Below are 41,660 nucleotides of genomic sequence, written 5' to 3' on the forward strand. Positions count from 1 at the left end.
ACCCCGCCCCGCATCCTCTGCCTGACCATGAACCCTTCGGTCGACCTCGCGACCGAGACCGAATCCGTCGTGCCCACGCACAAGCTGCGCTGCGGCGACACGCTGCACGACGCGGGCGGCGGCGGCGTCAACGTGGCGCGCGTGCTCACGCGGCTGGGCGGACGCTGCGTGGCGCTGTGCCCCACCGGTGGCTCCCCGGGTCAGTGGCTGGAAAAGCGCATGCGCGACGAGGGGCTGGACAGCGTGTTCCTGCCGATCGCCGACGAAACCCGCGTCAGCTTCACCGTGCACGAACACAGCACCGGCGCCGAGTTCCGCTTCGTCATGCCCGGCCCGCACCTGAGCGAGGCCGAGTGGATGGCCTGCCTGCAGCACCTGGAGCAGCTCGCGGCGTTCCCCGACCTGGTGGTCGCCAGCGGCAGCCTGCCGCCAGGCGTGCCGGCCGACTTCTATGCCCGCGTCGCGCGCCTGTGCCGCCAGCGCGGCGCCAAGCTGGTGCTCGACGCCTCGGGCCCGGCGCTGGCGGCGGCGCTGGCCGAGGGCGTGTTCCTGTTCAAGCCCAACCTCAAGGAGCTGGCCGAGCTCAGCGGCCAGGCGCTGGAGACGCCGGCGCAGTGGCAGGCCGCGGCGCGCCAGCTGGTGCAGGACGGCAAGACCGAGATCGTGGCGCTGACCCTGGGCCACCTGGGCGCACTGCTGGTCACGCGCGACGCGATGTGGTTTGCGCCGCCGCTGGACATGCCGGTGGCCAGCGCGGTGGGCGCGGGCGACAGCTTCGTGGCCGGCCTGGTCTGGGCCTGGCAGCACGGTATGCCAATGGACCAGGCCTTTGCCTGGGGCGTGGCCGCGGGTTCGGCCGCGCTGCTGACGGCCGGCACCGGGCTGGCGCGGCCGGACGACGTGCGGCGGATGTTCGCCAAGGTCCAGGTGCGGGCGGTGGCCTGAGGCCGCGGCGCGGGCCCGGGACCGCACGGGCCGCGACGGCATCTTGAAACATTTATTGATAATGGTTATCATTTAAGACCAGCCAGCCACTGGCGCGCCTGCTGCGCGCGCCGCCAAGAGCCAGCCAATGACCCCCGTCGACCGACGGGTCCGCTGTCTCTTGATCCATGAACACCCACCTGTCTGCCCCGGCAGCGCTCAGCCCGCTCGCCCTCGCCTCCCGCATCGCCCTCGCCAGTTCGGTCCTGTTCGGACTGGCCCCGTCCGCCCTGGCCCAGACGGCCACCGCCACAGAGCCCGCGCTGGGCACGGTGGTCGTGCGCGCCAACGCCATCGCCGCGCCCTCCGAACAGTCGCCGGCCTTCGGCGCGCCGGTGTCCAGTTCGGCCACCGGCCTGGACCTGCGCCTGCGCGAGACGCCCCAGTCCATCAGCGTGACCTCGCAGGCCCAGATGCAGGCCTTCGGCCTCAACGAGGTGCGCACTCTGCTGTCCGGGGTCACCGGCGTGCAGGTCGAGAAGGTCGAGACCGACCGCACCTACTTCTCGGCCCGCGGCTTCGACATCACCAACTTCCAGGAAGACGGCATCGGCCTGCCCTTCGCCTCGGGCCTGCTCAACGGCGACATGGACACCGCCATCTACGACCGCGTCGAGGTGCTGCGCGGCGCCAACGGCCTGCTCTCGTCCACCGGCAACCCCTCGGCCACGGTCAACTTCGTGCGCAAGCGCCCGACCGCGCAGCTGCAGGCCAGCGCCGGCCTGACCCTGGGCTCGTGGAACCTGCGCCGGGTCGACGCCGACCTGGCCGGCCCGCTGAACGCCAGCGGCAGCCTGCGCGGCCGCCTGATCGTGGCCGAGGAAGACAAGGACTCCTACCTCGACCGCTACCAGGCCCGCAAGCAGGTGGCCTCGGGGGTGATCGAGGCCGACCTGGGCCCGTCCACCGTGCTGACCCTGGGACACGCCCAGCAGAACAACCGGCCCCAGGGCCTGATGTGGGGCGCGCTGCCGCTGTACTACAGCGACGGCTCGGCCATCGACTACGACAGCTCGGCCAGCTCCGCACCAGCCTGGGCGCGCTGGAACACCAACGACGGCCGCAGCTTCGCCGAGCTGCTGCACGACCTGGGCAACGGCTGGAGCGCCAAGGCCACGCTCAACCAGCGCCGCATCCGCTCGGACACGGCCATGCTCTACATCTACGGCACGCCCGACCGCGCGACCGGCGCCGGCCTGTTCAGCTGGCCCTCCACCTACGACCACCAGGAACGCCAGACCCTCGCCGACCTGCAGTTCAAGGGGCCGTTCCAGCTCGGCGGCCGCCAGCACGAGGCGGTGTTCGGCGCCTCGGCCGGCCGCAACAAGGTGGACATGGCGTCGAGCTACGACGACCTGGGCCAGGCGCTGACGCTGCAGCAGGTGCTGGACGGCAGCTTCGCGATGCCCGACTTCGACCAGGGCGTCTCGGCCTTCGGCCACCGCGTCGACAAGCGCCGCACGGTCTACAGCGCCGGCAAGTTCAGCCTCTCGGACAGCCTCAAGCTGATCGCCGGGCTGAACCTCACGCGCGCCAGCAGCGCGGGCGTGCAGTACGGCGTCGACCACAACTACCGCGCCAGCAAGACCCAGCCCTTTGCCGGCCTGGTCTACGACGTCCATCCGAACGTCTCGGTCTACGGCAGCGCCGCCAGCATCTTCAACCCGCAGATCGAGCTGGACGCCAGCGGCGCGGTGCTCGACCCGGTGGAGGGCCGCACCGGTGAGGTGGGCATGAAGTTCGAGTCGACCGACAAGCGCCTGAACGCCAGCCTCGCCGTCTTCCGCACGCAGCAGGACAACACCGCCGAGTACGCCGGCTTTGCCAACGGCATCTCCTACTACCGCGGGGTCGACGCCACGGCGCGCGGCTTCGAGGCCGAGATCGCCGGCACCGTGGCCCCGGGCTGGCAGCTCAGCGCCGGCTACGCGCAGAACCGCATCAAGGGCGAGGACGGACAGAACGTGCGCACCTTCGTGCCTCGCCAGACCCTGCGCCTGTCGACCACGGTGGCCATCGACGCGGTGCCCGGCCTGGAGCTGGGCGCCAGCCTGAAATGGCAGAGCGCGATCTCGCGCGACCAGGGCGGCGGCATCACCTCGGCCCAGGACGCCTACGCCCTGCTGGACCTGATGGCGCGCTACCGCTTCAACAAGCACTGGAGCCTGACGGCCAACCTGCGCAACACCACCGACGAGAAGTACCTCAACAGCCTGCTGTGGGACCAGAACTACTACGGCGAGCCGCGCAGCGCCTCGGTGACGCTGAGCTGGGCGTACTGAAGCCATGGCACGGCACGCACCGACCCGGGCCCACATCACCGCCCGCGTGACCGCCGGCATCTTCGGCGCCTACGCATTCACCTGGGGCTTTGCGGCGGCCGGCGTGGCGGCGCTGGTGGGCCTGGGCGTGGAGTACCAAGACGCCGAGATGGGCGTGCTCATGCTCGCCTTCCTGGTGTTCCTGGGCCTGTTCCTCTGGAGCTTCGCCGCCGCCAGCATCGCCCGCGTCTGGGCCGTGCTGGCCGGGGGCGCGGCCCTGCTGTTCACCGCCGCCTGGGCCCTCCAGCGCGCGATCCTGTCCTGAAAGGAAACCCCATGTTCCAGAACGTCCGGCAGTCCATGGCCTGGCTGCACACCTGGTTCGGCCTGGTGATCGGCTTCGTGCTGATCGTGGTGTTCTTCTTCGGCTCGCTCTCGGTGTTCGACCGCGAGATCGACCGTTGGGCCATTCCCGAGACGCGCTTCGACCCGCAGCCCATGCCGTCGTTCGATCAACTGCTGCTGCCGGCGTTCAGGAAGATCGAGCCCGACCAGACCGACTACGCGGCCAACATGGCCACGCTGCACGACCCGGCCAAAGGCCCGATGACGCCGCGCCTGGAACTGCCCGCCGACGAGTACTGGGCCTACACCACGCACCGCGACCCGGTGCTGCGCATGGGCATCGGCTTCAAGGTGCCGCTGGCCAAGGACCCGGACGGCCACAACCACATCCACGGCGAAACCACCATCGACCCGCGCAGTGGCGCCGTGGTGCGCGCCGACCAGCTCAAGATCGGCAGCGACTGGTTCTACCCCATGCACTACAGCCTGAACTGGCAGTGGAAGAACCTGGGCATCTTCCTGGTTGGCCTGGCCGCGCTGGTGATGCTGGCCGCCCTGGTCAGCGGCGTGGTGATCCACCGCAAGATCTTCCGCGAGTTCTTCACCTTCCGGCCGAAGAAGCACACCCAGCGCAGCGCGCTGGACCTGCACAACATGACGGGCGTGGTTGCGCTGCCGTTCCACTTCTTCTTCGCCTTCACCGGCCTGGTGATCTTTGCGGCCTTCTACTTTCTGCCGGTCTCGCAGTTCCAGCTCAAGGGCCTGCACGACCGCCACGAGGTGATGGAGGCGCAGGAAACCGGCCTGCCGCACCAGGCCGCCGGTGTGCCCGCGCCGCTGGCCTCGGTGGACGCGATGGTGGCCGAAGCCAAACGCCGCTGGGCCGCGCGCGACATGGCGGGCGAGGTGGGCTTTCTGATGGTGCACCACGTGGGCGACGCCAACAGCTACGTCAGCGTCTACCGCGCCGGCAGCGACCGCGTGGCGCTGGTGGGCGAGGGCATCCACTTCAAGGGCAGCACCGGCGAGCTGCTGCGCGAGGACCCGCCGCGCAGCCCGGTCTCGGAGATCAACGAGTTCCTCACCGGCCTGCACCTGCAGCATTTCGAACACTGGTTCCTGCGCTGGCTGTACGTGCTGGGTGGCCTGCTGGGCTGCGTCTGCATCGCCACCGGCTTCATCTTCTTTGTCGAGAAGCGCAAGCAGCAGCACGCGAAGGCGGGCGGACAGGGAAGCCGCGTGGTCGACGCGCTGGCCGTGACCACGGTCACCGGCATGGTGATCGCCGCCATCGGCATGCTGGTGGCCAACCGCCTGCTGCCGCCCGATCTGGCAGGCAAGGGCGACTGGGAAAAGGCGGTCTTCTTCGCCGTCTGGGCGCTTGCCCTGGCGCACGCCCTGGTGCGCAGCGCCCCGGTGGCCCAGGCCCGCATGAACCCAGCCTGGCGCGAGCAGTGCTGGGCCATCGTGGCGCTGGCCGTGGCGGCGGTGGTGCTCAATGCCCTCACCACCGGCGACCACCTGGTCAAGACCATGTTCACCGAGACCTACTGGGCCGTGGCCGGCGTGGACCTGAGCCTGCTGGCGAGCGCGGCCATCGCCGGCTGGGCGGCGCGCCAGCTGGCCCGGCGCGAACAGGGTGCCCCCCGCAACGCCGCCGAACCGGCCCACGACGCTGCGGCGGAGGTGGCCCATGTCTGAGGCGTTCTGGCTGCTGCTGGCCGCGGCGCTGAACTTCAGCGGCATGGCCTGGCTCGCGCTGGCGATGGAGGTGCACTGGGGCCAGGTGATGCACCGGCACGCCGACGAGGCGCTGCGCCCGCGCCGGCGGCTGCGAGCCCTGGGCGCAGCGGCCTTGCTGCTCTCGCTCCTGGCCTGTCTGTCGGCCGACTGGCCGTCGATGGCGGTGCTGGTCTGGATCATGCTGCTGGCCGGCAGCGCGGTGGGCGTGGCCATGGTGCTCAGCCGCCGGCCCCGGTGGCTGGCGCCCTGGGTGCTGGGCGGGCGCAACGTCCGGCCCGCATGAACGCGGCCGACACCCCACAGACCCTGCGCGGGGCGGGCCTTCGCCCCACCCTCGGGCGCACCACGGTGCTGAACCTGATGGCGCAGGCGGGCGGCGCGCCGCGGTGCTGCGAGGACCTGTACCGCAGCGCGATGCAGGCCGGGCGTGCGCTGAACGTGAGCAGCATCGCGCACGCGCTGGCCGATCTGGAGCGGGCGGGTTTCATCGAGCGCTTCACGTCGAAGGAAGAACGCCGCCTCTACTACCGCCTGCCGGTGCGGGCCCAGGCCGGCCCCGGCCAGCCGCTGGTGCTGGAGCATCACGGCCGCAGAACCCGGCTGGACGATCCCCTGATCGCGCTGCGCCTGGCCCGCTGGCTGGCGGACCAGGGCGAGGTCCTGGGAGAGGGCGACACGCTGGTGGTGCGCATCGAGCGCGGCACGCCCTCGGTATCGGACGGAACCGGGCACTGACGTGATCGAACGGTTTCACGGTGAGCTGCTGAACTTCCTCACCCGGCGGGTGGGCAACCGCGACCTCGCGGCCGACCTGACACAGGAGAGCTTTGCGCGCGTCTATTCGGCCGCCGGCGCCCGCCCGGTGATGGAGCCGCGCGCGCTGCTCTACACCACGGCGCGCAACCTGCTCACCGACCACCACCGCCGCAGCACCGTCCGCGGCGCGGCGAGCCTGGCGGCGTTCGACCCGGACGGCCCCGAGCGGGACGAACACGCCGGACCGGACACGCACCAGCCCGAAGTGATCCTGGATAGCCGCCAGCGCCTGCAGCGGCTCGAACAGACCCTGGCCGCCCTGCCGCCGCGGGCGCGCGAAGCCTTTGTGCTCGCCAAGATCGATGGCCTCAGCCGCGCCGAGGTGGCGCAGGCCATGGGGGTGAGCGTGAAGACGGTGGAGTCGCACCTGAAGGTGGCGATGCGCGCCTGCGCGCAGGCCCTGCCCGGCCGCACGCCGTCGCGCCGGCACGCCATCACCTCCGTGCTGGCGGTGGGCGGGCTGGCCTGCCTGGGCGGCTGGGCCGGCTGGGCGCACTGGCGGGCGCAGCCCCTGTACCAGCAGGCGTTCAGCACCCGGCGCGGCCAGCAGCAGCGGCTGACCCTGCCGGACAGCAGCCACCTGCGGCTGGACACCGCCACGCGGATCGAGGTGGCCTTCCACCGCGGCCACCGCACGGTGCGGCTGCTGCAGGGCCAGGCCTTCTTTGACGTGACGCCCGACAGCGCGCGACCGTTCCATGTGCGGGCCGATGCGGTGCAGGTGACCGTGGTGGGCACACGCTTCTCGGTGCGGCTCACACCCGAGGTGCCCGGGCGCGCCGGGGTGGAGGTGGCGGTCGAGCACGGGCGCGTGCGCGTGGCCCCCGGCGATGGCTCGGCGGCGGCGTGGCAGCCGCTGTTGCTGGAGGCCGACCAGCGGGCCGTCTTCGACACCGGTGGCGGGCTTCGGTCGGTGGAGCGTGTGCCGGCCGGTGGCGCGGCGCCCTGGCGCGAGCGCCTGCTGAGCATCGACAACCGGCCGCTGGCGCAGGCACTGGCCGAACTGGAGCGCTACGCGCCCCAGGGCATCGCGTCGGTAGACCCCGCGGTGGCCGGCCTGCGGCTGAGCGGCACCTTCGACCCGCACGACGCCGCGGCCACCCGCCGCCTGCTGACGGCCGCGCTGCCGCTGCGGCTGGCCACCGACACCCGCGGCGTGCACCTGAAGCCGGCGCACTGACCGCTGCCCACCGGCCGCACAAAAAAAGTGGCGGGCCACTCCGGCAACACCGGGGCTGGTGCGTCTACCGGAACGACCGCTTTTTTTATACGTCGTTGGAGATCCCATGCACCGCTTCACCCCCCGGCCCGCCCCGCTGGCCCTCGCCCTGTCCCTGGCCTTCGCCTGTGGCGCCCTCTGGGCCCAGGCCAGCAGCCCTCTGGCGCCCGATGCCGCGCCCATCAACATCACCCTGCCGGCCCAGCCGCTGGGCGAGGCGCTCAACGCCTGGGCGCGACAGACCGGCGCGCAGCTCGCAGTGCAGCAGTCGCTGGTCGCGGGCAAGACCGCTCCCGCCGTCACCGGCCCGCTCACCGCCCGCCAGGCGCTGGACCGGCTGCTGGCCGGCAGCGGCCTGAGCGCCACGGTGGACGGCGCGGCGGTCAGCATCCGGCCCGCCGCGCCCAACGGCACGCCCCCCGGTGCCGACGCCGCCTTGCCCGAAGTGAAGGTCACCGCCAAGGCCCTGGGCCCGGCGTCTGCGCTGGGCTACCTGTCGAAGAACAGCAGCACTGGCGCCCTGGGCGACAAGAAGCTGCTGGACACGCCGTTTTCCGTCGCCACGGTGGACAGCGACGACATCGCCGAACGCGGCGCCAAGTCGATCGGCCAGATCTTCGCGAAGGACGCCGCCGTCTCGACCCCGACCAACTCGTTCGCGACCGACTGGTGGGGCACGCAGATCCGCGGCCTGCCGGTGCGCAACACCTACATCGACGACATCCCGATGCTGCTGTACTGGGGCGGCGACTTTCCGACCGAGATCACCGAGAGCGTCACCGCCCTCAAGGGCCTGACGGGCTTCATGTACGGCTTCGGTGAACCGGGCGGGGCGCTGAGCTACCAGCTCAAGCGGCCCAAGGCCGACAACGAGACCCTGGTGCAGCTGGGCTACCGCAACCCGGGCCTGGCCACGGTGCACCTGGACACCAGCCGGCGGCTGACCGAGGACACCGGCCTGCGGGCCAACGTCGCCACCGAACAGGGCACGGCCTACAACGCGGCCAAGATCGACCGCACGGTCGCGTCCCTCGCGCTCGACCAGTCGCTGAGCCGCTCGGTCCAGTGGCACAACACCCTGGTCTACGAGGACAGCCGCAACCAGGCCGAGCCCATCCAGCTCTACCTTGAAGCCTACGACCACGTGGGCAGCGGCGGGCAGTTGCCCACCGTGACCTACGACTACGACCAGCTCAACGTCGACAACGCCTACTACCGGACCAAGACCCTGCTGGCGTCCACCGGCATCGACTGGGCCATCGACGACCAGTGGACGCTGAAGACCCAGCTGGGCTTCTCGCGCAAGGACCACCGCTCCAACAAGGCCTTTGCCGACCTGCTCAACCGAGAGGGCGACTACAGGGGCGCGATGTACAACTTCGCCGGCCAGCTGGACAACGTGTTCTCGCAGGCGGTGCTGCAGGGCACGGTGCAGGCCGCGGGCCTGAAGCACGATCTGGTGGCCGGGGCCGGCATGCAGGCCAGCCGCGACCGCTGGGCCAGCGAGTTCTACTGGTCGAACGACTTCAACGGCAACCTCTACCGCGAGCAGACGTACCGGTCCACCCGCACCCCCGACTTCGCGCTGCTGCCGGTGAGCTCCGACACGCGCCAGACCTCGGTCTTCGCCAGCGACACGCTGCATTTCAATGACCGCTGGCAGGCCATCGCCGGGCTGCGGTTCACGCGCTACCGCATCAAGGACCTGGACGGCGACCCGGCGGTCGATTCCGCCTACAACATCACCAACACCAGTCCCACCCTGGCGCTGATCCACAAGCCAAACGCCCACACCAGCCTCTACGGCAGCTATGTGGAAGGGCTGGAGCCCGGTGCCCGCGTCAGCCCGCCCTACGCCAACGCCGGCGAGCTGCTCAAGGCCACGGTGTCGAAGCAGTACGAGATCGGTGCCAAACACGAACACGAAGGCGTCGACTACGCGGCGGCCCTGTTCCGGGTGGAACGCGCCAACCAGATCGACGCACTGCGCGGCGGCGAGCGCTTCCTCACCCAGGACGGCCGACTGACCTATCAGGGCCTGGAGCTCAGCGGCGCCTACCCGCTGGGCAAGGCCCTGAGCGTCGGCCTGTCGGCGGTCTATCTGGACGCCACCATCGACAAGGTCTCCATCGACAACGCTGCGCTCCAGGGCAATGCGCCGTCGTTTGCTCCCAGGTGGCAGGTGGCGGCCAGCGTCCAGTACCTGGTGCCGGCCGTGCGGGGACTGAAGCTGCACGGCACCGCCCGCTACGCGGGTGCGTCCTACACCACCGACGCCAACACCCTGCAGATCCCGGCCCGCACGGTCTTCAACGCCGGGTTTGCCTACGACTTCTCGGTCCGCGGCCAGGCGCTCACCCTGCTGGGCAACGTCTACAACCTGTTCAACAAGAAGTACTGGGCCGGCGGCGGCTGGTCGGCCGGCAACCTGGGCGAGGCGCGCAACGTGTCGCTGAGCCTGCAGACCCGGTTCTGAAAGCTTGATCGGCATCAAGCCCTGTCGGCGGTCCGGATCGCCGGCAAACACATCTAAAATAAAATCGTTCTCATTTACTTTCCACTGGAGCAACCACCGATGAAACTGCACACCGTCGCCGCCGCCGTGCTGGCCCTGGCTTCCCTGACCGCCGCCTCGCTGCCGGCCCATGCCCAGACCGCTGCACCCGCGGCCGCGGCGGCTGCAGCCGTCGACCACAAGGCCGTGGCCACCCACTACGCGGCTCTGGTGCACGCCAACTACGCCGACACCCTGGCCGCCGCCAAGGACCTGCAGGCCGCCATCGCCGAGTTCACCAAGGCGCCCTCGGCCGACGGCCTGACCAAGGCCCGCAAGGCCTGGCTGGACGCGCGCGAGTTCTACGGCCAGACGGAGGCCTTCCGCTTCTACGGCGGCCCGATCGACGACGACAAGGGCCCCGAGGGTCAGATCAACGCCTGGCCGCTGGACGAGGCCTATGTGGACTACGTGACCGGCAAGGCCGGCGCGGGCATGGTCAACAACGCCAAGTTCAAGATCACCAAGGCGGCGCTGGCCAAGGCCAACGAGCGCGGCGGCGAAGAGAACATCAGCGCCGGCTGGCACGCCATCGAGTTCCTGCTGTGGGGCCAGGACCAGAGCGAGACCGGCCCGGGCAACCGCTCGTTCGAGGACTACGTGGTGGGCAAGGGCCCCAACGCCGAGCGCCGCGCGCAGTACCTGACCGTGGCCACCGAGCTGCTGATCGACGACCTGTCGGCCATGGTCAAGGCCTGGGAACCCAACGCCAAGAACTACCGCGCCAAGTTCGAGAAGGGCGGCAAGGAGTCGGTGCGCAAGATCATCGTCGGCCTGGGCTCGCTCTCGCGCGGTGAACTCTCGGGCGAGCGCATGGAAGTGGCGCTGAATTCGCAGGACCAAGAAGACGAACACTCCTGCTTCTCCGACAACACGCACCGCGACGTGGTGAGCAACGCCAAGGGCATCCAGAACGTGTGGACCGGCGAGTACACGCGCCGCGACGGCAGCGTGCTCAAGGGCCCGGGTGTGCGCGACCTGGTGGCCGCCAAGAACCCGGCCCTGGCCGAGAAGACCACGGCCCAGATCGCCGACTCCGTGAAGGGCGCCGAGGCCATTCCCGCGCCGTTCGACCGCGCCATCGTCAAGGGCTCGGCCGGCCACCCGGCCATCGAGAAGACGATCGCCAGCCTGGTGTCGCAGTCCAAGCTGCTGGTCGAGTCGGCCTCCGCCGTCGGCATCGCCAAGCTGACCCTCGTGGAGCCCTGATCCTTCATGAACTTCCTACCCAAAGCCACGCGCCTTGCGCCAGCCATGGGAGCCGCCGCCCTCGGGGTGGCGGCGCTCTTGCTGATCAGCCAGGCCGCCGCCGACGCCGACCCGGACCCGCTGGGCGAATTCACCGGCGGTGCCACCACCGTGCACACCACGGGCAAGAACTCGTTTTCTTTCCCGCTGGCCAACCTGGACGATGCCGAGCGCACGCGCTTTGTCATCGGCAACTCCTTCTTCAAGCGCAACTGGGTCGAGACCCCCGCCTCCACCACGGCGCGCGACGGCCTGGGCCCGCACTTCATCGCGCGCTCCTGCGCCGGCTGCCACGTGATGGATGGCCGTGGTGCGCCGCCCGACTGGAAGAAGACGCTCGGCCCCGAGCCCGACCCGACGGTGGCGCTGCTGTTCCGCCTCTCGGTGCCGGGCACGCCCGCGCCGCACGACGGCGTGGTGCCCGAGCCGACCTACGGTGACCAGTTCAACAACGCCGCCATCCAGGGCGTGAAGCCCGAGGGCACGGTGCGCATCCGCAGCACGCCGGTGCACGGCCGCTTCGCCGACGGCACGCGCTACACGCTGCACCAACCCGTCTACAGCTTCACCGATCTCGGCTACGGCCCGATGGCCAGGGACGTGATGGTCAGCCCGCGCATTGCGCCGCACATGGCCGGCCTGGGTCTGCTCGAAGCCATTCCCGAGAGCGAGATCCTGGCCAACGCGCGCGAGCAGGCCGCCGCGCCCGGCCCCATCAAGGGCCAGTCCAACCGCGTCTGGGACGCCTTCGCGCAGAAGGAGGTCATCGGCCGCTTCGGCTGGAAGGCCAACACCGGCAGCCTGGCGCACCAGAGCGCGGGCGCGTTCCTGGGCGACATGGGCATCACCAGCAGCGTCAACTGGCGCGAGGCCTGTGCGCCCGCGCAGAAAGACTGTCTGGCCGCACCGCACGGCGGCGGCAAGCGCACCGGCCACGACGGGCTCATGCCTTCGTCGCAGGCCAGCGCGCAGGTGCCCGAGATCGACGACCAGACCCTGGGCGACGTGGTGTTCTACGCCGCCACCCTGGCCCCGGCCGCGCGCCGCAAGCCCGACGACCCGCAGGTGCTGCGCGGTCAGGCGCTGTTCGCGCAGGCCCAGTGCGCTGCCTGCCACCGCCCGGGCTACACCACCGGCGAGCCGCTGTTCCCGCGCCTGACCAGCCCCAAGGTGGCCGGCCAGCGCATCTGGCCCTACACCGACCTGCTGCTGCACGACATGGGCGAGGGCCTGGCCGATGGCCGGCCGGACTTCCAGGCGAATGGCCGGCAATGGAAGACGCCGCCGCTGTGGGGCGTGGGTCTGTTCAAGGACGTGAACGGCCACCAGCGCCTGCTGCACGACGGCCGCGCCAACGGCGTGCTCGAAGCCGTGCTGTGGCATGGGGGCGAGGCACTGGCGTCCAAGGACCAGGTGCTGAAGTTCTCGAAACGTGACCGCGACGCGCTGATCGCGTTCGTCAACTCCTTGTGAAGGCGCAAACATGATCAACCGCCGACACACCCTGGCCGGCCTGCTGGCCATCGCGGCGCTGCCCGTCACCAGTCTGCACGCGCAGACCGGTGGCGTGCTCGCCTTCCCCTACTACAGCGGCGAGGACGCGCTGCAGGGCCTGTACGCGCAGCACCTGCCGCCGCTGGCGCGCGACTTCGAATCGCAGGCCAAAGCCCTGACCGCTGCCGCGCGCCAGCACTGCGCGGGCCCCGCCGCCCCCGCGGCGCTGAAGGACGCCTGGCGCCGCGCCCTGCTGTCGTGGCAGACCCTGTCCAGCCCCGCGCTGGGCCCGGTGATCGAGCGCCGTTCGCAGCGGCAGATCGACTTCTGGCCCACACGGCCTGCCCTGCTGGCCAAGGCGCTGGAGCGCGCGCCGAAGACGCTGGCCGACATGGAGTCCATCGGCACACCGGCCAAGGGCTTTCCGGCCATGGAACAGCTGCTGGCCGCCCCACCCTCGCCCGCGCACTGCCCCTACCTCGTGCTGGTGGCCGAAGGCATCGAGGCCGAGGCGGTGGCGCTGCGCACTGATTTCGACGCACTCGCTGCGCGCGACTGGACGCAAGACGAGGACGCCGCCCGCAGCGCCTTCGCCGAGTGGATCAACCAGTGGCTGGGTGGCCTGGAGCGGCTGCGCTGGGCCCACATCGAACAGCCGGTGCAGAAGGCCCGCACGGCTGGCAAGGGTCACGTGCCCGAGTTCGCCCGTCTGGCTCCTGCCGACAACGCAGTCGAGTGGCGAGCGCAGTGGCAGGCGCTGCGGGTGCAGGCGCGCCTGAGCGCCGCGCAGCGCGCCCAGCCGCCGCAGCCGGGCCAGGGCCTGGTGCCCATCGAGGCCCTGCTGATGGGCAAGGGCCACATTGCGGTGGCGCAGCGCTGGGGCCAGGCGCTGGACCGCGCCGACGCCGCCATCGCCGCGCTGCCCGCGAAGGCGGGCGAGAAGGAGCTGATGGCGCTGTCGAAGACGCTCAAGGGCGTGACCACGCTGTTCCAGGCGGAGGTGGCGGCGGCGCTGGATGTGCCGCTGGGGTTTTCTGATGCTGATGGAGACTAACCCCCCTGCGCCGCCTTCGGCGTCTTCCCCCCGGGGGGACGCCACTGGCGGCCCGGCAAAGCCGGTTCCGCGGTGGCCGCTTGATGAAGGCATTTCGCGCCGGCGGCTGATGTTGATGGCTGCTGGCTCGGCGCTCATGCCTGTTGCCCGTGCCGCGCGCTCCGACGCCACCCTGCTCGCGGCCTGGCAACAGCAGGACGAGCAGCGCATCGGCCTGCTGGGGGTCGGTGACACCTCGTGGTCGGTGCAGCGGTCGCTCGTGGTGCCGACGCGGGCACACGGGCTGTGGGCCGAGGCTGGAGGCTCGGTGCTCGCGGTCGCGCGGCGACCGGGCGACTGGCTGCTGCGCTGGCACCCGGCCAGCGGCCGCACGCAGTGGCACTGGATCGGCGAGGACCGGCGCTTCAACGGCCACGTGATCGCGCGCGCCGACAGCACCACGCTCTGGACCACTGAAACCAACCTCGACACTGCGCAGGGCCGCATCGGCGTGCGCGACGCGGCGTCGCTGGAGAAGACCGGCGAGTGGGCCACGCACGGCATGGACCCGCACCAGCTGCTGGCGCTGCCGCAGGCGGTGGGTGACCTGCCCGCCGGCACGCTGATGGTGGCCAACGGCGGCATCCCCACGCTGCCCGAAACCGGGCGCAGCAAGCGCGAACTCGGTCGCATGGATTCGTCCCTGGTGGCGCTGCACCCGGACAGCGGCGCCCTGCTGGGCCAGTGGCGCCTGGCCGACCCGTTCCTGAGCCTGCGCCACCTGGCCTTCGACCCGGTCTCGGGCACGCTGGGCATCGCGCTGCAGGCCGAACACCCGCAGGCCACCGACAAGGCCGGCGCGCCGGTGCTCGCGGTGTGGGACGGCCGCACCCTGCGCGCCGCCGAGGGCCAGCCGCCGGTGGCCGGCTACGGCGGCGACATCTGCGCCTGGCCGGGTGGCGGCTTCGCTGTCAGCTGTCCGCGCACGCACCAGCTGGCGCTGTACGACGCGCGCGGTGTCTGGCAGCGCGCGCTGGCACACCGCGAAGCCTGCGCCTTGGCCAGCCGCGACGGCCGCTGGTGGCTGGGCGGCGCCACCAGCGTGCTCGGCGACCAGGGCGAGGCCCGGCCCACCATGGCACCGCTGCAGCTCGACAACCACTGGGTTGCGGTGGGCTGAGCACCGAACCCCGCGCAGCGGCTACGTGTCCTCGCCGGTCAGCCGCGCCGGGTCGAGCAGCCGCTCCAGTTCCTCGCGCGGCAGGCTGGTGCGTTCAACCGCGACATCGACGATGGGCCGGCCCTCGCGGTAGGCCTGCTTGGCGATCTCGGCGGCCTTCGCATAGCCGATCACCGGGTTGAGCGCGGTCACCAGCATGGGGTTGCGCGCCAGCGCCTGCTGCAGCCGCACCTCGTTGACCTTGAAACTGGCGATGGCCTTGTCCGCCAGCAGGGGCATCACGTTGGCCAGCAGGCCGATGCTCTCCAGCAGGTTGCGCGCGATCACCGGCAGCATCACGTTGAGCTCGAAGTTGCCCGACTGCCCGGCAACGCTGAGGGTGGTGTCGTTGCCGATCACCTGCGCCGCCACCATCGCGGTGGCCTCGGGGATCACCGGGTTGACCTTGCCGGGCATGATGGACGAGCCCGGCTGCAGGCTCTCCAGCTCGATCTCGCCCAGGCCCGCGAGCGGGCCGGAGTTCATCCAGCGCAGGTCGTTGGCGATCTTCATCAGCGCCACCGCCAGCGTCTTGAGCGCGCCCGAGGTGGCGACCGCCGTGTCCTGCGCGCCCATCAGTGCGAAGCGGTTCGCGGCCGGCGCGAACGGCAGGCCGGTGGCGCGCGCCAGCGCGGCGGCGCACAGCGGCGCGAAGCGCGGGTCGGCGTTCACCCCGGTGCCCACCGCGGTGCCGCCCAGCGCGAGCTGCAGCAGCGCGGTGCACGCGGCGCGCAGGGGCCCGGCCGCCGCCTCCAGCTGCGCCGCCCAGCCGGCCAGCGCCTGACCCATGCGCACCGGCGTCGCGTCCATGAGGTGGGCGCGCCCGGTCTTGACGTAGGCATGGGTCTGCGCGGCCTTGGCCTGCGTGACCGCCACCAGGTGGTCGAGCGCCGGCAGCAGGCGCTGGTGCAGGGCCAGCGCCGCGGCCACGTGGATGGCGCTGGGCACCATGTCGTTGCTGCTCTGGCTGGCGTTGACGTGGTCGTTGGGGTGCACCGGCGTGCCCAGCGTGCGGCTGGCCAGTGTGGCAATCACCTCGTTGGCGTTCATGTGGCTGCTGGTGCCCGAGCCGGTCTGAAACACGTCGACCGGGAAGTGCGGCAGCAGCGCCGCGTCGTCCAGCGCCAGCAGCGCGGCGCAGGCCTGCGCGATGGCCCCGGCCTCGGCGGCGGAAATGGCCTGCAGCTCGCCGTTGGCCTGTGCGGCGGCGGCCTTGAGCTGCAGCAGCGCACGCACGAAGCCCGCCGGCATGGGCTGTCCGCTGACCGGGAAGTTGAGCACGGCGCGCTGGGTCTGCGCGCCGTAGAGCGCCTGGGCCGGCACGGACACCGCGCCCATCGAATCGTGTTCGGTGCGCCAGGCGCCGTGCTCCGGCGCAGGGCCCGGCATGTGAGGTGGGTTCATGGGTGGCTCCCTTCGGGCGGCCGCAGGGCCGGGGGATCATGGTGCGCCCGTCCGCCGGGCACCACCCCGGTGCCACCCGATGCGACCACTGCGGGCAGGGTCACTCCGGGTCCGACGGCCCTGCCCCGCGGGCGGCGGCGGACAGGGTCTCGTCCTCCAGCCGGTCGCAGGCCTGCCCGGTGCGCCGGCACTGCCCGTCGGGTTCCAGCCAGGGGTGGGCGTGGCCGGCACAGCCGGTCTGGCAGATCACGGACTGGGCCTCGCGCATCTCGGCATCCACACGCGGCGCGACGGCCCTTGGACCAGGCCTGGAGGGCGACTGCAGCGCCGCCGGCCGCAGGTCCCAGGCCACCGCCGTGCGCATGCGCACCAGCTCGCAGCGCAGGCGCAGGTTCTCGGCCTCCAGCGCGGCCTGCCGGCGCGCGCCGGCCTGCAGCTGTTCGGTGACGCGTTGCTGCAGCCGGCCCAGCCGCCCCACCAGCGCCACATGCTCCAGCGCCAGGTCCTGCGCCGCCGACAGCGCGCGCCCCCGCACCACCACCAGTCTGTTGTTCATGCCATGTCCTCCCTGTCCTTGCTTGTGTCCCCGCCCGGCGCCATCAGCAGCTGCACGCAGCCGTCGGCATCCACCACCGGCCGCGCCCGCACGCCCCAGACCCGCTGCAGCAGCGCGGGCGTGAGGGTCTGCGCCGGGGCACCGCTGGCCTGCAGCCGGCCGCCGTCCAGCACCCAGACCCGGTCGGCGTAGCGCAGGGCCAGGTTGGGGTCGTGCAGCACCGCCAGCACCCCCACGCCCTGCCCGCGCGCCCAGCGCCGCACCGTGGCCATGGTGGCGTGCTGGTGGCGCAGGTCCAGCGCGGCGGTGGGCTCGTCCAGCAGCAGCCAGCGCGGGCGGCCCCCGGGCAGCGGGTGCCAGATCTGCGCCAGCACACGCGCCAGCTGCGCCCGCGCCCGCTCGCCGCCGCTGAGGCTGTTGAGCGCGCGCCCAGCCAGGTGGCCCACACCGGTCAGCGCCATGGCCGCCTGCGCGATGCCGGCCTCGTCGCGCGTGGGGGCCCCGCGGTGCGGGTAACGGCCCAGCTCCACCACGTCCCGCACACAGAAGTCGAAGGCCACGCCGGTGTCCTGTGGCAGCACGGCGCGCTCCATCGCCAGCGCCGCGGCGGCCAGCGACGGCAGCGGCCGCCCGCCCAGCACCACCTGCCCGGCGTCGGGCGCGCGCAGCCCGGCCAGCACCGACAGCAGCGTGGACTTGCCGGCGCCGTTGGGGCCGAGCACCGCGCCCACCTCGCCGGGGGACAGCCGCAGCGACACGCCGTCGAGCAGGCAGGCGCCGCCCATGCGGACGGCGATGTCGTCCGCCTGCAGCGACGCCGGGTCATGGACAGGCGCCGGTTCCGGCCAGCGCAGGGCGGGCTCGGCGACCGCGTCCTGCCACAGCGGCCATTCGCCGGGGTGCGAGTGCGCGAAGGCCTCGCGCCACTCCGGGTCGCGCAGCCGGGCGTTCACAGGCGCCTCCCGTGCGCACCGCGCAACAGCAACAGGAAGAAGGGCACGCCCACCAGTGCGGTGAGCACACCCAGCGGCAGTTCGGCCGGCGCGGCCACGGTGCGGGCCACGGCGTCGGCCGCCAGCACCAGGCTGGCGCCCAGCAGGGCCGAGCCGGGCAGCACCCAGCGGTGGTCCGGCCCGGCGGCCAGGCGCACCATGTGCGGGGCCACCAGGCCGATGAAACCGATGATGCCGGTGGTGGCCGTGACCACACCCACCGCCAGCGCGGTGACCACGATCACGCGGCGTTTGATGCGCTCGACGGGCACGCCCAGCAGCACGGCCTGGGCCTCGCCCAGCGCCAGCGCGTTGAGGGTGCGTGCCAGCGGCAGGCCCAGGGCCAGCGCCAGCAGCGACAGCGCGGCCACCAGCTGCACCGCGCTCCAGCGCGCGCCGCCCAGGCTGCCCAGCAGCCAGAACTGCAGGCTGCGCAGCTGTTCGTCGCTGGCCAGGAAGCTCAGCAGCCCCAGGCCGGCACCGGCCAGCGCATTGACCGCGATGCCGGCCAGCAGCATCAGCCCCACGCGCGTGCCGCCCTCGCCGCGCGAGAGCAGGTAGATCAGCGCCGTCACCCCCAGCCCGCCGCCGAAGGCCATGAGCACCAGGGTCCAGCTGCCCAGGGCGCGCGGCAGCTCGGGGAACCAGGCGGCGCCCAGCACGATGGTGATGCCCGCGGCCAGCGCGGCACCGCTGCTGACGCCGATCAGCCCGGGGTCGGCCAGCGGGTTGCGGAACAGGCCCTGCATCAGCGCCCCGGCCATGCCCAGCGCCGCACCCGCGCACAGGCCCAGCAGCAGGCGCGGCAGGCGGATGTTGAAGAACACCAGGTCGGCGCCGTCGGTGGCGGCGTCGGTGGCACCGGTGAGGGCACGCGCGATCACGCCCGGCAAGTCGGACAGCGGCAGACCGTAGGCGCCACGGCCGGCGGACCAGAGCAGGGTGGCCAGCAGCAGCGCGGTCAGCACGGCCAGCAGCGCCGGGCCGGTGAGGCGGCGCGGCCCGCCGCCCGCGCGCACCGGAGCCCCCAGGGTGGTGGCCTGGCTCACCCGGCGTCCCCCGGCAGGTCGCCGTCCAGCAACTCGAAGCGGGCCAGCTGGGCCGGGTCGTGTGCGCAGACGCCCCAGTCGACGCAGTGGATGCGGTTGCCGTGCAGGTCGCGCAGCTCGAACTCGCGCGCGCCCCAGGGCCGCAGCATCGGCCCGCCGGCCGACAGCCGGGCCAGCGGGTCCATGCCGGCCAGCTTCAGCGCCCCGCGCAGGCTGGCGTACAACCCCTCGATGCGGTGCACCACCACGCTCTGCTGCGCCGGCACGAAGCGCGCGGCCGGCAGGTCGGACGGCGCCAGGCGCTCGAAGCGCCCGGGCGGCGCGGCGCAGGCCCAGAGCTGCAGCTGCAGCGGCCCGTGGCGCAGCAGGGCGAGCGCGCCCGGCACGAGCTGCAGGCACTCGAAACCCAGACGGCCGGTGTAGTCGGCCACGGCGCGGACCAGGTCGGGGGTGCGCAGCACGGCACTCATGACAACACCACCTGCTGGTGCAACTTCTCCACCACCTCCGGCAGCCGCGGGCCGAAGCCCAGCAGCTCCAGGGCATCGAGGTGCAGCAGCGAACGCCCGCCTTCGCGCTGGCGCCAGGCCGGCGTGAGCGCGAGTTCGGGCCGCTGCCAGAACCTGTCGGGCCCGCCCACCGCGTCCAGCCCCTGGGTGGTCATAAGAATGAGGTCGGGCGCCGCCAGGGCCATGGCCTCGGCCGTCATCGGCCGGTAGCCCTTGAAACCACCCAGCGCGTTGGCCGCGCCCATGAAACGGATCACCGCATCGGCCGCCGTGGCCTCGCCCGAGACCAGCGGGCTGCCGGTGTGCGAGAGCACGAACAGCACCCGGGGCGGGCGGGTTTTGCTGCCGCGGCGCACACGGTCCTGCACCGCGGCCCAGCGGGCGTCCAGCCGCTCCTGCAGGGCGCGCGCCTCGGCCTCGCGCCCGGTGGCGCGGCCCACGGCCGCCACCTTGCGGCGCACCTCGTCCCAGCGGTGGTCGGACTCGACCAGCTCCACCTTCACGCCCGCGCTGCGGATCTGGTCCAGCACCACCGGCGGGCCGGCGTCGGTGCCGGCCACCAGCGCATCGGGCCGCAGGGCCAGCAGGCCTTCGGCCGAGAGCTGGCGCATGTAGCCGACCTTGGGCGTCTTCTGCGCGGCCTCGGGGTGCAGGCTGGTGGTGTCTGTGCCCACCAGCAGGTCCTGCGCGCCCAGCGCATAGACCACCTCGGTGATGCCGCCACCGACCGTGACCAGGCGCGGCCGGCGCTCAGCGCCCGGCGTCCGGGGGCTGGCAGCAGGGGCAGTCTGGCTCCACGAAGGCCTGCCAGCGGCGAGCAGCGCCGAGCCAGCCAGGCACACGAGCGCCCGCCGCCTGGGCACGCTGGCGGACCAGTCGTTCGCGGGCGGTGACTCGGGGGTGGGGTGGTGTGGCAGCGGAAGTTCCATGGTTGTGGTGTCGGGGTGGCATGGGGAAGTCAAGCGGTCAGCGCACCTGCTGTGCGCAGCGGCGCGAGCAGGGCGCGCCAGCCCGCCCGTTCGGCCTGGCCGGGTTTGCGGGCGCCGAAGAACATGGCCATGAGACCGCCGTCACCGTCGAACACCTCCAGCGAGGTCACGGTGCCGAAGTCGCCGGGCTTTTCCACGATCCAGGCGCTGGCGATCAGGTCTTCGCGCAGGTGCAGGTTGAAGCCGGGGTCGAGCACGTTGAGCCAGGTCTTGCCGTGCACCTCCATGGGCTCGACCCGCTGCACGGGACCGGTGTGGATCTGGATGCAGCCCGGGCTACCGACGAAGACCATGATGGGCGTGGCGTCCAGGGCTGCGGCCAGCAGCAGCTGGCGCACGGCCCCGCTGTCCACGCGCTGCGTGAAGCGCCCCTCGACCAGGGCGAAGGCCTGCTGGCGCTCCAGCCCGAACTGGCGCAGCAGGCCGAAGAACTGGTGCGTGTCCGTCATCGCCGCCCAGGCCTGTGCGAAGTCGTCGGCACAGCGCGCCGCCACATCGGCCGCGGCGGGCGGGGTGGCTGGCGCGCGCCCGGGTTGGAAGGCCAGCTCACGCGTCGGATCGGCCCAGCGCTGCTGCACCTGCTCCCAGGCGCTGTGCACGGTCTGCGACCGCGGGTAGACCTTGTGCACCGCCGTGCCGCGGGCGTCGAAGAACTGCAGGCTGGCCTGTTCGCTGCCGTTGGCCTGCCGCTCGGTGACCACGAAGCCGGCGTGCCAGTGCTGGAAGAACAGCCGCAGGTCGATGTCCTCGCCCACCGCCAGGCCCACCGGGCCGCTGGCCGAGAGGTTCTGGTAGACGCCGGTCTTCTCGTGCACCGTGCTTTCGTTGCGGGTCAGCGCCATCAGCGGCCCGCAGGCTTGCAGCGACTGGAGGATCTCCAGCCAGCGCGGCTGCAGGGGCACGGCGCGCAGCGGCTGCTCGTGCCCGCCCACGTGCGCCGCGACGGCGGCGCCCTCGCTCAGGCCGATGGCCTCGGCGGCTTCACGGGCGCGCAGCCCCCGCGTCCGTGCTTCGGCGAATCGTTGGCGAAGCGCCTCCGCTGTTGTGTGTTGGCTCATGGTTGTTTCCTCGGTGGTGGTGGGCGCGGCGTTCATTGCAGCGTCCCCGGGGCGGTGTGCCAGGAGGCGGTGGGCGCCGGCTCGCGCGGGCCATGTGCGGCCGTGTCCTCCAGCAGGATCTGCCAGCGCGTGCGCAGGTTGCCCAGCATGCAACGCATGGGCGGCGCCACCTGCGGGTGGTTCGCCAGGAAGAACAGGTTGGACACCAGCTTCTTGACGATCAGGCCCCGGTTGGGGCACTCGGTGCCGGCCTGGGCGTAGCCCGTCATCAGGGCGAAGGTGCCGGCCATCAGCGCATCGACGGAGGGCAGCAGGTACTCCTCGTCGTCGGCAGAGTCGTCGGGTGCGGGTTGCGGGTGCAGGGTGTCCATGGCGTCTCCTTGGGCATGGGTCAGAACTCGGTCACCAGCGCCACCGAGACGCTGCGGCCGGGGGCGGTGTAGGCGTCGAGCACCGGGGACGTGGCGGCCACGCCGCGCACGTTGGTCCACTGCCAGTACGTCCGGTCGGTCAGGTTGCGCACCGCGGCGCTCAGGCGTGTGGCCCGGCTTAGCTGCCAGCTGGTCTTGAGGTCCAGCGTGGTGGCGGCCTTGGGCACGAACTGCGCTGGGGTGGCGCTGAAGTCCACGTCCTTGGCTTTCTTGGCGGCCACGTGCGTCAGGCCCAGGCCGACGGTCCAGGCGCCGAGCTTCTGCTCCAGCGCCGCGTGCAGCTCGGCCGGGTTGACCGAGTTCAGCGGTCGGCCGGTGCTGGTGTCCTTGCCCTGGGTGCGGCCCAGGGCAAGGCGCAGGGCGGTGGCCGCCGTCAGCTGCCAGCGGCCCTTGAGCTCCACGCCGCTGAGGCTGACCTTGCCCCGGTTGACCGCCTGGTACTGGATCGGGTCGCCCGGCACGCCCGCGCCGCTCACGCGCACCAGCTCCTCGATGAAGTCCTTGTAGCGGCCGGTGAAGGCGCTGGCCTCCCACTGAATGCCATCGCCCTGGCCGCGCACGCCCAGCTCCAACGTACGGCTCTTCTCCGGCTTGAGGTCGGGGTTGGGAATGCTCTGGTAGTAGCCCAGCGGGTTGTCGAAGTAGTTGTTGAGCTGCAGCGCCGAGGGCGCGCGGAAGCCCGCGGCCACGTTGCCGAACAGGGACCACCGGTCCGCCGGACGGTAGACCACCCCCAGCTTGGGCGAGAGCGCCGACGCGCTCAGGTCGGCCGGCTGCTTCGGGTACAGGGCATCGGCTTCAGCGTCGAGGCCGACATGGTCGTAGCGCAGCGCCGGCACCACGGTCCAGCGCTCGGTCTGGAACTCGTTCTGCACGAAGGCGCCGACGGTGTTCTCCGTGGTCTTGGGGAAGCGCTTGAGCGGGTAGCGCTCGTAGACCGGTGGCGCGGTGCCGGTGACCAGGTTGTCCAGCTCGCTGCGCACCAGATCCACGCCGTAGACCAGGCGCTGCGCCCAGCCGCCCTCGGCCGAGGACAGGGTCTTCTCCGCCTGCAGGGTGGTCTGCAGCAGGCGCTCCTCATACGTGACGTCGCGGCTGCGGCCGCTCACCGGGCCACCGGCCAGGCTGCGGCGCTGCTCCAGGGCCAGCTCCCGCGATTCGGCGTCCTGCAGCGCCACGGTGGCGCGCAGCTCGTCGACCCAGGCGGCGTCCGTGCGGAAGCGGCCGTCCCAGCCCAGGCGGCTGCGGCGCATGTCGGTCAGGCCGTCGAGGTCGGTGGTCAGGAAGTCGTTGGCCACGCCCCGGCCGCTGTAGGCCTCGACCTCGCTGCGCTTGTCGATGTGCTCGGCCGTGAAGCTGTGCTTCTGCCCGCCACCTGGCGTGGCGATCCACTTGAGCAGCGCGCCCACCGAGCGGTCGTCCTGCGGGTTGGGTGCGGTGCGGGCGCTGCTGGCCGACGTGTTGCGGCCCTGGTTGTCCAGCGCGCCGGCCACGCCGTGGTGCAGGCTGGCCAGGTACTGGTGGCGCTCGTTGGGCGAGCCCGCCACCATCAGGCCCACGCGGCGATCGTCGTCCTCGGTGTCGGCCTGCAGGCTCAGGCGCGTCAGTGTGGTCTGCCCTGGCTTCACCAGATCGCGCGGTTCGGCGGTGAACATGGCCACGTGGCCGGCCAGGCCGTCCGATCCGTACAGCGCCGAGCCCGCTCCGCGCTGGATTTCCACGCGCGAGATGTGGCCCAGCTCGAAGTAGTCCCGGCCGAACGCGGCCGAGCCGAACACACCGCTGGTCAGCTCCCTGGGCATCCGCACGCCGTCGACCGTGAGCAGCACGCGGTTGCCCTCCAGCCCGCGGATATTGAAGCCGGCGTTGCCGTCCCGGCCGGTGGAGCCGACCGCCGCGCCAAAGCGGGTGGGCGCGCGCTTCACCGACACATTGGGGAGCGTCTGCACCAGGTCCCGGATGTCCTGCACGCCCGCCGGGTCCAGCGCCTCGGCGCCCAGCACTTCGATGACCGCCGGCACCTCGGCGGGGTCGCGCTCGCTGCGCGATCCGGTCACCACCACGGTGGGCAGACTGGCGGCCTCCGGCCCGGTGGCGGGCACCTGCTGGGCCAGGGCGGCGGACTGTGAGATCACCAGCACGGCCAGCGCCACGGGGGCCATGGCAGCGCGTGGGGGACGGTGGGCGGCGGAACGGAACGCGGAACGAGGGTGCATGGACAGACCTGAAGAAGAAAGATGTCTTCCCGGGCTGGCTGCACACAGGCCGCGAAAGCGGCGCATGCTTGGCTGGCAGGGGCGGTTAGGCGTCGATTATATGAGAATGATTCGCATTAAGTATAGTGTTTGTGGCGAGGTGGTCGCAAGCGGCGCGCAGACTGACCACAATGGCGGTCCCATACAAAACAGGAAAGGACGGAGCCATGAAAGGCGACCCACAAGCCATTGCCCATCTGCAGGCCCAGCTCAAGAACGAACTTACCGCCATCAACCAGTACTTCTTGCACTACCGCATGCTCAAGCACTGGGGCCTGGACAAGCTGGCCAAGAAGGAATATTCGGAGTCGATCGGCGAGATGAAACACGCCGACTGGCTGATGGACCGCATCTTCATGCTCGACGGCCTGCCGAACCTGCAGGACCTGGGCAAGCTCAACATCGGCGAAAACGTGCCCGAGATGCTCGGCAGCGACCTGGCGCTGGAGCGCGGCGCGCAGGCCACCATCAAGGACGGCGTGGCCTATTGCGAGTCGGTGCGCGACTTCGTCTCGCGCGACCTGCTGATGAAGATCCTGGACGACACCGAGGAACACATCGACTTCCTCGAAACCCAGCTCGAACTGATCGACAAGGTCGGCATCCAGAACTATCTGCAAAGCCAGATGGGCGACGAAAGCTGACTGGAGCCCCCCGGACACGGGGGGTCAAACCCCTGGGTGCACAGGGGACTTTGAGGTTTGAATGCGAGCAATTATCATTTGCTTGTTCTTCCTCTGATCCCCTTGCCACCATGATCGTCTGTGTCTGCCGCCGTGTGAACGACAAAGCCATCGCCCAAGCCGCGCGCTGCGGCGCCAGCTTCGACGACATCCAGATCGACATGGGCGTGGCCACCCAGTGCGGGCAGTGCGAGTCGAGTGCCCGCGCCGTGTGGATGCAGTGCCGCCCCTCCCAGCCCACCGCCCACCTGCAACTGCAGACCGAGGCACCGGTTCCGGCCTGACTCCAGACTTCTTTTCGCTGCAAAGCCGCCTCCGGGCGGCTTTTTGCTGTGGAAAACCGAGCTTGCGCGCGCCGGATTCCGGCCCAGAATGTCACAGGCGCCCGAACCATCCGTTCGCAAAAAACGATGGTCATGCCGAACACCAAGATTTAGAATGCGCAACAGCGTTTCGCATTGCAGAATTAACACGCCGGAGACAGTCCCATGAGCACCGAACAAGCCCAGAACAAGCGCGCCGAACTGCGCCGTGCCGCCCTCGAATACCACGAGAAACCGACCCCCGGCAAAGTGGCGATCGCCGCCACCAAGCAGCTGACCAACCAGCGCGACCTGGCGCTGGCCTACTCGCCCGGTGTGGCCGCTCCCTGCGAAGAAATCGTCGCCGACCCCAACAACGCCTTCAAGTACACCAGCCGCGGCAACCTGGTGGCGGTCATCACCAACGGCACCGCCGTGCTGGGTCTGGGCGACATCGGCCCCCTGGCGGCCAAGCCGGTGATGGAAGGCAAGGGGGTGCTGTTCAAGAAGTTCTCGGGCATCGACGTGTTCGACATCGAGATCAACGAGAAGGACCCGGACAAGCTGGTCGAGATCATCGCGTCGCTCGAACCCACCTTCGGTGGCATCAACCTCGAAGACATCAAGGCGCCGGACTGCTTCTACGTCGAGCGCAAGCTGCGCGAGCGCATGAAGATTCCGGTCTTCCACGACGACCAGCACGGCACCGCCATCGTGGTCGGTGCCGCCCTGCTCAACGGCCTGAAGGTCGTGGGCAAGGACATCAAGAAGGTCAAGCTGGTGACCTCGGGTGCCGGCGCCGCCGCGCTGGCCTGCATCCAGCTGCTGGTCAAGCTGGGCCTGCCGCGCGAAAACATCTGGGTCACCGACCTGGCCGGTGTGGTCTATGAAGGCCGCACCGAACTCATGGACCCGGACAAGGCCGTGTTCGCGCAGAAGACCGCACAGCGCACGCTCAGCGAGGCGATCGAAGGCGCCGATGTGTTCCTCGGCCTGTCGGCCGGTGGTGTGCTCAAGAAAGAAATGGTCGCCAAGATGGCCGCCAGCCCGCTGATCTTCGCGCTGGCCAACCCGAATCCGGAAATCGCGCCCGAAGACGTGAAGGCGGTGCGCGACGACGCCATCATGGCCACCGGCCGCACCGACTACCCGAACCAGGTCAACAACGTCCTGTGTTTCCCGTACATCTTCCGCGGCGCGCTGGACGCGGGCGCGTCGACCATCACCGACGAGATGGAGATCGCCGCGGTGCACGCCATCGCCGAGCTGGCCCAGGCTGAGCAGAGTGAGGTGGTGGCCGCCGCGTATGCGGGCGAGAAGCTGGCCTTTGGTCCTGAGTACCTGATCCCCAAGCCATTCGACCCGCGCCTGATGATGAAGATCGCGCCGGCCGTGGCGCAGGCCGCTGCCGACAGCGGCGTGGCGCTGCGACCGGTTACGGACATGGACGCCTACAAGCAACGCCTGCAGAGCTTCGTGTTCGCCTCCGGCACCATCATGAAGCCGCTGTATGCGGCCGCCAAGACGGCGCTGAAGAAGCGCGTGGCCTACGCCGAGGGTGAAGAAGAGCGAGTGCTGCGCGCCTGCCAGATCGTGGTCGACGAAAACCTGGCCCGACCAACGCTGCTGGGACGCCCGGCGATCATTGCCGAGCGCATCGAGAAATTCGGCCTGCGCCTGAAGGAGGGCCTGGACTACGACGTGGTCAACGTCGAACAGGACGCGCGCTACCGCGAGCTGTGGACCACCTACCACCAGATCATGGAACGCCGCGGTGTAACCGAGCAGCTGGCCAAGATCGAGATGCGCCGGCGCCTGACACTGATCAGCTCGATGCTGCTGCGCCGCGGCGACGTGGACGGCATGATCTGCGGCACCTGGGGCAACACCCAGCTGCACCTGGACTACATCGACCAGGTGATTGGCAAGCGCGAAGGCGCCATCTGCTACGCCGCCATGAACGCCCTGATGCTGCCCGGCCGCCAGGTGTTCCTGGTGGACACGCACATCAACTACGACCCCACGGCCGAGCAGCTGGCCGAGATCACCCAGATGGCGGCCCGCAAGATGATGCGTTTCGGCATCACGCCCAAGGCGGCGCTGCTCTCGCACAGCAACTTCGGCTCCAGCAACCAGCCCAGCGCGGTCAAGATGCGCGAGACCCTGGCCATTCTGCAATCGAATGCACCGTGGCTGGAGGTGGATGGCGAGATGCACGGCGACGTGGCGCTGGACGCCGATGCACGGGCGTCGATCATGCCGCGCTCGACCCTGCAGGGCGACGCCAACCTGCTGGTCTGCCCCAACATCGACGCGGCCAACATCGCCTACAACCTGCTCAAGACCGCGGCCGGCGGCAACATCGCCATCGGCCCGATGCTGCTGGGCGTGGGAAAACCTGTGCATATTCTCACCGCCAGCGCCACCGTGCGCCGCATCGTCAACATGACCGCCCTCACGGTGGCCGAAGCCAACGCGCAGCGTCAAGCCTGATTCATATAGCAAGCACTAACTAATTTTCACAATTGCCCCTGCAAGACCTGCTTAATTAAGCAGCAACAACTTGCTTTTTTGCAGCGCATCAGGCACACTTGCGCGCTTGTATTTCAGGGTTAACCCACCCCAAAAAGGGGCTCAATCTGCGCTGAGCGGATGCCCCGGGGCAGGTGGATGGCTTGAGGAACACAGGGACTTTGATGGGTCTGCAACCGATCCGGGCAACAAAGAGCCGTGTCGGGCTGGTCGTGGGACTGGCCCTTTCCGCGGTTCTGGCGACGTCGCTGAGCACCATGCTGGTGCAAGCCCGGACCCCTTCTTCCGTACTTCCCGGTTCAGCGGTGGCTTCGGTGGCCTACACCGGCCTGCCGCCACAGGGACAGGAAGTCATGGAGCAGATCCGCCAGGGAGGGCCGTTCCGGTATGAGAAGGACGGCACCGTGTTCGGCAACCGCGAACGCCTGCTGCCCAGCCAGAAGCGGGGTTATTACCGGGAATACACAGTGCCCACGCCGGGGTTGAGGCACCGCGGGGCACGGCGGATCGTGTGCGGAGGCCAGCAGCCACGTTCGCCAGATGCCTGTTATTACACCGAGGACCACTACAGCAGCTTCCGGCTGATCGTGCAGTGACCCGCGGTGATGTGAGTGGATTTCGTTTTCAACTTTGACTGTAGAAAGAGACGCGGAGATGGACACGCCACTTCGTAATGTTCGTACCAACATCGTTCAGTCGATCCGCGCCTTCGGCGTGAAGGACCTGCAGGCCGCCGCCGAGCAGCTGGGTCACCACTTCCTGTATGCCAACCTGGCCAAGGCCCAGAGCAAGCAGGATGTGCTTGAACTGATCGCAGCGCAGTACACGTTGCCGCCGCACTTCGGCAAGAACTTCGACGCCCTCTACGACTGCATGACCGATCTGGTCCACAAGTCAGGTCCGCAGACCGGCTTCATCGTCGTGCTCGAACACATCCCGGCGCATGCCAAGTTCGACAAGGAAGCGCGCGAGCAGCTGCTGGACATCTTCCGCGACGCGGCCGACTACTGGAGCGATCGCAAGATCCCGTTCCGCTGCTTCTATTCCTTCTCGGTCGCGCGCGCCCCAAAAGGTGAAGAGCCGATCGAGGTGGAGAATGAAGAGCCCATGCCCACGGACAAGATCCTGGATGTGAGCCCGATGGCGTTGCGCATGAGCAGCCCGTTCAATGCGGGTTACTGGCTGACCGCAGCCTGATCAACCGCAGAACTTTGAGAAGCCGCTGCCCATGCAGCGGCTTTTTTCATGCCTGGACAGCTTGCGCGAGTGCGACGTACTCTGCCACCGGCACCTCTTCCGCCCGGCGCTGCAGGTCGAAGTCGCCCGAAAAGCCACGTGCTTCCAGCCATCTGCCCAAGGTGTTGCGCAGGATCTTGCGGCGCTGGCTGAACGCGGTCTGCACCAGGTCACCATAGGTCCTGAAGTCCATCGCTGGCGGCTGCGCCAGCGGCACCATGCGCACCACCGCGCTGTCGACCCGCGGCGGTGGATCGAAACTTTCGGGCGGCACGAACAGCACGTTCTCCATGGCGTAGCGCCACTGGAGCATCACCGAGAGGCGACCGTAGTCGGCGGTGGCCGGTGCGGCCACCATGCGGTCGATGACCTCTTTCTGCAGCATGAAGTGCTGATCCTGAACGACCGCGACATGGTCGAGCAGGTGGAACAGGATCGGACTGGAGATGTTGTAGGGCAGGTTGCCCACCACCCGGATCTTGCGACCTTGCCAGCGCGCCGCCAGCGCGCTGAAGTCCACACGGAGCACGTCGGACTCGACCACATCCAGCAGGCTGTGCTCCCGCAGGCGGGCCGCCAGGTCCCGGTCCAGCTCGATCACCGTCAGGCGCCCCAGGCGCTCGACCAACGGCTGGGTCAGGGCCGCCAGACCCGGACCGATTTCCACCATGGCGTCCGAAGGCGACGGCGCGATCGCCGCGACGATCGCATCGATGATGGCGGTGTCGCTCAGGAAGTGCTGACCGAAGCGCTTTCGCGCGACATGCTTCATGCGCAGGCGTGCCGATGAAGACTCAAGGCTGCGGCGCTTCGCGCATCTCGACAAAGGCGCGGCTGCGCACCTCTTCGGTCCACGCGTTGATCGCGTCGTCGGCCTTCTGTTCGCGCAGCAGTTCGCGCGCCATGTCGCGCTGTTCGCGCTCGCTGAGCGCGGCCTGGCGACGTTCCTCCAGGCGGATCAGGTGCACGCCAAAACGCGACACCACCGGTTGCGACACCTCGCCAGGGCGCAGCGCATTCATCACCTGCTCGAACTCGGGCACGAACTGGCCGGGAGCGACCCAGCCCAGGTCTCCGCCCTGGCGGGCAGAGCCATCCTGACTGTGCTGACGGGCCAGATCTTCAAAGCTGGCCTGCCCCGCAGCGACCTGCTGGCGATAGCTGTTCAGCCTTGCAATGGCATCGTCCTGGCTCAGCTGAGCCCCCGGGCGCAGCAGGATGTGGCGCGCGCGGCTCTGCACGACGCTCAGTTCGGGCAACGGTGCCTGGCGCTTGTCCACCACCTTGAGCACGTGCAGCCCGGCCGCACTGCGCAAGGGCCCGGCGACGCCGCCCACCGGCAGGTTGCGTGTGGCCTGCACAAACAGCTCGGGCAGACGCGACAGCGGCCTGAACCCGAGGAGACCGCCACTGGACGCCTCGGGTGCTTCTGAGTACTCGCGCGCCTGAACCGCCAGATCGGCACCCTTGCGCAGACGGTCGGCCACACCCTGGGCCCGGGCCTCCAGCTCACGCAACTTGTCTGGACCACTGCCCTCGGGCACCTGCACCAGCACGTGTCCCAGGTTGAGCTCCAGCCCTTCGGGACGGGCGGCCTGCCGCTCCGCAATGAAGCGGTCGATGTCGGCCTCGGTGACGCGCACGCGCGCTTCCACCTCCCGGTCGCGCAGGCGCTGCAGCAGCACCTGGTTGCGCAGTTCGTTGCGCAGCTTGTTGATGTCCATGCCCTCGGCAGCCAGCCGCTGCCGGAAAGCCTCCACGCTGAGCTGGTTCTGCGCCGCCAGCGATTGCTCTGCCTGCGCCAGCGTGGCCTCGTCCACCCGAACACCCTGTTCGGTGGCCTGCTGCAGCAGCGCCCTCTCGACAATGAGTTGCTCCAGCACCTGCTGGACCAGTTCGCTGCGGGGCGGCAGGGCCCTGCCTTGGGTCGCGAACTGCTGTTCGACGCGCAACATGCGCTGCCGGACATCGAAGTTGGTCACAGGCTCGGAGTTGACCAGCGCGACGATGTAGTCCACGGTGCGCGTCGAGGGAGCGCTGGCAGGGCGCTGCAGTTCCGGGGCCGGGCGCAAGGCCTGGCCTTGCGCCGGCCATGCGCCCAGCAACAGCCCCCCGGCCAGCAGGATCTGCAGGCCTGTGCGGCGAACGCCTGGATGGTCAGTCATATTGCTGGAAACGGTTGGGCTGGACGACTTCTTCACGCAGGTACTGGTATTTGGGCACATTGGCCTGGATGCTCTGCAAGGAGCTTCCGCCGACTTTCGAGAAGCCGTTGAACTCCAGCTGGAACAGGATGCGGCGGTCCGAGGTGGTCGAACTGGTCTGCAGGCGCTCCAGAACAACACGTCCCAGCCAGCAGCCTGCGTCGTATTCGAAACCAGCAATCACGTCGATGAGCTTGCGGTCCGGCATGCTGTAGTTCAGGCGTCCGACACCGTACCACTGGCCCGGCCCCAGGGCCCGTCCCGGCACCGGCTCGGGGGTGCGCCCCCAGATGCCGGACAGCGGCCACTGCCATCCCAGATCCAGCTGCTCGCTCACACCCTTCTGGATTCGGTAAGCCGCGCTGAGCACCTTGTAGGGTCCCGGCGTGTAGCGACCACCGATGGTGGTGCGGCGGGACTCGCTGGTCTTGGTGTTGTACTGCACGTTGGCATCGAGCGACCACAGCGGGTCCCACTGCACCCGGGTCGACAGAAGGGTGTCGCTCAGGCGCTCCGTGACCGGTGCTCCGCCCGGCAGTGTCACGTTCTGGTCGGCCAGCAGGGCCCGCTGGGCGACGCCCAGGCGCACCACCTCGGCCCCGGTCTCCGAGTCCAGCAAACGGGAGCTCACACCCACCGTCACCGCCCGGGTGTCGCTGATGCGGTCGTTGCCGCTGAAGGCATGTTCGGCAAACATGCTGGAGTAGTTGAAACTGCGCGCCGCAGAGTCGTAGTTCGGCAGATCGCTCTGGTCGCGGAACGGTGTCCAGGTCGCAAAAGCCCGCGGCTCCAGGGTCTGGATGTAGCTTGTGCCGAGGAACTCGGTGGGTCGCTCGAACACGAGGCCGCTGTCGATGCTGATCGTCGGCACGGTGCGCGTGGCCGATACGTTGGACCCGGTCGTGTTGTCGTTGCTGTAGCGGGCCATGTGCACGCGCGCCTTGGGCATGACATACCAGCCCGGGGCCTGCCAGCGGCGCGCGATCTGGGCCACCGCCACCGAACGGTCGCCGCCGATTTCTTGCCCGGTTTTCACCCCTGAACGCAGCACCGCACGTTCAAAGCGTGTCGCGTTGGTGCTCAGCGACAGGTCCCAGCCAGGTGTCCCGAACAGGGTCTGGTTGGGTTGCTCGTAGGAGAAGCCCACGGACGGCAGCCGGTCGAAAGGAGGCGTGATCGGCGCGTTCACGTCCTGCAGGGTCTGGTACCGGTACATGCCGGCGCTGACCGACCAGGGGCCCTTGCCCCAGCCCAGCCCGACCTCGTTGTACAGCAGGCGCGAGGTCAGCGAGGTGATCGTGCGCGGGAAGTCGCGCCAGTAGTTGTCGTCGCTGACCTTGTTGAGGTTCACCCTCAGTCCGATCGGGCTGCCGCCACCGATTGGACGGGTCAGCTGTTGGTTGTGGCGGTACGCCACCGCCCAGCGGTCGTCGTCGCGCAGCTTGTCCGAAGGCATGTAGGACGTGCGCAGGTTGCCGGTGTAACCGGGCTGCAGGTAACGGAACTCGCCCGACAGGTCCAGTCCGCGCTTGGTCATCAGCGTGGGCGTGACCGTGGCGTCGTAGTTGGGAGCGATGTTGAAGTAATAGGGCGTCGACAGCTCCACGCCGCTCTGCGTGCTGATGCTCAGGCTGGGTGGCAGGGCGCCAGTCTTGCGCTGATCCGACAGCGGGAAGCTCAGGATGGGCGCACCCAGGATGGGCACACCCATGAACTCGATCACGCCCGATTTGGCAATGCCCACGTCCTCCACCCGGTCCAGCTCGATGGACGAGGCACGCACGATCCAGTCGGGCATCCAGGTCGAGCCCGGCGGCCGCGGACAGGTCGAATAGCGGCCGTCGTGCACCATGGTCCGGTCATCGCCCATGAAGTCGACACGCCGCGCATCGCCCTTGCCTTCGTTCTTCAGCAGCGAATACTCGGGCTTGTTGAAATGCCCCCAGTGGCTGTTGACGTTGACCTCGGCATCGGGTCCGGTGAAGCGGTCACCGTTGCGGTTGATGAGCACATTGCCCTGGGCCTTGGTCTCACCGGTGCGCTTGTCGTGTTCGATGCGGTCGGCGCGGATCACGGTGTCGTGCCGGCGCAGTTCGGCGCCGCCCTGCATGACCGTCACGCCGTCCATCTCGCCTTCCAGGCTCTCGCCCCAGATGAAGACGGGCAGTTGCTTGCGAACCTCCGTGGGCACTTGCTGGATCAGCGACTCGCCGGGCTTGAGCCGGATGGCGGCGGCGTCGGGCCCGGCACCGGTGTTCTGGGCCCAGGACGGAGCGCAGGCGCCGCCCAGTGCGAGCACGGCCAACGCCCCCTGCACAGCGCGCGCCAGGGTGGTGGGTTCCGGAAGTCGCGCCATGCGCGGCAGACGGGCGGGGCTGTTCAGGGAGGAGGAATCAGGTTTCAAGGCGGTGTGTGGCGAAACGGCCGTCTCTGATTTCGGTGGCACATGCCCTGTCGCTATCGGTCGACCGGGCCTCGGACTGCCGGCGGAGGTGACCACCGGCAAGGGGGATTTGTAGAATCTCCGGCCATTATCCTATGCCTCCCGCCCGGCCCGCCAGCGTGCCGGCGCCTCCGTCTCCCCCCGCTTCCATGACGCCGAACACCCCCGCAGTCACCTGGGCCGATCCGGCCCGCCACGCCGCCTTCGACCACTGGCTGCAAGGCCAGGCCACAGCCCAGGGCCTGCGCCCCGACACGCTGCGCCCGGCCTCGGCCGACGCGAGCTTCCGCCGCTACCTGCGCGTGGACACCGTGGACGGCGGCAGCCGCATCGTGATGGATGCGCCGCCCGACAAGGAAAACTGCCAGCCCTTCGTGCGCGTGGCGGGCCTGATGAAGGCCGCCGGCCTGCTGGTGCCCGACATCCTGGCCTGGGACGAACCCCAGGGCTTCATGCTGCTGCCCGATCTGGGCACGCAGACCATGATGGAGCGGATCGACGCCGACAACCCCCAGGCCAACCATGCGCGCTACCTGCAGGCGGTGGACACGCTGCTGGCCTGGCAGCTGGCCTCCAAGCCTGGAGAGCTGCCGCCCTACGACGAGGCCCTGCTGCGCCGCGAGTTGCAGCTGTTCCCCGACTGGTACCTCGCACAGCACCGGCAGGTCAAGGTGGAAGGCGCCATCGCCACCACCCTGCAGAAAGCCTTCGACACCATCGTGGCGCGCAACCTGGCCGCACCCACGGTGCATGTGCACCGCGACTTCATGCCACGCAACCTGATGATCCCGGCCCAGCCCGGCAGCACACCTGCACAGCAGCTGGGCGTGCTGGACTTCCAGGACGCGGTGCACGGCCCGATCACCTACGACATCGCCAGCCTGATGCGCGACGCCTTCCTGACCTGGGAAGAAGACTTCGTCATCGACATCACCGTGCGCTACTGGGAAAAGGCCCGCAAGGCCGGGCTGATGGACTTCGAGGACTGGCACAGCGACTTCGGCGCCTTCTATCGCGCGGTCGAGTGGATGGGCCTGCAGCGCCATCTGAAGGTGGCCGGCATCTTCGCGCGCCTGACGCTGCGCGACGGCAAACCCAAGTACCTGGCCGATGCGCCGCGCTTCATCGCCTACATCCGCGCCACCGCACACCGCTACCGGGAACTCGGCCCGCTGCTGAAACTGATCGACGAAGTGGAAGGCCTGCAGGCCGCCAGCGGCTTCGCCTTCGGCCGCGTCTGAGCCTTTCAAACGTGCCCCGCTTTCACTGCCCCGTCCCGCTGAGCGCCGACGCCGAACTCGAACTGCCGGCCGCCGCGGCGCGCCACGTGCAGGTGCTGCGCCACCAGCCCGGCGATGCGATCACCCTGTTCAACGGGGAAGGCGGCCAGTGGTCTGCGACCATCCTGCGCATGGGCCGCAGCGACGTGGCGGTGCAGGTCGTCGCGTTTGAAGACATCGAGCGCGAGCCGGCGCGGCGCGTGCACCTCGCCATGGGCATGCCGGCCAACGAGCGCATGGACTGGCTGGTGGAGAAGGCCGCCGAACTCGGCGTGGCCAGCCTGCAGCCCCTGCACACCGCGCACAGCGTGCTGCGCTTGAGCGGCGACCGTGCGACCAAGAAGCAGGGGCACTGGCAATCGGTCGCGGTCGCGGCCTGCGAGCAGTGCGGCGGCAACCGGGTGCCGACCGTAGCGCCCGTCGCCGACCTGGGCGCCTGGTTGCGTGGCAGCGAGAGCGTGGCCCCGCTGCGCTGCGTGCTCTCGCTGGCCGAGGGCTCACGCCCGCTGTCCGAGGTGCTGGATGGCCAGCCAGCCGGCACGCCCGTGCTGTTTCTCAGCGGCCCGGAAGGCGGGCTGTCCGCCCAGGAAGATGCCCTGGCCCGCACCGCGGGCTTCGTGCCCGTCACGCTGGGGCTGCGCATCCTGCGGGCGGAAACGGCGGCGCTCGCGGCGCTGGTGCAGGCGCTGGCCTGAGCCCGTCACTGGCGCGCGAAGAAATCCCAGATCTCGGCCGTCGCGTCCAGCGCCGACGAGCCTTTGCCCCCCAGCGCCTTGCGCCCGCCCGGCCAGGAGTGCCCGCCGGTGTCGGTGACACAGAGCCGGACTTCGGCACCGCCCTCACAACCAGGGCGCACCTCGCACACCACACCGGCTTGCTTGAGCACGGTCTCGGTGGGTCCCTTGCAGGCGTTCAGCCGGGCCCACTTGTCCACCGTGGCCGGCACGGAGACGAAGTCTGCGTGGGTATTCGAGGCGCTGCCCGATCCGCCGTTGAACAGCACGCGGTCGTCGTCCCTGGCGTGGATGTGAAACACCGGCACCGGCCGGCCTGGCCGACAGTCGGTGGTGCCGTCGGTGCCCGCCACGGCAGCGACAGCGCGGAACACATCGGACGCTCCGCAGGCCAGGCGGTAGCTCATCATCCCGCCGTTGGACATGCCGGTGGCAAAGACGCGCCGCGGGTCGACCGCCAGCCGGCGCTGCACCTCGACCACCACCGCGCGCAGGAAGCCCACATCGTCGCTGCCCCGGTCGCGCGCGGCCCCGCAACAGAGGCCGGCGTTCCAGGTGGCCAGCTTGCCGCCCAGGCGGCTGAAGCCGTTGGGAAACACCACGATCCAGCCACTGGCCTCGGACTGCGCGACCAGGCCATAGAGCCGGTCGCGGGCCATCACCTCCATGCTGCCACCGCCGCCGTGCAGGGCAAGCACCAGCGGCACCGGACGGTCCGCGCGGTAGTTCCTGGGCACATGCACGATGAAGCCACGCGTGCGTCCGCCGTGCTCCAGCGCAAGCTCGTGGCTGCCGGGGGCGAGTGTCTGCGCCGATGCAGGCAGCAGCAGCCCCAACAGACACCAGACGGTCAACCAACGCCGGAGCATCAATGCCTCCATCGTGTCACTGGGCCGGTTTGGGAATCGCGGCCAGTTTCTCGACCAGCTCCTCCAGTGCTTCGTCGACCGCGTCGGTCGCAAAGCCGTAGAAATCGCCGCCAAAACCGCCCATGCCCTTGGAGTCGCTGTAGTCCTCGGTGGCCACCGCCTCGCCGGTGACGGCGTCCACCGCCTCGACCTTCACGGACACGGTGCCCTTTCCGGCGCCGAACATACCGCCGACCCAGCGCAGGGCCCGGTTGCCGGGGTCATAGTCCATGGCGATCTTCAGCCGCACAGCGCCAGCCAGCGGGCCGGGATCGGCATCGGCCACGGTCAGGCCCTCGTCCTGCAGCTTCTTGCGGGTGGTCTGCGGCAGCTTCATCTCCAGGGTTTTCTTGTCTTCGAGCCGCTTCTCGTCGGGTTCGCTGTCAAGCAGCTTGACCACGATCTCGGTCACGAACGCCTGGGTGTATTTGCGGGGCGTTTCTTCCGGTTTGGCGTCGGCCGCCATCGCAGAAAACGACGGGCCCGCCGTCATGAACGCCAACAGAATCAGTGCACCGGTGCGGCGCGTGCAGGCTGAAATCACATGTCCTCCTGGTTGTTGCGAAGCCCTCCGGTCGGGGCGGCGACATCGTACAGGCCTCTGTTGACACACAAGCCCTTGTATAAACGCCGACTTATGAACAAAAACCTCTGGCTGCTGGCCGCCGCGCAAGGCCTGTTCCTGACCAACAACGTGGTCTTCATCGCCATCAACGGGCTGGTAGGGCTCTCGCTGGCCCCGCTGGGCTGGATGGCCACGCTGCCGGTGATGGGCTATGTGGTCGGTGGCGCGCTGTCCACGCCCCTGGTGGCGCGCACCCAGAGCACCTTCGGCCGCCAGGGCTCGTTCCAGATCGGCCTGCTGGTCGCCCTGGGTTCTGCCCTGCTGTGCTGGTGGGCCGCGATGGACCGCAACTTCTGGATACTGGTGGCGGCCACGGTGATTGCCGGCTACTACAGCGCCAACGGCCAGCTCTACCGCTTCGCCGCGGCCGAACTGGCGGCGCCCGACTACCGCGAGAAGGCAGTGTCGCTGGTGCTGGCCGGCGGCCTGGTGGGTGCGGTGCTCGGTCCCAACCTGGCCAGCCGCACGCGCAACCTGCTGGAGGTGCCGTTCGCGGGCGCCTACCTCGCGCTGGCGGTGGTGGCGCTGGTCTCGATGGCGGTGATGGCCTTCATGAAGTTCCCGCCGCTGCCGCCGAAGAAGGCCAACGCCGACACCGGCCGGCCGCTGTCGGAGATCATGAAGCAGCCCGTCTTCATCGTGGCCGCGGCAGGCGCAGCGCTGGGCTACGGCGTGATGAACCTGCTGATGGCCGCCACGCCGCTGGCAATGCAGGTCTGCGGCTTCGAGTTCGACGACGCCGCGCTGGTGCTGGAGTGGCACGTGATCGGCATGTTCGCGCCCGGCTTCTTCACCGGCCACCTGATCAAGCGCTTCGGCGTGCTGACCATCATGGGCGTGGGGGTGCTGCTGAACGCGGCCTGCATCGCCATCGCGCTCACCGGTGTGGACCTGCACCAGTTCCTGATTGCGCTGTTCCTGCTGGGCGTGGGCTGGAACTTCCTGTTCACCGGCAGCACCACGCTGTCGCTGCAGGCCTACAGACCTGAGGAAAAAGACCGCGCACAGGCCGCCATCAACTTCTTCGTTTTTGCCACCATGGCGGTCACCTCGTTCGCCTCCGGCGCCCTCGTCACCACCCAGGGCTGGGCCCTGCTGAACCTGGGTTCGCTGGCGCCCGTGGCCCTCACCGGGGTGGCGCTGGGCTGGCTTGCCTGGCTCCGTCGCGCGGCACACAATCCGGCCTGAACCGGCCCCGGTCGGCGCCGGACGCCACGCATTCGCAAGGAGAGCTCGCATGGGACTGTTGGATTCACTGGTGGGCGCGGCCACGAACGCCGCCTTCGGGGGACAGCAGAACAGCCAGCCGGCACAGGGCGGCCCTGGTGGTCTGGACCCGCAGCTGCTGATCGGACTGATCGGCGTGCTGATGAACAACGCCGGAGGGCTCTCGGGCATCCTGGCCAAGCTGCAGCAGGCGGGCCTGGGAGATGCCGCCTCTTCCTGGGTCGGCACGGGGGCCAACCAGCCGGTCTCGCCCGACGCGCTGGGCAGCGCCCTGGGCCCGGACCTGATGGACATGATCGCCCGCCAGCTCGGGGGCAACCAGCAGCAGGCCGCCGGCACCATGGCCGACCTGCTGCCCGGCCTGATCGACCAGCTCACCCCCCAGGGGCAGGTGCCGTCGGACAACGGCCTGGACGCCCTCGGTGCGCTGCTCGGCGGCGGTCAGCGCGGTGGCGCTGGTGGGCTGGATGCAGGCGACCTCATGGGCATGCTCGGCGGCCTGATGGGCCGGCGCTGAGCCTCAGGCCGGAATGTGCGCGTCGAGCCAGGCGCGCAGTTCGGCGTACACCGCCGACGGGTCGGACTCGTTGAAGATTTCGTGGAACAGCCCGTCGAAGCGGCGGCTGTGCACCAGCCCCTTCGGGGCGACCGCCGCAAAGGCGCGGCTGCCTTCGGGCCGCACCAGCCGGTCTGAGCCGGCGTACATCAGCAGCGTGGGCACGGTCCAGGTCGGCGCGGCCGCCACCACACGCGGGCCGTTGCTGTCGATGAAGCGGGCCAGCCGCGCCGAAATGCGGTTGTGCACCAGCCGGTCGCGCTGGTAGGCCGCCACCTGCGCCGGATCGTGGGAGATGCCGCGCGGGTCCAGCCCGTTGGGCACGGCGAGGTCGGGCGCCCAGCGGTAGAGCAGCCGGGTCAGCAGGCGCTGGAATGCGCTCATGCCGGTGTCCAGCGCGGGCGACGAGAGCACCAGGGCATCCACCGGCTCGATGCCGCGCTGCACGAAGGTGGAGGCCACCAGGCCGCCCATGCTGTGGCCCAGCAGCACCAGGGGGCAGGCCCATGGCTCGGCGATGTGCCGGCGTGTGTCGTCCACCAGTTCCTGCAGATCGGCCAGCAGGTCGTCGTCGTCCGACAGCACCCCGCGGTCACCGCCCGAGTCGCCGTGGCCGCGCTGGTCGTACGCGCGCACGCTGAAGCCCCATTCGTTCAGACGCTCCGCCACCGCGTCGTAGCGCCAGGCGTGTTCGCCCAGCCCGTGCACGATGAGCACCACGGCCCGCGGCCGCTGCCGCGACGGCAGGGGCCAGTCGTAGAGCGCGATGTTCAGGCCGTCGCGCAGGGTGAAGGGCGCCTGGGTGGTGTCGGACATGGGCGGCGCGGCCTCAGGGCATGCGGGCGATGACCTGCGCCACCGACGCCGTCAGGCGCCGCGCGTAGTCCAGGTGCAGGAATTCGTTGGGGCCGTGTGCGTTGCTGCGCGGGCCGAGCACGCCGCAGACCATCATCTGCGCCGTGGGAAAGCCCTGGCTGAGCATGTTCATCAGCGGGATGGTGCCGCCCTGGCCGATGGTGGCGCAGGCGGCTCCGTAGTGCGCCTGCGAGGCGTCCTGCAGCGCCCGTTCGAACCAGGGCGTGGTGGCCGGTGCGTTCCAGCCGGTGGCCGAGCTCAGGCCCTCGAACGTGACCTTGGCCTGGTAGGGCGCGCTGTCTTCCAGCAGGGCCTTGAGCTGCTGCACGGCCGGTGCGGCCTCGACCAGCGGCGGCAGACGCAGGCTGAGCTTGAACGCGGTGTACGGGCGCAGCACATTGCCGGCGTTGGCGATGTCGGGGAAGCCATCGGCGCCGGTGACCGACAGCGTGGGCCGCCAGGTGCGCGCCAGGAGGGCCTCCAGCGGGTCGGTGGTGGTGGGCAGGGCAGACACCGTGGCGCCGCCGCAGTCGTGGTGCGCCCAGGGAAAGCGCTTGAACAGCTCGTCGCCCAGGATGGCGGCCGTGGCCTGCGCCTGCGCCAGCCGCTCGGGGGGCACCTCGCAGTGGAAGCTGGCCGGCAGCAGGCGGCCGGTGCCGCTGTCTTCCAGCCGGTCCAGCACCTGGCGCATGATGCGGAAGCTCGACGGCACCAGTCCCGAGGCGTCGCCCGAGTGGATGCCTTCGGTGAGGATCTCGACCTTGAGCACGCCGCTGGCCATGCCGCGCAGGCTGGTGGTCAGCCACAGCTGGTCGTAGTTGCCGGCGCCGCTGTCCAGGCAGACCACCAGGCCCACATCGCCCAGCCGCGACTTCAGCGCGTCCACATAGGGCAGCAGGTCGGCCGAGCCGCTTTCTTCGCAGGTCTCGATCAGGCCGACGATGCGCGGGCGCGCCACGCCCTGGGCCTTGAGCGCCTGGATGGCGGTGATGGCGGCGTAGATGGCGTAGCCGTCGTCGGCACCGCCGCGCCCGTAGAGCTTGCCGTCGTCGATCACCGGGGTCCAGGGACCGAGGTCGCTGCGCCAGCCGTTGAATTCAGGCTGCTTGTCCAGGTGGCCGTACATCAGCACGGTCTGGCCGCTGGCCGGGGCGGGCGTGCCGTCCTGGCCAGCGCTGGCCGGCAGTTCAAAGAACAGCACCGGCGTGCGCGGCTTTCCGTGCGCGTCGTTCAGGCGCACGATCTCCAGCTGCAGGCCGGGCACCTGCTGCGCCCGCACCCAGTCGGCGGCGGATTGCAGCACCCGTTCGAGCAGGCCATGCGCGGCCCAGTCGGGGTCGAACATGGGCGACTTGGCCGGCACCGCGATGTAGCGCTGCAGCTCGGGCACGATGGACTCGCGCCAGGCGGCGTCGACGTGGGATTGAAGGGCGAGGGGCTCCAGCGGCAGTGCCGAAGCAGGCAGGCGGGCGTTCATGGCGATCCTCTTGGCGCGGGCTGTGCGACAGAGGACCAGTATAGGCAGACCACCGCCCCGGCAGGACGCCGGGGACTTCCGAAAACCGCGCTCAGGCCGACAGGCGGAAGGTGGCGACCACGCCAGCCAGCCGCTGCGCCTGGTCCCGCAGGCTCTGGGCCGCGGCGGCGCTCTCTTCCACCAGCGCCGCGTTCTGCTGCGTCATCTGGTCCAGCTGGGCCACCGCCGAGCCGACCTGGGCAATGCCCTGGCTCTGCTCGCCCGTGGCGGCACCGATTTCGCTGATGACGTCGGTCACGCGCTGCACGCTGGCCACGATCTCGTCCATGGTCTGGCCCGCCTCGCTGACCAGGCGCGTGCCCGCTTCCACGCGGTCCACGCTGGTGCCGATCAGGCCCTTGATCTCCTTGGCGGCCTCGGCGCTGCGCTGCGCCAGGCT

Annotated in this window: 37 protein-coding genes and 1 pseudogene (1 of these 38 only partly in view); 21 read left to right on the forward strand and 17 right to left on the reverse strand. The window is 70.0% G+C overall.

From position 1 onward, the window contains the following. The 12 genes from HFL01S_RS12220 to HFL01S_RS12275 form a co-directional block, all read left to right on the forward strand. Positions 1-945: the 3' portion of a 1-phosphofructokinase family hexose kinase gene (locus HFL01S_RS12220; RefSeq protein ID WP_066258840.1), read on the forward strand. The gene continues 6 nt to the left of window position 1, outside the view; only the last 945 of its 951 coding nucleotides appear in the window; its start codon lies off the left edge, out of view; it ends in the stop codon at positions 943-945. Positions 946-1,112: 167 nt separating this feature from the next. Further along, on the forward strand, positions 1,113-3,266 hold the full coding sequence (locus HFL01S_RS12225; RefSeq protein WP_084383250.1) for a TonB-dependent siderophore receptor: 2,154 nt from the start codon (positions 1,113-1,115) through the stop codon (positions 3,264-3,266). 4 nt (positions 3,267-3,270) lie between these two features. Continuing rightward, positions 3,271-3,570 carry an iron uptake protein gene (locus HFL01S_RS12230; RefSeq protein WP_066258766.1) on the forward strand — a complete coding sequence of 100 codons (300 nt, stop codon included), beginning with the start codon at positions 3,271-3,273 and terminating at the stop codon, positions 3,568-3,570. Positions 3,571-3,581: 11 nt separating this feature from the next. Then, positions 3,582-5,291, forward strand: coding sequence for a PepSY-associated TM helix domain-containing protein (locus HFL01S_RS12235; protein ID WP_066258767.1), 1,710 nt, complete (start codon positions 3,582-3,584; stop codon positions 5,289-5,291). Continuing rightward, complete coding sequence (locus tag HFL01S_RS12240; RefSeq protein WP_066258768.1) at positions 5,284-5,616, forward strand: DUF3325 family protein; 333 nt, start codon at positions 5,284-5,286, stop codon at positions 5,614-5,616. Before HFL01S_RS12235 ends, HFL01S_RS12240 begins: the two co-directional genes overlap by 8 nt. After that, positions 5,613-6,068 carry a hypothetical protein gene (locus tag HFL01S_RS12245; RefSeq protein WP_066258771.1) on the forward strand — a complete coding sequence of 152 codons (456 nt, stop codon included), beginning with the start codon at positions 5,613-5,615 and terminating at the stop codon, positions 6,066-6,068. The genes HFL01S_RS12240 and HFL01S_RS12245 overlap by 4 nt, the downstream gene beginning before the upstream one ends. A gap of 1 nt (position 6,069) precedes the next feature. Then, on the forward strand, positions 6,070-7,329 hold the full coding sequence (locus HFL01S_RS12250) for a sigma-70 family RNA polymerase sigma factor (protein WP_066258773.1): 1,260 nt from the start codon (positions 6,070-6,072) through the stop codon (positions 7,327-7,329). Between the two features lie 106 nt (positions 7,330-7,435). Beyond that, positions 7,436-9,844 carry a TonB-dependent siderophore receptor gene (locus HFL01S_RS12255; protein ID WP_066258775.1) on the forward strand — a complete coding sequence of 803 codons (2,409 nt, stop codon included), beginning with the start codon at positions 7,436-7,438 and terminating at the stop codon, positions 9,842-9,844. Positions 9,845-9,943: 99 nt separating this feature from the next. After that, positions 9,944-11,131: an imelysin family protein gene (locus tag HFL01S_RS12260; protein WP_066258777.1), complete on the forward strand. Its 1,188-nt coding sequence runs from the start codon at positions 9,944-9,946 to the stop codon at positions 11,129-11,131. Positions 11,132-11,137: 6 nt separating this feature from the next. Then, a complete protein-coding gene (locus tag HFL01S_RS12265) occupies positions 11,138-12,643 on the forward strand; it encodes a di-heme oxidoreductase family protein (RefSeq protein ID WP_066258779.1) in 1,506 nt (501 codons plus the stop codon). A 10-nt stretch (positions 12,644-12,653) separates the two neighbouring features. Further along, entirely contained in the window at positions 12,654-13,718 is a 1,065-nt protein-coding gene (locus HFL01S_RS12270) for an imelysin family protein (protein ID WP_066258781.1), read from the forward strand. Between the two features lie 136 nt (positions 13,719-13,854). After that, positions 13,855-14,877, forward strand: coding sequence for a DUF1513 domain-containing protein (locus tag HFL01S_RS12275; protein ID WP_245644795.1), 1,023 nt, complete (start codon positions 13,855-13,857; stop codon positions 14,875-14,877). A 21-nt stretch (positions 14,878-14,898) separates the two neighbouring features. Here HFL01S_RS12275 and HFL01S_RS12280 read toward each other — a convergent pair whose 3' ends face one another. The 9 genes from HFL01S_RS12280 to HFL01S_RS12320 all read right to left on the reverse strand — a co-directional run bounded on the left by HFL01S_RS12280 (position 14,899) and on the right by HFL01S_RS12320 (position 24,120). After that, entirely contained in the window at positions 14,899-16,320 is a 1,422-nt protein-coding gene (locus HFL01S_RS12280) for a class II fumarate hydratase (RefSeq protein WP_245644796.1), read from the reverse strand. A 100-nt stretch (positions 16,321-16,420) separates the two neighbouring features. Next, on the reverse strand, positions 16,421-16,876 hold the full coding sequence (locus HFL01S_RS12285; protein ID WP_066258788.1) for a hypothetical protein: 456 nt from the start codon (positions 16,874-16,876) through the stop codon (positions 16,421-16,423). Continuing rightward, complete coding sequence (locus HFL01S_RS12290; RefSeq protein ID WP_439648601.1) at positions 16,873-17,688, reverse strand: heme ABC transporter ATP-binding protein; 816 nt, start codon at positions 17,686-17,688, stop codon at positions 16,873-16,875. Before HFL01S_RS12290 ends, HFL01S_RS12285 begins: the two co-directional genes overlap by 4 nt. Before the next feature lie 137 nt (positions 17,689-17,825). Beyond that, positions 17,826-18,995 (reverse strand): FecCD family ABC transporter permease, encoded by a 1,170-nt coding sequence (locus tag HFL01S_RS24695; protein WP_439648602.1) that lies wholly within the window; start codon positions 18,993-18,995, stop codon positions 17,826-17,828. Next, complete coding sequence (locus HFL01S_RS25690; RefSeq protein WP_066258790.1) at positions 18,914-19,387, reverse strand: VOC family protein; 474 nt, start codon at positions 19,385-19,387, stop codon at positions 18,914-18,916. Before HFL01S_RS25690 ends, HFL01S_RS24695 begins: the two co-directional genes overlap by 82 nt. After that, a complete protein-coding gene (locus HFL01S_RS12305) occupies positions 19,384-20,355 on the reverse strand; it encodes a heme/hemin ABC transporter substrate-binding protein (protein ID WP_084383253.1) in 972 nt (323 codons plus the stop codon). The genes HFL01S_RS25690 and HFL01S_RS12305 overlap by 4 nt, the downstream gene beginning before the upstream one ends. Before the next feature lie 29 nt (positions 20,356-20,384). Beyond that, positions 20,385-21,509: a hemin-degrading factor gene (locus HFL01S_RS12310; protein WP_066258795.1), complete on the reverse strand. Its 1,125-nt coding sequence runs from the start codon at positions 21,507-21,509 to the stop codon at positions 20,385-20,387. Continuing rightward, positions 21,506-21,844: a hypothetical protein gene (locus HFL01S_RS12315; protein WP_066258796.1), complete on the reverse strand. Its 339-nt coding sequence runs from the start codon at positions 21,842-21,844 to the stop codon at positions 21,506-21,508. Before HFL01S_RS12315 ends, HFL01S_RS12310 begins: the two co-directional genes overlap by 4 nt. A 20-nt stretch (positions 21,845-21,864) precedes the next feature. After that, complete coding sequence (locus HFL01S_RS12320) at positions 21,865-24,120, reverse strand: TonB-dependent hemoglobin/transferrin/lactoferrin family receptor (protein ID WP_169802333.1); 2,256 nt, start codon at positions 24,118-24,120, stop codon at positions 21,865-21,867. 206 nt (positions 24,121-24,326) lie between these two features. Between HFL01S_RS12320 and bfr the strand changes: the two genes are divergently transcribed. The 5 genes and pseudogenes from bfr to HFL01S_RS12345 form a co-directional block, all read left to right on the forward strand. Continuing rightward, positions 24,327-24,803: a bacterioferritin gene (gene bfr / locus HFL01S_RS12325; RefSeq protein WP_066258801.1), complete on the forward strand. Its 477-nt coding sequence runs from the start codon at positions 24,327-24,329 to the stop codon at positions 24,801-24,803. 110 nt (positions 24,804-24,913) lie between these two features. After that, positions 24,914-25,126 (forward strand): (2Fe-2S)-binding protein, encoded by a 213-nt coding sequence (locus tag HFL01S_RS12330; RefSeq protein WP_066258802.1) that lies wholly within the window; start codon positions 24,914-24,916, stop codon positions 25,124-25,126. A 204-nt stretch (positions 25,127-25,330) separates the two neighbouring features. Further along, positions 25,331-27,637, forward strand: coding sequence for an NADP-dependent malic enzyme (locus HFL01S_RS12335; protein ID WP_066258804.1), 2,307 nt, complete (start codon positions 25,331-25,333; stop codon positions 27,635-27,637). A gap of 296 nt (positions 27,638-27,933) precedes the next feature. Continuing rightward, positions 27,934-28,272 carry a guanyl-specific ribonuclease gene (locus tag HFL01S_RS12340; RefSeq protein WP_066258853.1) on the forward strand — a complete coding sequence of 113 codons (339 nt, stop codon included), beginning with the start codon at positions 27,934-27,936 and terminating at the stop codon, positions 28,270-28,272. 58 nt (positions 28,273-28,330) lie between these two features. Continuing rightward, positions 28,331-28,726 (forward strand): annotated as a pseudogene (locus HFL01S_RS12345) (barstar family protein); the annotation flags it as partial. 193 nt (positions 28,727-28,919) lie between these two features. On the opposite strand, the gene rsmA reads toward HFL01S_RS12345, so the two are convergent. From rsmA to HFL01S_RS12360, 3 genes are read right to left on the reverse strand one after another with little or no spacing between them, the layout of a single operon-like run. Beyond that, entirely contained in the window at positions 28,920-29,684 is a 765-nt protein-coding gene (gene rsmA, locus HFL01S_RS12350; RefSeq protein WP_066258806.1) for a 16S rRNA (adenine(1518)-N(6)/adenine(1519)-N(6))-dimethyltransferase RsmA, read from the reverse strand. A gap of 22 nt (positions 29,685-29,706) precedes the next feature. Further along, a complete protein-coding gene (locus tag HFL01S_RS12355; protein ID WP_066258812.1) occupies positions 29,707-31,077 on the reverse strand; it encodes a peptidylprolyl isomerase in 1,371 nt (456 codons plus the stop codon). Then, complete coding sequence (locus tag HFL01S_RS12360; RefSeq protein ID WP_066258814.1) at positions 31,070-33,472, reverse strand: LPS-assembly protein LptD; 2,403 nt, start codon at positions 33,470-33,472, stop codon at positions 31,070-31,072. The genes HFL01S_RS12355 and HFL01S_RS12360 overlap by 8 nt, the downstream gene beginning before the upstream one ends. A gap of 236 nt (positions 33,473-33,708) precedes the next feature. On the opposite strand from HFL01S_RS12360, the gene HFL01S_RS12365 reads away from it, so the two are divergent. After that, positions 33,709-34,800 (forward strand): aminoglycoside phosphotransferase family protein, encoded by a 1,092-nt coding sequence (locus tag HFL01S_RS12365; protein WP_084383256.1) that lies wholly within the window; start codon positions 33,709-33,711, stop codon positions 34,798-34,800. 11 nt (positions 34,801-34,811) lie between these two features. After that, complete coding sequence (locus HFL01S_RS12370; protein WP_066258817.1) at positions 34,812-35,534, forward strand: 16S rRNA (uracil(1498)-N(3))-methyltransferase; 723 nt, start codon at positions 34,812-34,814, stop codon at positions 35,532-35,534. Positions 35,535-35,539: 5 nt separating this feature from the next. On the opposite strand, the gene HFL01S_RS12375 is transcribed toward HFL01S_RS12370, so the two are convergent. Continuing rightward, entirely contained in the window at positions 35,540-36,442 is a 903-nt protein-coding gene (locus HFL01S_RS12375; protein ID WP_157538856.1) for a CE1 family esterase, read from the reverse strand. Between the two features lie 16 nt (positions 36,443-36,458). Beyond that, on the reverse strand, positions 36,459-37,025 hold the full coding sequence (locus tag HFL01S_RS12380; protein ID WP_066258819.1) for a DUF4410 domain-containing protein: 567 nt from the start codon (positions 37,023-37,025) through the stop codon (positions 36,459-36,461). 93 nt (positions 37,026-37,118) lie between these two features. Between HFL01S_RS12380 and HFL01S_RS12385 the strand changes: the two genes are divergently transcribed. Together HFL01S_RS12385 and HFL01S_RS12390 are read left to right on the forward strand one after the other, a co-directional pair. Continuing rightward, entirely contained in the window at positions 37,119-38,294 is a 1,176-nt protein-coding gene (locus HFL01S_RS12385; protein WP_066258821.1) for an MFS transporter, read from the forward strand. A gap of 49 nt (positions 38,295-38,343) precedes the next feature. Continuing rightward, positions 38,344-38,850, forward strand: a complete 507-nt coding sequence (locus HFL01S_RS12390; protein ID WP_084383257.1) for a YidB family protein — start codon at positions 38,344-38,346, stop codon at positions 38,848-38,850. 3 nt (positions 38,851-38,853) lie between these two features. Here HFL01S_RS12390 and HFL01S_RS12395 read toward each other — a convergent pair whose 3' ends face one another. The 3 genes from HFL01S_RS12395 to HFL01S_RS12405 all read right to left on the reverse strand — a co-directional run. Beyond that, positions 38,854-39,705 carry an alpha/beta hydrolase gene (locus HFL01S_RS12395; RefSeq protein WP_066258822.1) on the reverse strand — a complete coding sequence of 284 codons (852 nt, stop codon included), beginning with the start codon at positions 39,703-39,705 and terminating at the stop codon, positions 38,854-38,856. A 13-nt stretch (positions 39,706-39,718) separates the two neighbouring features. Further along, positions 39,719-41,221, reverse strand: a complete 1,503-nt coding sequence (locus HFL01S_RS12400; RefSeq protein WP_066258824.1) for a M20/M25/M40 family metallo-hydrolase — start codon at positions 41,219-41,221, stop codon at positions 39,719-39,721. A 91-nt stretch (positions 41,222-41,312) separates the two neighbouring features. Further along, positions 41,313-41,660: methyl-accepting chemotaxis protein (locus HFL01S_RS12405; protein WP_245644799.1), on the reverse strand; the 348-nt coding region annotated here is incomplete at its 5' end.

It is taken from the genome of Hydrogenophaga flava NBRC 102514 (assembly GCF_001571145.1).
Classification (GTDB): Bacteria; Pseudomonadota; Gammaproteobacteria; order Burkholderiales; family Burkholderiaceae_C; genus Hydrogenophaga; species Hydrogenophaga flava.

What these genes read in the sequence shown, in the direction of transcription:
- HFL01S_RS12225 (WP_084383250.1), top strand. Translation starts at nt 1,113, where the DNA reads ATGAACACCCACCTGTCTGCCCCGGCAGCGCTCAGCCCGCTCGCCCTC.
- HFL01S_RS12230 (WP_066258766.1), top strand. Translation starts at nt 3,271, where the DNA reads ATGGCACGGCACGCACCGACCCGGGCCCACATCACCGCCCGCGTGACC.
- HFL01S_RS12235 (WP_066258767.1), top strand. Translation starts at nt 3,582, where the DNA reads ATGTTCCAGAACGTCCGGCAGTCCATGGCCTGGCTGCACACCTGGTTC.
- HFL01S_RS12240 (WP_066258768.1), top strand. Translation starts at nt 5,284, where the DNA reads ATGTCTGAGGCGTTCTGGCTGCTGCTGGCCGCGGCGCTGAACTTCAGC.
- HFL01S_RS12245 (WP_066258771.1), top strand. Translation starts at nt 5,613, where the DNA reads ATGAACGCGGCCGACACCCCACAGACCCTGCGCGGGGCGGGCCTTCGC.
- HFL01S_RS12255 (WP_066258775.1), top strand. Translation starts at nt 7,436, where the DNA reads ATGCACCGCTTCACCCCCCGGCCCGCCCCGCTGGCCCTCGCCCTGTCC.
- HFL01S_RS12260 (WP_066258777.1), top strand. Translation starts at nt 9,944, where the DNA reads ATGAAACTGCACACCGTCGCCGCCGCCGTGCTGGCCCTGGCTTCCCTG.
- HFL01S_RS12265 (WP_066258779.1), top strand. Translation starts at nt 11,138, where the DNA reads ATGAACTTCCTACCCAAAGCCACGCGCCTTGCGCCAGCCATGGGAGCC.
- HFL01S_RS12270 (WP_066258781.1), top strand. Translation starts at nt 12,654, where the DNA reads ATGATCAACCGCCGACACACCCTGGCCGGCCTGCTGGCCATCGCGGCG.
- HFL01S_RS12275 (WP_245644795.1), top strand. Translation starts at nt 13,855, where the DNA reads ATGCCTGTTGCCCGTGCCGCGCGCTCCGACGCCACCCTGCTCGCGGCC.
- HFL01S_RS12280 (WP_245644796.1), bottom strand. Translation starts at nt 16,320, where the DNA reads ATGAACCCACCTCACATGCCGGGCCCTGCGCCGGAGCACGGCGCCTGG.
- HFL01S_RS12285 (WP_066258788.1), bottom strand. Translation starts at nt 16,876, where the DNA reads ATGAACAACAGACTGGTGGTGGTGCGGGGGCGCGCGCTGTCGGCGGCG.
- HFL01S_RS25690 (WP_066258790.1), bottom strand. Translation starts at nt 19,387, where the DNA reads ATGAGTGCCGTGCTGCGCACCCCCGACCTGGTCCGCGCCGTGGCCGAC.
- HFL01S_RS12305 (WP_084383253.1), bottom strand. Translation starts at nt 20,355, where the DNA reads ATGGAACTTCCGCTGCCACACCACCCCACCCCCGAGTCACCGCCCGCG.
- HFL01S_RS12310 (WP_066258795.1), bottom strand. Translation starts at nt 21,509, where the DNA reads ATGAACGCCGCGCCCACCACCACCGAGGAAACAACCATGAGCCAACAC.
- HFL01S_RS12315 (WP_066258796.1), bottom strand. Translation starts at nt 21,844, where the DNA reads ATGGACACCCTGCACCCGCAACCCGCACCCGACGACTCTGCCGACGAC.
- HFL01S_RS12320 (WP_169802333.1), bottom strand. Translation starts at nt 24,120, where the DNA reads ATGCACCCTCGTTCCGCGTTCCGTTCCGCCGCCCACCGTCCCCCACGC.
- bfr (WP_066258801.1), top strand. Translation starts at nt 24,327, where the DNA reads ATGAAAGGCGACCCACAAGCCATTGCCCATCTGCAGGCCCAGCTCAAG.
- HFL01S_RS12330 (WP_066258802.1), top strand. Translation starts at nt 24,914, where the DNA reads ATGATCGTCTGTGTCTGCCGCCGTGTGAACGACAAAGCCATCGCCCAA.
- HFL01S_RS12335 (WP_066258804.1), top strand. Translation starts at nt 25,331, where the DNA reads ATGAGCACCGAACAAGCCCAGAACAAGCGCGCCGAACTGCGCCGTGCC.
- HFL01S_RS12340 (WP_066258853.1), top strand. Translation starts at nt 27,934, where the DNA reads ATGCTGGTGCAAGCCCGGACCCCTTCTTCCGTACTTCCCGGTTCAGCG.
- rsmA (WP_066258806.1), bottom strand. Translation starts at nt 29,684, where the DNA reads ATGAAGCATGTCGCGCGAAAGCGCTTCGGTCAGCACTTCCTGAGCGAC.
- HFL01S_RS12355 (WP_066258812.1), bottom strand. Translation starts at nt 31,077, where the DNA reads ATGACTGACCATCCAGGCGTTCGCCGCACAGGCCTGCAGATCCTGCTG.
- HFL01S_RS12360 (WP_066258814.1), bottom strand. Translation starts at nt 33,472, where the DNA reads ATGGCGCGACTTCCGGAACCCACCACCCTGGCGCGCGCTGTGCAGGGG.
- HFL01S_RS12365 (WP_084383256.1), top strand. Translation starts at nt 33,709, where the DNA reads ATGACGCCGAACACCCCCGCAGTCACCTGGGCCGATCCGGCCCGCCAC.
- HFL01S_RS12375 (WP_157538856.1), bottom strand. Translation starts at nt 36,442, where the DNA reads ATGCTCCGGCGTTGGTTGACCGTCTGGTGTCTGTTGGGGCTGCTGCTG.
- HFL01S_RS12385 (WP_066258821.1), top strand. Translation starts at nt 37,119, where the DNA reads ATGAACAAAAACCTCTGGCTGCTGGCCGCCGCGCAAGGCCTGTTCCTG.
- HFL01S_RS12390 (WP_084383257.1), top strand. Translation starts at nt 38,344, where the DNA reads ATGGGACTGTTGGATTCACTGGTGGGCGCGGCCACGAACGCCGCCTTC.
- HFL01S_RS12395 (WP_066258822.1), bottom strand. Translation starts at nt 39,705, where the DNA reads ATGTCCGACACCACCCAGGCGCCCTTCACCCTGCGCGACGGCCTGAAC.
- HFL01S_RS12400 (WP_066258824.1), bottom strand. Translation starts at nt 41,221, where the DNA reads ATGAACGCCCGCCTGCCTGCTTCGGCACTGCCGCTGGAGCCCCTCGCC.